Here is a 57,671-nt window from a genome sequence, read left to right on the forward strand (position 1 = left end):
TCGCCGATAGGCGATATGATATGTTTGTTTTGTACTCAAAACTTTTTTTCCGTAAAATTATTTCTTGTTCATTCTATATTCAATACTTTGAAAACACTTAAAATCGCTATCCAGAAGTCGGGTAGGTTAAACGAAAAATCTGTAGAAATATTAAAAAATTGTGGTCTTTCTTTCGAAAACTATAAAAGTTCTTTAATATCAACCGTTCAAAATTTTCCATTAGAAATCCTCTTTCTTCGCGATGACGACATCCCCGAATACGTTCAGGATGGCATCGCCGATTTGGGCATTGTTGGGGAAAATGTAATCACCGAAACTAAAGCTGGAGTAGAGTACCTGCAACGTTTGGGATTTGGAAAATGCACACTAAAAATCGCTGTTCAAACGGGTAGCGAAATCCAGAAATTAGAAGACTTAAATGGCAAAGCAATTGCGACTTCCTACCCTGTGATTCTTGAAAAATTCTTATCAGAAAAAGGAATAAAATCGGACATCAGAACCATCTCCGGTTCGGTAGAAATTGGTCCGGGTTTAGGTCTGAGCGATGCGATTTTTGATATCGTTTCTACAGGCGGAACGTTAAAGAGTAATGGACTAAAACCATTCGCAGATGTGATGCAATCGGAAGCTGTTTTAATCGGAAATAAATCGATATTGGACAACCCTGAAGTTGCAGAATTGTTGCAGAGAATCCGTTCGGTTTTGAGCGCAAAATCTAACAAATATGTGGTACTAAATGTATCAAAAGACAACCTGCAAAAAGTAGTCGATTTATTACCAGGTGTCAAAAGTCCGACGGTAGTTCCATTGTTTGAACCGGATTGGGTTGCTGTTCATTCTGTAATTGCCGAAGAAGATTTCTGGGATAAAATCAACAGTCTTAAGGCCGCTGGTGCTGAAGGTATTTTAGTGATGCCAATTGAGAAGATTATCACATAAAACAGGTCGAAACACCTTAAAAAAGCATTAACTATTAGTTAATTTAAAATTATAACACATTGAAAGTCTATAAGTATAAGGATTTATCTAAATCAAAAATTGAAGATTTGTGTTCTCGACAAATTGAAGATGATAAATTGGTTGAAGAACGTGTTGCGGATATCATTGAAACTGTAAAAAATGATGGTGATAAATCGCTGATTAATTTCGCTAAAGCCTTTGATAAAGTTGAATTAAAAAAACTTTATTTAGATGCTGAAGAATTGAAAAGCATTGCAGCGACCATTCCGACTGATGCCAAAAAAGCCATTGAAACTGCTTATCAAAACATTAAAGCTTTTCACGAATCGCAGTTAAAAACTGAGGATAAGATCGAAACCACGCCTGGTGTGAGTTGCTGGAGGGAATCAAGGGCGATTGAAAAGGTTGGCCTTTACATTCCCGGCGGAACGGCCGTTTTACCAAGCACATTTTTGATGTTAGCCACGCCAGCAATTATAGCAGGATGTAAGGAAATTGTGGTCTGTTCCCCTCCACAAAGTGATGGTAAAACCAATTGCTATCTGGCTTATTGCGCTGTGCTTTTAGGTATCAAGAGAATATACCTGATTGGAGGTGCACAAGCGGTTGCTGCTATGGCCTTTGGAACCGAAACTGTACCACGGGTTTACAAGATTTTCGGACCAGGTAATCGTTATGTTACGACGGCAAAAACCATGGTTCAAAATAGGGTGGCAATTGACATGCCTGCAGGTCCATCAGAGGTTTTAGTGGTTGCAGATGAAACTGCCAATCCGTCATTTATAGCTGCAGACTTACTTGCGCAAGCTGAACATGGAACTGATAGTCAAGCAATTTTGGTTGCTACCTCAGATGAAATAATTGAAAAAACAATTTTAGAGCTTAAAAATCAGCTGTCTATCCTTCCAAGAAAAGAAATAGCAGCGAAAGCGATTGAAAATTCTTACGCTGTTTTGGTAGAAGATTTAGCTACTGCAATGGATTTTTCGAACGAATATGCACCTGAACATCTGATTTTAGCAACTGAAAATTTTGAATTACTTATTCCCTTGATAATCAATGCTGGTTCTGTATTCTTAGGAAACCTTACTCCTGAGAGCGCAGGCGATTATGCCTCTGGAACAAATCATACCTTACCCACAAGTGGCTTTGCGAAAGCTTATTCCGGAGTATCAACTGATGCTTTTATTAAAAAAATAACCTTTCAACACTTAACGACCAAGGGGTTAAAAAATATTGGTCCCACAGTTGAAACCCTTGCTGCTGCAGAGGGCTTACAGGCTCATAAGAATGCAATTACAATTAGATTAAAATAGTTTGTTTGTTTTTTGGTTGATTGGTTGTTTCGATAGAAACAAATAGGACAATCCAAACAACTAAAAAACTAAAACCTAAATAACCAGTAAAAATGGACATCAACGATTTAGTCAGAGAAAATATAAAGAACCTTAAACCCTACTCTACTGCCAGAGATGAATTTAAAGGACAAGCATCTGTATTTTTAGATGCAAATGAAAACAGCTACGGCTCTCCCCTACCCGCGAATTACAACCGTTATCCGGATCCATTACAATTGGATTTAAAGGATGCCATCAGCAAGATTAAAGGTGTGCCAATTGAAAATACCTTCTTAGGTAACGGCAGCGATGAGGCAATTGATTTGTTATTTCGTGCCTTTTGCAACCCAGGAAAAGACAACGTAATTGTCCTGCCACCAACCTATGGCATGTATGAAGTTTCGGCGAACATAAACGATGTAGAAATCCGCAAGGTTAGCTTGCTTCCTAACTTCCAGTTAGACATGGAAAAAATTGCAGAAACGATTGATAATAATACAAAATTGATCTTCATTTGTTCACCCAATAATCCGACAGGAAATTCGATAAACCGCGAAGATATTGAAACCATTTTAGCCAACTTTAAAGGCATCGTTGTGGTAGACGAAGCGTACATAAATTATGCCCGGCAGAAGACCTTTATTCAGGAGTTAACCGAGTATGCAAACCTGGTTGTTTTGCAAACTTTTTCGAAGGCATGGGGGCTTGCTGCACTTCGCTTGGGAATGGCATTTTCTTCAAGAAAAGTGATTGATGTTTTGAACAAAATTAAGCCGCCTTACAACATCAATCAGGCCACTCAGGATTTAGCTTTCGAAGCACTAAAAAATATCGAACAGGTTAACGACTGGATTAAAGAATCTGTTGCCGAAAGAGAACGCCTTTCTTTCGATTTAAATGCACTGGATATCGTTATAAAAGTATATCCATCCGATGCCAATTTTATATTGTCGGAAGTAACTGATGCGACTAAAATTTACGACACTTTAGTTGAGGAAGGAGTCATCGTTAGGGACCGTTCGAAAGTTACTTTGTGCGAGGGTTGTTTACGAATTACAGTCGGCACCAAAGAGGAAAATGATAAACTCTTAAACATTCTGAAAAAATTTTAAAAGATGAAGAAAGTATTATTTATAGACCGCGATGGAACTTTAAATATTGAACCGGATGATGAGCAGGTGGATAGTTTCGCAAAGCTGAAATTTTATCCACGTTCCATTTATTATCTGTCGAAAATTGCATCCGAAATGGATTACGAATTGGTGATGGTGACCAATCAGGATGGATTGGGAACGCCATCAAATCCAGAAGAAAATTTCTGGCCCATTCATAATTTCATGCTGGATACTTTCGCTGGCGAAGGCGTGAATTTCAGCGAAATCATAATCGACAAAACTTTTGCAAAAGATAATGCGCCTACCCGAAAACCAGGCACAGCGTTGCTGACAAAATATTTGAGTGGCGATTACGATTTGAAAAATTCTTATGTAATCGGCGACAGGTTAAATGATGTGGTTTTAGCAAAAAATTTAGGCGCAAAAGCGATTTTTCTTCGTCAGAATGATGCACTTGGTTCTACCGAGGCTTTAGACAAACATGAAACTTTGTTGGACATCATTATTTTGGAAACACAGAAATGGGAAGACATTTACAACTTGCTTAAAGCCGGAAGTAGAAAAATTAACCATGTACGCAAAACCAACGAAACCGATATTACCATCAATTTAGACTTGGATGGTACTGGAAAAGCAAAAATTGAAACAGGTTTAAACTTTTTCGACCACATGCTCGATCAGATTGCCAGGCATGGAAGCGTAAATTTGGAAGTAATTGCCAAAGGCGATTTACACATCGACGAGCACCATACCATTGAAGACACTGGAATTGCACTTGGCGAGGCTTTTGCTAAAGGCTTAGGCAACAAACTAGGCATCGAGCGTTATGGCTTCTGTTTACCAATGGACGATTGTTTGGCGCAGGTTGCCATTGATTTCGGCGGCCGTAACTGGATTGTCTGGGATGCTGAATTTAAACGGGAGAAAGTTGGCGATATGCCCACTGAAATGTTTTATCACTTCTTTAAATCGTTCAGTGATGCATCAAAATGTAACTTAAATATTAAAGCCGAGGGTGATAACGAACATCATAAAATTGAAGCTATATTTAAAGCTTTCGCAAAAGCGATAAAAATGGCGATTAAACGTGATGCAGAGAAAATGGTGTTGCCGAGTACAAAGGGACTTTTGTAAATGAACAATGATAAATGAGCAAGGAACAACGACTGATTGTCTTTATTCTTTGTTCTTTACTCTTTAATCCTAATGATATGATTGGAATAGTGAATTATGGAGCGGGAAATATTTTTTCTTTAACCGCAGCTTTAGATCGTTTAAAAGTGCAATACGGCATGGTAAACATAGAATCTGACCTGGAAAAATATAGCCATATTATTATCCCTGGCGTTGGCCATGCGGGTGCGGCAATGGAAAAATTAAAGCATACCGGATTAATCAAAGCCATCAAAGCCTTAGAAAAACCTGTTTTAGGAATCTGTGTAGGCATGCAACTTATTACCGAACATTCAGAAGAAGGAGATGCAGAATTATTGGATATCGTACCAGTTAAAACCAAAAAATTTGATAAGTCTCTGAGCATCAAAATACCACACATGGGTTGGAATGCGGTTCAGCACAAAAACAATTCGATATTCGAAGGTGTTGAGGATAATGCACAATTTTACTTCGTTCATTCGTACTTTATTGAATATAACCCTACTTTTGATATTGCCTCTGCCAATTATGGACTAAAATTTTCAGCAGCGGTGCAAAAAAACAATTTTTATGGCGTACAGTTTCATCCGGAGAAATCTGGAAAAGCTGGCGAACAGATATTAAAAAATTTTTCAAACCTCAAATGAGATTTAAAAATTAACAGTAACTTTTAACTTTCACCCTTAACTTATAATTCGAGAAATGTATATAATTCCTGCTATTGATATTTTGGACGGAAAGGTTGTTCGCCTGCGAGAGGGTGATTACAATCAAAAAACTGAATACGATGTATCCATCGCCGAGATGATAGAAAAATACCGTTCAAATGGAACAGATTTCATTCATATCATTGATTTGAATGGTGCTAAAGGTGATTTCAGCAACCAAAAATCACTTTTCGAAATCATTAAAAAAACCGAAATGAAAGTGCAGTACGGTGGCGGGATACGTACCATTGAGCAGGTAACAAATTTACTTGATGCAGGCATTCACCGGGTGATTGTAGGTACACAAGCAATTACCAACCCTGATTTCTTACAGCAGCTAAGTGAGGCTTTTGCTAAAAAAGACAATTATGCTAACCGCATTGTTGTTGCCATCGATGTTTTAGATGAAGTAATTAAATATTCAGGATGGATGGAAAGCTCACCAATTAAGTTAATGGACTATGTTGATAAATGTCTGGCGCTAGGTTTCTTTCGCTTTTTGTGTACAGACATCAGCAAAGACGGAAAACTGGGTGGCGCAGCAATAGATCTTTATAAAAAACTGCTTGAGCATTCTCCAATGATTAAACTAATCGCTTCTGGTGGGGTAAGTTCAATGGAAGATATCTATGAATTAGCTAAATATCCGATTAGAAGTGTTGTTGTGGGAAAAGCGATTTATGAGGATAGAATTACTGTTGAAGAGATTAAAGAGTGGAATTTGAAAGCGCTGACTTCGATATAACCCCCCGGCCCCCTAAAGGGGAAGCTAATAGCAAAGTGGAAATAGCGCAGTTAAAATAAGATGGTGCAGGTAACATTGTTCAAAATGACTTATAATCTTGATGATGATTTTGATTTTTTGCAGGTTAACGAGCCAAAGATGTTTTATGGCGCATCAAATATTATTTTTGAAAATGCGAAGCAATTAAGAAACCGGTTAACGGAATCTGAAAGAATATTGTGGGAATATATTAAGAAAAGAAACTTGGAGTAAAATTTAGAAGACAACATCCTATCTCTTGTTTTATTGCTGATTTTTATTGCCATGAGAAGAAAATAATCATCGAACTAGATGGCAGCATCCACAATGTAAAAGATATTTTTTAGATAACGATTTACAAAGGCAGGCTGCAAAAGCTTTTGGAATAAAAGTTTTAAGGTTTAAAAACGAAGAAATTTATAAAAACATAAACATTGTTTTGGACAAAATAAATGAAGCCATGCAGGCTGAGCAATTCGCAGTTCCCCCTTTAGGGGGCGGAGGGGGTTTAAGTAAAAGAATTATCCCCTGCCTCGACGTTAAAGACGGTCGCACAGTAAAAGGCGTAAACTTTGTTGATCTGCGTGATGCTGGCGACCCGGTAGAACTTGCGGCTCAATATGCACAGCAAGGTGCTGATGAACTTGTTTTTCTCGACATTACGGCTACGCACGAACGTCGTAAAACGATGATAGAAATGGTTAAATCTGTTGCCCGTCAATTGAATATTCCATTTACAATTGGCGGTGGAATTACAGAAATCGCTGATGCGGAGGCATTACTAAATGCTGGCGCAGATAAAATTAGCATCAATTCCGCAGCAGTTAGAAATCCAATGCTAATTGAAGAACTGGCAAAAGCATTTGGCGTTCAATTTGTGGTTTTAGCAGTTGATACCAAATTTGTTGATGGAAAAAACAGGGTTCACTTAAGCGGGGGAAGATTAATTACTGAACTTGAGACTGAAAACTGGATAAAACAAGCTGAAGATTTAGGCGCAGGTGAAATCCTCTTAACTTCAATGGACCATGACGGTACAAAAGCCGGTTTTGATTGCGGTTTACTCAGCAAAGTAAATCAGATGATAAACATCCCGATTATTGCTTCCGGTGGTGCAGGCAATATGGAACATTTCACCGAGGTTTTTCAAAAAGCGAATGTTGATGCTGCATTGGCCGCATCGGTGTTCCATTATGGCGAAATCCTGATTCCTGATTTAAAACAAGAATTAAAAAGGAATAACATTCCGGTAAGAATATAATAGTTAACTCGTCATTGCGAGGCACGAAGCAATCCTAATGCTATGGGTTCGAAACCTGCAAAAATTTAAGATGCTTCGTGCCTGGCAATGATGGAAACATCATAAAAATGACAATTGATAGTAATTCCCTTGATTGGGAGAAAACAGCTGGCTTACTCCCTGTAATCATTCAGGATTTCAAAACTTTAGAGGTTTTAATGCTCGGCTATATGAATGAAGAAGCTTTATCTAAAACACAAACTGAAGGCAAAGTAACTTTCTTTTCGCGCTCTAAAAACCGCCTTTGGACAAAAGGTGAAACCAGCAATAACTTTCTTTATGTTAAAGAACTTTTTGTTGATTGCGATAATGATACCATCCTGATTAAAGCCGACGCCGTTGGACCAACTTGCCACACTGGTAGTCGCAGCTGTTTTAAAACGGAATTTAACCAGAATTTCATTTTTGAATTGGAAAACATCATTACCGATAGGTATGAAAATCCTGTTGAGGGTTCGTACATAAATAAAATGCGTGGTAAGGGCTTAAACAAAATTGCCCAAAAAGTTGGCGAAGAAGGTGTAGAAACCGTGATTGCTGCACTTGCCGAAACCGACGAGGAATTGATCGGCGAAGCATCTGACCTGGTTTTTCACTTACTATTTTTATTGAAAGAGAAAGGTTTGTCTATTCAGGATATTGCGAAGAATTTAGAAAGTAGACACAAATAGTTACGTGATTAATTTCTACAATCCTGCCCGGTAACATATAACAGTCAACCCACAACACAAAATGCTGAAACACCTGAGAACCCTTTCTGGTCATCAAAATCCGGTATATGCTTTAGCCAATTCCGATAAAGCTGAAACTTTTTTCAGCGCAGGAAATGATAAAGGGGTTGTAGAATGGTCGCTGGAAACGATGGCTTTTGTAAAGGTTAAAATGCCGGTGCAAAGCTCTGTTTATTACCTGCATTATTACAACCATCAACTTTTTGTTGGGGAGCGTAGCGGTGCTTTTAGTGTTTACAATTTTAATGAAGAAAAAGTAATTTCAAGAATTAGCGCTCACACCAAGCCCATTTTCAATATTCAAACGGTTAAAAGTAAAAATGAACTTATAACCACTGGCGAAGATGGAACGGTTGCGGTTTGGTCGCTAACTGATTTTACTGAAATTTATCGCTTTCAAGCGGCTTACGATACCGTTCGGGCCATTGCAATTTCTAATGATGAAACTGAGATTGCTTTCGGCTGTAAAGACCATTTAATTAAAATTTACAACCTTGCTGACTATAGCATTAAACAAAATTTAGACAGCCACTCTTTGCCCGTAACTTCATTGGCGTATCATCCGGCGGGAAAATATTTAATCTCCGGAAGCAGAGATGCGCAATTAAAAATCTGGAATTTGCCGGCTTATGAGCTTCTGCAGACCATTCCGGCGCATATGTTTACAGTTTACGATATCGCTTTTCATCCTAAACTTCCCTACTTTGCAACAAGCAGTCAGGATAAAAGCATCAAATTATGGGATGCAGACAATTTTAAATTGTACAAAATATTAAGTTTAGAAAAAACAGGTATTGGCCATAGCCATTCGATCAATAAACTTTTATGGAGTAACGATGGGAAATATTTAATTTCTACGGGTGATGACAGGCAGATAATGGTTTGGGAGATGGAAAGCTAATTTTTATTTTTAAGCTTTTCAATTAACTTTAAAAGTGCTTCCCTATTTTTTGCTAAATGATAAAATTTCGGAAGTTTTTCTAAGAGCGTATAATGTGATCGGTCTTTATGCTCGCGAAGATTGGCAGAAATATAACTTTCCAAATAGAGTAAATGTTCAAAATTGAAGGCCCAAAACATTTCATCTTTAAATGGCGCCTGTAACCATAGTTCTGCCCCAAAATAACCATCAGCAGCCATATGCAAATCACCTGTAGATGTTTCTTTATTATAGCCACAATGCAAACACGTTAACTTTGCATGCTTTCCTTCATAATCTACTTTAGTTGTCGCTTTTTTCAGGCAACAAGGGCAAATAATCCAAACATCTGTTTGAAAATGACTTAATCTAAAATTTTGATCCAGAAAACGTTCTTTCATTGTTTAGATTGTCAATGCAAAAACCGTTTTATAATTCTCAACTTATGGCTGTAAACACCTAATTCTCTATTAAAAATTCCCTGGTCATCAATTGGATCTATTTTTACTTTTGCCGAGGAGTGAATAATTTCATTTGGGCTCAGCATGATCCCAACGTGCGTAATTTTACCTTCAGCATTATCAAAAAACGCAACATCGCCCGGTTTAACTTCTGCCAAAAAGCCAACCAATTCGCCTTGTTCCGCTTGCTGTGACGCATCCCGGTTTAACTTAATGTTTAGCATTTTGAAAACCGTTTGCACAAAACCCGAACAATCTAAACCAAATAAATTCCGCCCTCCCCATAAATAAGGAACATTCTGAAAAAATTTAGCGGTTGATTCAATTTCTGTTTTGAAATCAGTTTTCGAGTTATCATGAGGCTCGAAATTGAGTTTGAATTTTTCTTCTCCAGCATAGCAATACCCATCAGCCAAAAACGGTAAATTACTACCCGGACTTAAATGATATTGACTTCCATCAACAGCTATTAGAACATTATCAAAATTTAATGGGGCCAAGAAATTATAATTAGCCATTTCTATAAACTGCTCGCGGGAGAGAGATGCCAATTGTCGAAAATCCATCCAACCCTGATAACCATCATAACCATTTTGAATGAGCCACCAACGTTCATCTTTTTGAAGAATCTCTACATGCTCACCATATAATAGTTGCGAAACAATTTCCGATTTATCTGAAGGTTCGGCCCTTAAAGGCGCAACTGCAATTCTGCAAATACCATATTGATTTCCCATTTGAATATGCTCTTAAAAGATTTGGTAAAACTAAGAAAATCCATCGGGCCACTAACATTTTGTATGCAAATTTGTTAATTTTATGATGATAACGTTTAAACCTTCTCAACATGAACTTTAAGAAAATATTAATTGCCGTTGATAATAGTACCTGCTCGGAAAAGGCAGCAAAAGCCGGCTATGAAATTGCTGAAAAATTTGGTTCAGAAGTAGCATTGGTCAATATAGTTGAGCCTGTCCCTGCGAATGTAAATCCAGACTTAACCCTTGCACCCGTCTTTCTGGAAACTTATGATAACAGCGAAGAAAATAGTCATATTCTATTAAAAGAAATGGAAACAAAGTTTTCAAACGGAATAAAGACCACTTATTTAAGCGTCGTGGATACAGCAGCACATGGGATTATTCAACAGTCAGACGAATGGGGTTCCGATTTGATTGTTATAGGTACCTATGGAAGAACCGGTTTATACCACTTTTTAATGGGTAGCGTGGCGGAACACGTAGCGAGGAAATCTGCCTGCCCTGTTTTAATCATTCCCAATAAAAGCGAGATTGACTAGCATCATGTAAAATGAATAAAATCTTCTGCTCTAATTTCTTGTTCATCACATTAATCTGGAGCTCCAGCCTTGTTTTCGGTCAGGAAGATACAAAAACGGTAGTCTTTTCCGATAGTGAAAAAGCTAAAATTGATAACCTGTTTAAAGACTACATTGCTAAAGGCTGGATAAAAAGCATAACGGCAAATATTGCGGTAGATGGTAAAACAGTTTATAACAAAGCGTTCGGTAACAATCTAAATCGACCGGCTAAAACTGATGATATTTTACGAATCGCTTCACAAACTAAAGCCGTAACATGTACGGCAGTGATGATTTTATTTGACGAGGGAAAATTTGCTCTTGAAGACCCGATTTCAAAATACATACCCGCATTTAAAAACCCTAAGGTATTAGATAAATTTAACCCAGCCGATTCCAGCTACACCACTAAACCTGCTAATCACGAAATTACCATTCGCGAGTTAATGACGCATACGTCAGGATTGGGTTATGCTCAAATCGGCTCGCCTGAAATGAATGCGATTTATGCTAAAGCCGGAATTGAAGCTGGTTTTGTTATTAACAAAAAGCTTCTGGAGACTGAAATAAACAAACTAGCCAGATTACCATTAGCTAGCCAGCCAGGAGAAAGGTGGCAATACAGCTTAGGCATTGATGTGCTGGGTAGGTTGGTTGAGGTTGCTTCTGGCTTTAATCTAGACGTTTTTTTCAAAGAACGAATCTTCCAGCCTCTTGGCATGAGCGATACTTATTTTGCACTTCCAAGAGCGAAAGTGAACAGACTGGCTACAGTTTATACTGAAGATCCAAAATCACATACCGTTAAACCCTGGAAAGACGGTGCTTTTCCCGGCGCGACCATTAACTACCCTTTAAATGGAAACGGCTACTTTGCTGGTGGAGCAGGACTAGTTTCAACTTCACAAGATTATGGCATTTTTTTACAGATGTTGCTCAACCGAGGTACATTTAATGGTAAAAGAATACTTTCGGAAAATAGTGTGAGGTTGATGATCCGCAACCAGATAGGAAGTATTCCTTTTACTGACAATACTTTTGGATTGGGCTTCGAAGTAGTTACGGAGAAAAGCAGCAAAAAAACTGGTCAGAGTGCTGGTTCCTTTGGATGGGGAGGTTTTTTCGGTTCCACTTATTGGGTAGATCCCAAAAAGAAAATTGTTGCACAAATCTACGTTCAGCAATGGCCTTTTTCACATGGCGAAATCGCTGAAAAATTCAAATCCATTATTTATAACGGCGTTAAATAAAAAAGTTCCATATTTCTATGGAACTTTTATTTTATAGATCTAAAATCGTAATTCTAAAAACTAGTGCTCCTGATGTAACCAGGCTTTCTTAGCTAATAATTCTTCTTCGGTTTCCCGGATGTCTTCATCATCTACGCAACAATCAACCGGACAAACTGCGGCGCACTGAGGCTCATCATGAAATCCTTTGCATTCTGTACATTTATCCGATACAATGTAATAAACCTCATCTGAAACCGCCTCTTGCGATGCATCAGCTTCAATTTGTTGATTACCAAAATCAATAACGCCTTCTAAATTTGTCCCATCAGAAAAACGCCATGCAGTACCGGCATCATAAATTGCATTATTAGGGCATTCCGGTTCACATGCCCCACAATTTATACACTCATCTGTTATTTTAATTGCCATGTCTTCGTCTAATTCTTTTGCTTAGTTTACCTTTGCAGCTGCAAATATAAGATATAATCAATTAATAATGTTTCTAAATATGTCAGTTTTAACTCAGGAAAAAGTAATTATCGCCTTTAAAAATTTAGGTAAGTTTCTTGCAGGCTCAACTGATGATTTAGAAAGTGCTAAGTATTCGGCACAAAATACCAACGCCTGGTTTACGCCAGAAAACATCAAAAAATCAACTGATTCTTTTTCGGCAATGCTCAATGAAGCGGATATCGATAACTGGTTTCAGACCATTGATTTTAGTTCTTCACCAAAGAAAATTGGATTAATCCTCGCTGGTAACATTCCTATGGTCGGTCTGCACGACGTTTTAAGCGTACTTGCTACTGGAAATACAGCGTTGATAAAATTATCCTCCTCTGATGATAAGCTGATAAAAGCCATCCTTGAACAACTGATTATTATAGAACCATCCTTTCAAGACAGAATTGAATATGTAGAGCGTTTAAAAGATTTTGATGCTGTAATTGCAACCGGGAGTAATAATTCTTCAAGGTATTTCGACTACTATTTTGGCAAAGTTCCAAACATCATCAGAAAAAACAGGAATAGTGTGGCCGTTCTTGATGGATCAGAAACTTTTGAAGACATACAGAATTTAGGTGCAGATGTATTTGATTATTTCGGTTTGGGTTGTAGAAATGTTTCAAAGATCTATCTACCAAAGGGCTATGACATTGCCAAATTTTACGAGGGTATTGAAAGTTACCAATATATAATCAACCATTTCAAGTATAACAATAATTACGATTACAATAAATCTATTTACCTGGTAAATGCGGCCAAGCATTTTGATAATGGCTTTTTACTGCTGAAAGAAGATGAAAGTTTGACCTCGCCCCTTGCGGTTCTTTTTTATGAAGAATACGAAAATACGGGTGACTTGGAAGAAAAGTTGAAAGCAAAAGCAGGAGAAATTCAGTGTGTGGTAACTAAAATGCAATTAGATATTAAAACCTTTAAATTTGGCGAAAGTCAGCACCCTAAACTTTGGGATTATGCCGACAATGTGAACACTGTAGAGTTTTTAAAGCGTTTGTAACTTAAATCCGGCGCATTATGCCAATTCAGTTTTTTATTAAGATATTGCGTTAAATTGTTTCATTCAGATGCGCTATCAGATTCGGATTTTTCTGTTTTTATTCTTAATTTTTATACTCAATAATCTGTCAGCACAACAAGTGTGCACTGGCGCACTGGGCGACCCGGTAATCAATATAAATTTCGGATCCGGAAATACTACTTTTAGTAATCCATTAAGCGGTAACGCCACAAATTACAGGTTTATAGCTGGCACACCCGAAGATGGTGATTATACCATTACAAAAAATACGAATGGCATGAGGTCTGGCTGGCACCAGATTAACAATCATACACCTAATGACCCCAATGGTTATATGATGGTTGTAAACGCTTCAAATACGCCGGGTATTTTTTATCAAACATCAATTCCTGATTTGTGCCCCGGGACAACATACGAGTTTGCAGCATGGATTACTAATATCCTGAATTACTCTGGAATTAAGCCAAATATTACTTTTTCAATCGAAACTAGCGCTGGTGCTGTACTACAAAGTTATAATACCGGAGATATCCAAGACGGTCCAACACCCGTTTGGAACCAATATGCCACCACTTTTAAGACTGGCAGTCAAACAGATTTGATATTAAAAATTACAAATAATGGACCGGGTGGCAATGGAAATGATATTGCTTTAGATGACATCACTTTCAGAGCTTGCGGCCCAACCATTATTCCTAGTATTGGTGGTCTCGCAGATAAAAATCTATCGATTTGTAAGGGTACAACAGGAAATTATCAACTAAGTGCTGAAGTTTCATCTGTTTATGTAGAGCCAGCTTATCAATGGCAAGCTAATAGTGGGAATGGATGGACCGATATTAATAGTGCCACTTCAACTGAAACAACAATTTCTTTAAATAATTTAATTCCCGGAGTTTACCAATACCGACTTGTCGCTGCCGAGAAACAAAATATTGGATCGGCAAATTGCAGAGTCGCTTCTGCCCCATTAACAATCACTGTAAATTCAAAACCAAACACATCAGCAAGCAACAACGGCCCTGTTTGTGTCGGCGCAAACATTCAACTTTCGGCTACGGAAGGTGCAACCTTTACCTGGACAGGTCCGAATGGTTTTACCTCTAGTGATAAATCGCCATTGATTAATAATGCGCAGTTAAACATGTCTGGTGTATATACTGTGACAGCGACGTTAAATGGTTGCACCAGCACATCATTTACAAATGTATTGGTACTTGATCCGGTTGATGCCTCAACAAGTTTTAATAGTGTTCCAATTTGCGAAGGTACATCTACGCGATTGTTTGCCAGCGGCGGCACAGCTTATAAATGGTTTCCAACAGAAGGTTTGTCTAATCCAGATATAGCCGACCCTATTGCAACACCTAAAGAAACGACAATATATACAGTTACCGTATCCAATGGGGCATGTAGTGCTACTGCAACTTCTGAAGTCATCGTTATTAAAAATGCGGTAGCGAACGCAGGGGCGGATATTAAAATTTTAAGTGGCCAATCCACTATTTTGAATGGACAAATTTCAGGAGATAATGTTAGTTATTTCTGGACACCTGCCGATTATCTAGACGATGCAACCAAGTTAAATCCTGTCGCTACGCCACCTTCAGATATAACCTACACCTTGCATGCCATTTCAAATCAAGGTTGTTTAAGCAGTACTGACGAAGTTTTTATAAAAGTATACCCAAAAATCGTTATACCAAATTCTTTTTCACCTAATGGAGATGGGGTTAACGATACCTGGATTATTCCTGTAGCAGATGGCTTTCCTAATGCGAAAGTTAGCATCGTAAACAGAACGGGAAGCTTACTTTATCAAAGTAATGGCGTTTACAAGCCCTGGGATGGAAAGTTCGAAGGAAAAGACTTACCAGTCGGAACCTATTATTATACAATTTATTTCAACGAAGATTTCCAAATGTTTTCAGGCTGGATTTTCCTTAGCCGATAATCTTTTGCCTTTCAGCTTTCAGCTTAAATAGCTATTTTTGGACTCAATGTACATCATTAAAGTAAAAGGCATCGCCAAAATTCCAGATTATGTTCAGCTTAGGGATGATAAGTTTACACTGCTTGCCTATTTTAGGGTTGACAGGCCAGATAAATCTCTTGATAAATTAGGTTTGGGCGATAAGCTGGATGACATAATGAAAATGGTAAAAGATTTGCCTTTCGGGCAGATTGCTAAATTAGAGATATAAAATGGCAGAAAGCGCAGTAATTCATTTAAGCAATGTTGATGTTTTTCAACAAAAACACTTAGTACTCTCAAGCGTAAATTTACACATAGAAAAAGGTGAGTTTGTTTTTCTAATTGGTCAGACCGGTTCGGGAAAGAGTAGTTTGCTTAAAATTTTATATGGCGATTTACATATTGGAAGTGGTAACGGAGATATAGCAGGGTTCGACCTAAAAGATTTAAAGGAAGCGCAGGTTCCTTTCCTACGTCGTAAACTGGGTGTTGTTTTCCAGGATTTCCAATTACTAACCGACCGTACGATCGAAAAAAATTTAGAATTTGTTTTAAAAGCTACTGGCTGGAAGGACGAAAACCTGATCAAAGAGCGCATTAAAGATGTGCTGGACAAAGTTGGATTGCGTTCAAAAATAAAAAAAATGCCCCATGAAATATCAGGCGGAGAGCAACAACGTATCGTCATAGCCAGGGCTTTACTGAACGACCCTGAAATTATTCTGGCCGATGAACCTACAGGAAATTTAGACCCGGAAACATCAGAGGAAATTGTTATGCTCCTTAAACAGATAAGTCAGAATGGTACTGCTGTTTTAATGGCTACACACGATTATCACATCATCAGGACATTCCCATCGCGTATCATTAAATGTGAAAGTGGTGTTGTTCATGAAGATGCACAAATCTCATAGTAGCTGCACCTTGAAATCAAACCAAAACAGACCTGACCCGGATCATAAATCAATTGAATTGATTTATATGCCAAAATTGTAAGCAATAAGCTAAAACCTTGCATCTACTGTCAAACTGTTCAGTTCACAGCAGATAAATCTGCCAGCTTGGCTGATTTAAGTGTATGGCAAAATAGTTGATATTAAGACCGAAAATCAGCATAATATTATGTTTAATAAGAAGAAAAATAAAGATACAGAAGAAAATATAATGAATACTGAAAATACATCAGAAAATGCTGTACCAGAAAATATAGAAAACACCGAGAATCAGGAGCATACTGACCAGTCGGAAACGCAAACCATCGAAGAAAAACTACAAGCTGAGGTTCAACAGCTTAATGATAAGTATCTGCGTTTATATGCAGAGTTCGACAATTATAAACGCCGCACTCAAAAGGAGCGCGTTGAGTTGTTGCAAACCGCAGGTAAAGATGTGATTGTATCATTATTACCTGTATTAGACGATTTCGACAGAGCCCTAAAAGCAATGGAAACAGCTACTGATGTAGCACCTGTTAAAGAAGGCATTTTATTGGTGAGTACAAAATTAAAAAATACCCTGGCTCAGAAAGGGCTTAAAGATGTTGAAAGTATCAATAAAGATTTCGATACAGATTTCCATGAAGCCATTACTAATATTCCTGCCCCGAGCGATGATCTTAAAGGTAAAGTTATCGACGAGGTAGAAAAAGGTTATACTTTAAACGATAACATCATTCGTTTCGCTAAAGTTGTAGTTGGAGCATAAAAAATTAGTGAATGATGAAATGAGTGGGTGATTGAATGTTTTTACATTCACTAATTCAATCATTCAAATTCAATCATTTTAAAAAGAAGATGAGTAAAAGAGACTATTATGATGTTTTAGGCGTTACCAAAAGCGCCCCTGCCGACGAGATAAAAAAAGCTTATCGTAAAATGGCAATTAAATATCACCCGGATAAAAATCCAGGGGATAAGGCTGCCGAAGACAATTTCAAGGAAGCTGCCGAAGCTTATGAAGTATTAAGCAATCCCGAAAAAAAGCAACGCTACGATCAGTTTGGTCATGCAGGTGTAGGCAGCAGTGCTTCAGGAGGTTATGGCGGCAACATGAACATGGATGATATCTTTAGTAATTTTGGAGATATTTTCGGTGGACATAATCCTTTCGAAAGCTTTTTTGGTGGTGGAGGTGGTGGACAGCAACGTGGCGGCCGACGTGTAGCAAAAGGCTCTAATCTTCGTATAAAAGTTAAGCTTACGCTTGAGGAAATTGCGCATGGCGCAGAGAAAAAGATTAAAGTTAATAAACTTGTTTCCTGTAAAACATGTGATGGAACTGGCGCCAAAGACAAATCATCAGTAAGTACATGTGGTACCTGTGGTGGTAGCGGGCAGGTTCGCAGAGTTACAAATACCATTCTCGGTCAGATGCAAACGGCATCTACCTGCCCTACCTGTAATGGTAGCGGACAGCAGATTACAGCAAAATGTACGATTTGCCATGGCGATGGCGTTGTGCGTGGCGAAGAAACAATAACCATTAATATTCCTGCAGGTGTAAGTGAAGGTATGCAGTTAAGTATGAGCGGCAAGGGAAATGCAGCCCCAAATGGTGGCGTTCCGGGAGATTTAATTATTCTTATAGAAGAAATGCCTCACGAAACCTTAAAACGCGAAGGCAATAATATTGTTTACGATTTACACTTGAGTTTCGTTGACGCTGCTTTAGGTATGAGCATTGAAGTACCTACCATCGATGGAAAAGCAAAAATCAAAATTGATCCAGGTACACAAAGTGGAAAACTGTTACGTCTGAAAGGAAAAGGACTACCTGAAGTAAATTCTTATCACCGTGGTGATGAAATTATTCACCTCAATGTTTGGACACCTAAGGCACTTAGCAGCGAAGAACGCACCGTTTTAGAAAAACTGCGGGATTCAGCTAATTTCAAACCGCAACCAGGAAAAAATGAAAAAAGTTTTTTTGACCGAATGAAAGAGTATTTCGAATAATTAAGAAATATTTAACTTACAAACCGATGCAATCACATCGGTTTTTTTTATTTCTAAATTGAGCAATAAACTAGATAGAAATCAATCTTTTATTCATTTGATTTTTTCTGTAACCTTTAAATATTTTTTTCGACTAATAGATATAAAACGCAAACTATGCTAAGTGTAAGAAATATTGTGAAGCAATATGCAAGTCACCGTGCACTCGATGATGTTAGTCTCGAAGTGGAACGAGGTAAAATTTTTGGCCTCCTCGGGCCTAACGGCGCAGGCAAAACTTCGCTTATCCGAATCATCACCCAAATTACAGCACCAGATAGCGGTGAAGTTATTTTTAACGGTCAGCAACTCAATGCCAACCACATCAATCGAATAGGTTATTTACCAGAAGAACGTGGTCTATATAAAAAAATGCAAATTGGTGAACAGATTTTGTATTTATCGAAGCTAAAGGGATTAAGTACTGCTGAAGCAACAAAAAGAATAAAATATTGGTTCGATAAGCTGGATATGGGAAGCTGGTGGAATAAGAAGGTAGAAGATTTGAGTAAGGGCATGCAGCAAAAAGTCCAGTTCGTGGCAACTATACTTCACAATCCTGAATTGATTATTCTGGATGAACCTTTTTCAGGATTTGACCCGGTAAACGCCGATTTAATTAAAAATGAAATCCTGGAATTAAATGCACAAGGAACAACTTTCATTTTTTCTACCCACAGAATGGAAAGTGTAGAAGAACTCTGTGATAACATTGCACTGATAGATAAATCAAAAAAGATTTTAGATGGTGCTGTTACCGATATTAAATCATCGTATCGAAATAATACTTACTGCATTGAGTTTACCGGCAAAGTCGACTTTAGCAACATCGATCTATTTGAGGTGTTGGAGAAAAAAGACGTCAAAAGCGGCACAAACTTGAAATTCAAGCTGATACGTGACTATACCGCCAATGATGTACTGGCGTACATGATTCCTAAGGTGAGCATCAATCATTTTACCGAAGTAATTCCAAGCATGAATGACATTTTTATTGAGCATGTTAAAAAATAAGTCATGAATAAAATTTTACTAATAATACAAAGAGAATATTTATCCAGGGTTAAGAAAAAATCATTCATAGTTATGACTTTTTTAACTCCTATTATCATAGCAGGTTTTTATGGTTTAATAATTTATTTTTCGATTAAAGGCATTAACGATAAAATTGATAAAGTAGCCGTAATCAACGAAAATAAAACTTTAACGGAAGAACTTACATCAAACAAAAATGTAACCTATGAGTATGTAGATGAATCTGTTCAAAACCTGAAGAAAAATTTGGGTAAAAGCGATTTTGATTACATATTATACCTGCCTGATTTCGACATTGAATCACCTAAAGGCATCGAATTGATTGGCAAGAAACAAGCGGGATTAACTTTAGACGGTCGGGTGTCTGATTCTATTGAAGATTTAATCCGCGACTATAAGCTAAAGAAATCAGGCATCTCGCAGGCAGATTTAGATCACCTTAAAAGTAAGGTAAATATTATAACGAAGAAAATTGGTGACACAGGCAGAGAAGAAAACAGCAGTGCTGGTGCAAGTACAGTTATTGCATTTGTAGCGGGCGTACTCATGTTTATGTTCATCATGCTTTACGGTGTACAGGTTATGCGTGGTGTAATAGAAGAAAAAACCAGTAGGATTATAGAGATTATGATTTCATCAGTAAAGCCATTTCAGCTGATGATGGGTAAAATTATAGGTATCGCCTTGGTTGGCTTAACACAGTTTTTACTATGGATTATATTGACATTTTCTATATCTGCTTCAGCAGTAAGCGTCTTTGTAAGTAAAGATGATGCAAAGAAAATAGCAACATCGGGTTCACAAATTACGCCTGTTAATCCAGGTGCTCAACAAATTCAGGCAGCTGCATTGAGCGATGGCCCCCTAGGCAAGGTACAACAGAGTATTAAGAACCTAGATTTGGGAAAAATTATCACGATTTTTATCGTTTACTTTTTAGGTGGCGACCTCTTCTATAGTGCACTTTATGCCGCAATTGGTTCGGCAGTCGACAGCGAAACAGAAACCCAACAATTTATGATGCCCGTAATGATGCCATTGCTACTAAGTTATGCGCTATCCCTTAGTGTTGTCACTAACGATCCTTATGGAAATGTCGCTTTCTGGCTATCGATGATTCCCTTCACGTCGCCTATTGCTATGGTTGTAAGATTACCTTATGGTGTGCCAGGTTGGGAATTGGCGTTATCGATAGTAATTTTAATTGCAGGTTTCATCGGAACGGTTTGGTTTGCAGCCAGAATTTATCGTGTGGGAATTTTAATGTATGGTAAAAAGGCTAGTTTCAAAGAGATGGTGAAATGGTTTTGGTATAAAAATTAATTCCACTAAACAGAAGCACCATACAAATCTGAATTTGATTTGTAACTTCAGATAGAATCTTTCATATATAATTTATTTGTAACCAGTTTAAACACTTCAATCTATTTCTTTGAAAAAAGTAATCATTATTGGCGCTACTTCGGGCATTGGAAAATCACTTGCGCTCCAAATGGCTGATGCCGGATATATTGTAGGCATTACAGGGAAACGCCAGATTTTAATAAATGAAATTGAAGGTTTAAACGCGGGAAAAATATTGGGTTCATGTTTTGATGTAAATGATGAAACCAATTTAATCGAAAACTTGATATCATTAATTGAAAGACTTGGAGGCTACGATATATTAATTTATAGTGCAGGGTATGGCGAGATAAATGAAAGCCTGAATACCCAGATTGAGCAGGATACGATCAATACGAATGTCCGCTCTTTTACCAACGTAGTTACCTGGAGTTTCGATTACTTTAAAAGGCAAGGCCGTGGGCAAATAGCAGCTGTAACATCGGTAGCTGGTTTGCGTGGGAACGATAAATCGCCCGCATACAGCGCTTCCAAAGCTTTTCAGATCAATTACCTGGAAGGTTTAGCAAGAAAATCCTCCAAATTAAAACTAGGCATCGACATTTTGGATATCAGGCCGGGTTATGTCGATACAGCAATGGCGAAAGGCGATAATTTATTTTGGGTTACGCCAGTAGAAAAAGCCGCAAAGCAAATCATTAGGGGGATTGAGCGCAAAGCTGATGTAATTTATATTAGTAAAAGATGGCGATTATTTGCGTGGACTTCCAAAATTTTACCTCGATCTTTAGTGAAAAAAATTTAATATGCGTTTAGCGGTTATCGACCTGGGAACAAACACCTTTCATTTGCTTATTGTAGAATCAAAGGATAAAGAATTCGAGATTTTATATAAGACAACTATTCCGGTTAGGCTAGGTGAAGGTCGAATAAATGACAATGTAATTATTCCTGCCGCTTTTGAAAGAGGTATATCTACATTAAGGGACTTCAGAAAAAAATTAGAAGAATACAAGGTTGATAAAGTAAAAGCAACTGCTACCTCTGCGATTAGAAGTGCCGAAAACGGAAAAGACTTTGTGCGCTCGGTAAAAGAACAGGTAAACATAGACATCGAAATTATAACGGGTGACGAAGAGGCAGCTTCAATTTACAAGGGTGTTAAGCTAAGTGGTGCAATTGAGGATCTAACGCTAATAATGGACATCGGAGGCGGAAGCATTGAATTTATACTTTGTGATACTGAAAAATTCATCTGGAAGAAAAGCTACAACATCGGTGCAGCACGTTTGATGCAAAAATTTTTCAAGTCAGATCCAATTTCTGATGATGATAAAAGTGCCATTACCAACCACATTCAAAATCAGTTAAACGATCTATTTCAGGTTTGTGGAGCGTATCAACCTCAAACTTTAATAGGTTCTGCAGGTGCCTTTGAAACTTTTGCCGAATTAATCATCAGAAAAAATAATGAAACCGTAAATGTTGCAGAAATAAAAGTGTACGAATTCAACTATAATGACTATATCGCTACCGCACAAGCACTGATAAATGCGACCCATCATGAAAGGGCAATGATGCCCGGCATGATCCAGCTCCGGATTGATATGATCGTAATGGCCGTCCTTATTACAAATTATGTAATGGAGAGATTAAAAATTACAACACTAAAATTATCTACCTACGATCTAAAAATGGGCGTTCTGGCGGACCTGCTATAATTTTCCTTTGACCCCCGGCTATATATATTCCAGCAGTGCTTTGTAAAGACGCTCTGTAGGTAAACCCATAACATTGGTGTAAGAGCCATTTATTTTTTCTACAACTACAATCCCCCACCAATCCTGTATACCGTAACTGCCAGCTTTATCGTAAGGCTTATAATTATCTATGTAAAAGTCGATCTCCTTACTCGTAACCGCCTTGCAGGTTACCTCTGTCACATCATAAAATGAGAGGATTTTATCTCCCTTTACGATGGTCACCCCGGTGTATACTTTGTGTTTAGCACCTGATAATTTGTGTAGCATTTCCTGAGCATGGATTCTGTTTTCAGGTTTTCCTAAGATTTCATTATCTAAAGCGACAATTGTATCTGCAGTTATTATAATCGCATCTTTGGAATTAAACGCTTTAGCTTTTTTTTCAGAAATGTAAACGGCAATTTCCGCAGGACTTAAGCCTTTAGGATAGCTTTCATCAACATCTTTTAATTCGACTTTGAAATTTAAGCCCATCAACTGTAAAAGTTCCAGGCGACGGGGTGATTTGGAGGCAAGTATAATTGGAGTATCCTGAAGCATTTGATTATATTTTCCGCTAAAATAACAAAAGCGACATAAAGCCGCTTTTGTTATTTTACTTATTTGAAAAATGCTTTATTGACCACCACCATTCTGACGGGCTTCCATTGCTTTTTTACGTTCTTCAAGTAATGCTTTAAAAGCTGGTTTTTGCTCTTCTGTTAAAACAGCTTCAATTTTGGTATTCGTTTCCCCCATCATCTTCATCATTTTCTCTCTCATGCCAGAATTATCTCCTCCAGACGCTTCCCTCGCTTTTGCCATTTCTGCATTCTGTGCAGTGTAAACAGCTAAAACTTTAGTCTTCTGATCTTCAGTTAACTTTAACTTCTCAGCAAGTTGATCTGTATTCCTTTTTGCTCTTTCTTCTGGTGTACCACCCATACGGCCACCGCCTTGCTGCGCACTTGCATATGTTATTACAGAGAATAACAACGCACAAATCATCATTAATTTTTTCATGTTTTTGTTTTTTTGTATCGAACAACTAACTGCTCAATTTGGTTAAATTTTAGACTGGTTGGAATACAAAAAAAGTTAAAAGTTTAATTGTGCCACGTAACTTAGCTGTTGCAATTACCGAATACAGAGAATTGCTCAAGAATGAAAAATCTTTAGCTGTTTTATTTGCCTGAATCAGCAGCGATTGGGTTTTCGTCAAACCACCTGCCCTGTATTTTTAACACTTTTTCGATGATGTCACGAACTGCCGTTTTGCCGCCATTATATGGAGATATAAATCTGGAGATAGCTTTAATTTCTTCAACAGCATCTGCCGGGCAGCTTGGCAATCCAACAAGTTTCATCACCTTTAAATCAGGTATATCATCTCCCATGTAAAGTACCTCTGCTGCTGTGATTTTTTTAGCTTTAAGATAATTATTGAATATATCTACTTTATCGCCAGCGGCTAAGAAGACATCCACAATTCCTAAATTTGAAAAGCGTTTGCCCATTCCGATCCCATCTCCACCAGAGATGATGCAAACATTATAGCCTCTTTTAACAGCTAATTGCATTGCGTAGCCATCTTTAATATGAAAAGTACGAAGCGACTGTCCGTTATCTGTAACCTGAACAGTGCCGTCAGTTAGAACACCATCAACATCAAAAACGAAGGTTGTAATTTCTTTTATCTTTTGGAGAAACATAATTGATTACAGGATAAAGTTATGTTTGCCTCTTTATACGCTTTGACCTGTAAAAGGCAACATTTAACAGGTAACTTAATCTTGATTGTCTCTCCACTCGTAAACCCATGCAGACTGAATCTGTTCTAAATGACCCTCGCTACTTTCCTCGCGGGTTCCTTTAAAATTTGGTAGAGTCAATACCCATTCCAATAAATCGGTAAAACGGATGCGGTATATTTTAGTTTCGCCAAACTCATCACCAAATTTTTCATATAAAGACATGGCAATGTCTTCATAGTCATTCCAATAAAAAGGTAAGGCAAATTTATCGTTGTTCATGTTGTGTTATTGGTTAATTGGTTGAATCGATTTAATCAGTTTAAATGTTAATTTTCAATCGTAAATCTAAAATCGTAAATCCCTAGTGTCCCATAAAGCCGGACTGGTCAGGAATTGTAACTTCGATATCGCCATTAATTACCACACACTGGCAACCTAGTCGGGAAGTAATTCTCGGGCGTACAGCTCTATCGATAAAATCTTCTTCTTTGTCAGAAATTTCTTCGATATTATCCATGCCTTTTGTTACATATACATGGCAGGTACTGCAACCACAAACACCGCCGCAATTGTGCTGCAATTCAATTCCATTATCCAGACAAACATCCAACACAGATTCTCCGGCAGCAATAGGCAGTTCTACCGATTCGTGATCCGCTTCTTCGAAATTTATTTTAAGTTTAAAAATGCTCATAATTATTTTGCAAAAGTAACAAGCAAAAGCGGCAATTGTACTATTTATGTACTAATTTAATGCTATTGCTTAATGTTTGATAAATCTCCTGCAGTTCAGGCAGGTCTGAAAGCATAGCCAAATGCTTGTTTATGGTACTTTCATCACGTCTTATTGCAGGTCCGGTCTGTACATTCTCCGGATAATCGAACAACACTTTATCAGCAGTTTCGGTGATTAATGGTTTGATAAGATCAAAATTCAAATCATTTTTTGTTAAAATCTGATGTGATAACGCATATAGGTGATTGGCGAAATTACAGGCAAAAACAGCAGCAAGATGTAATACTTTCCTCTTGTCTCCATTTACCACATATACTTTGTCGCTAAGTTTTTCAGCAACACGTGTTAAAATATCAAGTTGATGATGATCAGAAGCTTCTAAGCAAAGTGGAATCGTCTTAAAATCAACTATCCTACTTTTCGAGAAAGTTTGCAAGGGGTAAAAAACGCCTGCATGCTTCACTTCCGAGGATAAGATGTTGATATCTGTAGTGCCCGAAGTATGAACGATCAGGCCGTCAACACCCTTCAAATTTTTGGCTACACCGGCAATTGCATCGTCTTTAACAGATACGATGTACAAATCTGCCGTTCGGTCAATCTCAGAAAAACTATTTATTGATTTAGAACCAACGTTTTTGGCAATTGCTTTTGCATTTTCCAGATTCGGACTAAAAACCTGCACAATATTTTCACCGGCAGCTTTTAAAGCCAGCGCTAAATTGGTAGCAACATTTCCTGAACCTAATAAAACAATATTCATTTCTTTTACGCAGTTTTAGCCTCTTTTCGTCTTCTAAAAATCGACAATAAGAAACCAACAACCATTATTATGGTACCAGACCAATACAGGTTGATGTATGGGAATTCAATAGCCTTGAAGACTACCCAGTCTTTAGCTTGTTGCGGTTTTTCGAAAATCTGCAACTCTACTTTCTTTTCATCAGGCAATACCTTTGAGAAACGGAATTTTAAATCCAGTTCATCCACTTTACGTGCAAAATCAAAAGTATTATTGCCTTTAATTAAAAAGATAGGCTCAGTATTGTAAATTTTACCGCTCGCATTAATTTCCATCGGTAAACCGACTGCGAAATCACCTTTTGCCAACGCTAAATCTTTGGCTTTAGGCTTATTGTTCAATGCCTTGACAGTAATAATTCCGCTTGAGGTATGAATGGTATCTCCTGCAGCTACCTTTAAGATACGTGGCGCTTTATAATTTTCATCGTCTGAATGACCCTCATGATCATCATGAGCAGTTTGCTTAATAGCAGCGCTTGTAATGTGCGTGTACACATCATAAGTCAAATAATGTTTTGTATCGGGTGACGCAATCAAACCCATTTTTTCATTGTCCTGAACATGTGGATGCAAATTGAAATCTTCTTTCAATTTGCCTTCATCATCATAAACCTTAAAGTTAAGTTCGTAAATTGTGTTAGGTGCTTCTGTTGTATCGCTAACATAGGTTACGGTGTACTTACCCATTTTTTTAGGTTCGTTTTTATATAACATGATGTTTTCACCAGGTTTTTCTGTTTTCTCAAAATCTTTAACCGGGATGAAATTATTTGCATTAATAGACAGTGGTTTATTAGTAGCTGCAGAAATCAATGCACCTAAAATTAATAATGCAAAGCCAATGTGGGCTATAGCAGAGCCGGCCAGCTTTGCCTTACCGCCAAATGCCTGATATAAAATAGTTGCGTTAGATAGAACAGCAAATGAACAGCTAAAAGTGATGAGAATATACATCGTATTAGTGTAAATGCCTGTTACGTACACTAAAGCAGCTGTTAAAACAATAGCAAACAAAATAGCCGACACCAGACTGCTGTAAAATTTGCGGGGATCTGTCCTCTTATACTTCAGATATTGTGAAAAACCTGATATTAATGTAATTAAAACCACAAATGGCGCCTGCCATTGATTGTAATATTTAACGGCATCAATTGGAGGAGAAAATTTTGTTCCAAAAGCTTTGTTGAACACAGGAACGGAAGTTGAAAATATGACCTGAATGCAGGCAACCGTAACAACCAATGCGCCAATAAACATCCAGAACTCACGAGAGTACGTCTCTTCGTCTTTGGTTGTAATTGGTAATTCTTTCCATCTTAAAACAATGAGTACAACGGCCAAAACGGCAAATACGACATTGTATAAAATCAGGTGACCGAACATGCCCATATCAGTAAATGAGTGGACAGAAGTATCGCCTAAAATTCCGCTTCGGGTTAAGAAAGAAGCATATAGTACCAATAGGAAACTCAAAAACACCAATGCAATTGCGGTAAAATAAGCATGTCCTGTATTTTTATAAGCAATCATTACATGCACTGCACCAATTAAGGTTAACCATGGAATTAATGATGCATTTTCAACCGGGTCCCAGGCCCAGAAACCACCAAAATTTAGCGCCTCATAAGCCCAGAACGAACCCATGATAATACCTGTTCCCAACACCATCACCGCAAAAAGCGTCCAGGGCATAGCGGGTTTAATCCATTCTTTATACCGTTTTTGCCATAGTGCAGCGATGCCATAAGCAAAAGGAACTACCATACTTGCGAAACCTAAAAACAGAGTCGGCGGGTGAATTACCATCCAATAGTTCTGTAAAAGTGGATTTAAACCTCTGCCATCGGTAATAAATTTTAAATAGTTGGCAAAGTTCTCTGGGTTGGCAAATACAACCGGAGCCATTGACTTTAAATCAAGTGAATCCCTTAATAAAATGAACGGGGAGCTTCCGATTCGCTCACCGAAAATCTCCACCCCTAACATCATTGATGTTAAAAACACCTGAGAAAATGCTACAACCGCCATTACCGGGCGTTCCCAGGTTTTAGCCTTCCAGATTAACAGCGCGCCTAAAAAAGATTGCCAGAAAGCCCAAAGCCAAAAACTTCCTTCTTGCCCTTCCCAGAAAGCGGAAACAATATAATATATAGGAAGTTGTTTTGAGGAGTGCCAGTAAACGTAACTATATTCGTTATAGTGACCTAGGATTAGGTAAAAAAGCGTAACGCCAATACCTATAATACTAATCCAATTAACTAAAAATCCAATTCTACCAAGGTTTCTCCATGATTTATCATCTAAATTTTTATCACGACTGGCATAAAAATATGCAATGGTTGAAAGTAACGATGCACTAAAAGCCAATACAATAAAAAACTGTCCGATTTTACCCGGCAACAGGTTTTCGCCTATAAATTGAATATCCATTAAATTAATTATATTTTTTCTCGCCGTATTTACCTACTTCATCCACCTTGCCGTCTTTATTAATCTCTACGAGATTATCATTATACTTTGAAGGGCATTTCATTAAAATTTTCGAGGCATAGAATTTGTCCTTATCCATTTTACCGATAAGAACCAGCTTTTCAGATTTTTCAAAATCCTGCGGTTTTGTACCGTTATAAACGACCTCACGAATTTCCCCTTTTTCATCCTTCATATGGAAAGAGAAATGATTGGCATCCTTAACTGCGTCATAATAGGTACCTTGAGATTTATCCCAATAACCCATAACATGCTCCTCTTTATTAGAGGCAGCAGCTTCGCTAAAATTAGAATAAGTATCCGTATTTGCATTCAGGCTGAATAAGATCCCAACAGAAATCGCAATGGTAATTAATCCGATTATTGCACTTTTTTTCATTTTATATGTAATTGTAAAAGCCGGCAACAAAGATAGAAAAATAGGCTTAGCCAACGTTCTTTAACATTTTTCTTGTCTTTATATTGACAATTAGCTGATGGAAATGAAGATTCTGTTAAAAGTCTAAAAATATTTTTTCTGGCGTTTCAACATGCCTGTCTGGCAGGCAGGCACGCTGTCCGCTATATCGTTTTAGCAGAAAGACCAAAATAGGATGCCGCTCCTATCTTAGCGCATCTACAGCATAAACCAAGCTGCATAATAAATAACTATAAAATTCATCCTTTATCATTAAGTTTGAACCATTCAGATAATTGATCATTCCTAATAGCTTCCGTAAACCAAAATTAAAACTATATATGAATCTTAAGCAGGTCTACAAACTCGTTCTGTTTGCCTTTCTGATACCGATTTTGAGCTCGTGTTTTGAAGTTGTTGAGGAAATTTCGATGCGCAATGATGGAACCGGAGATGTGGTACTCACTATAAATTTAAGTCAGAGTAAAACAAAGGTTGCATCGGTTATGCTCTTAGACAGTGTCCAGGGTTATAAAGTTCCTAGTAAACAAAAAATTCAGCAAGAGTTAAATGAGGCTGTAACCTATCTTAAAAAATCGAAAGGGATTTCAAATGTAAAAAGTACAAGCGATTTCAATAACTACATTGCTACGGTAAGTTTTTCTTTCAAAGATGTCTCGGACATTAATAACATTACCAGAAATATATTAACACAACAAAAAATCAAAGCTACAAATACTTCATCCTACACTTTTAACAAGGCTACAAAAACTTTTTTGAGAAAATACCAACCACTAAATACAGCCAAAACAGAATTCAATAAATTAAAAAGTAAGGATAAAGCCGTTTTTAACGGTGCTACTTACACCAGCATTTATCGTTTCGAATCGCTTGTAACGAGCACCAGTAACCCGGCATCAAATGTATCAAAATCAAAAAAAGCCGTGATGCTTAAAAGTAACATTATGGATTTAATTAACGGAAAAACTAACGTTTCCAATCAAATTTTACTATCTAAATAAAATGAAACCATCATGAATTTCAAAATCATACCACTAAAACAACAATTCATGATGGCTTCATCACCTTTAAAAACAACTTCACACTAATGAAAAAAATCTTCATTGCAATCTCTTTTCTGCTTCTTGTAAAGCTAAATTACGCTCAGGATTTAGTTAAAAAAATTCCGGCCAACGCATTCACGGTTGCCACAATAAAAGGCGATAACGTTTTTAAGCTAATGTTTGTAAAAGATTTTAACGAATCTTTTGTGGGCAAAAAACTGCTGGCAGAAACGTCTAAATCGCTCGATAAAAACTTCAGTAGTATTGAAGATTTTGGAATTAACTTAGAGAAAAACATTTACTATTTCAATCAGTTAAGCGATAGTATTACGTATAACTGTTTTCTTATTCCACTTAAGGATGCTGCAAAATTTGAAAACCTGATTAGCGATAAAGACAAAAAAATCAGAACGAATGGCGATATAAGAACGATGGTTTTGCCGGACAGCACAAGTATTATCAAATGGAATAACAATATGATGTATTTTGTTACCGGGAGCATTAAAAGCACTTTTTTTGCTGATTCGGCGAAATCTGTCAAATACGGAATAAAGGATATTCGCTACCAGAATAGCTATGATGTTTTAACGGATAGTGCCGTGGTTGCCGTTGATTCCGCCTACACAACTACTGATGCACCGATAGAGATAACTGAAATGGCTTCAATTCCACCACCTTATGTTTCACCTCAAAATACCAAAACGCATAAAAAAACAACTAAAACCAAAGGTGTAGTAAAAAAATCATCAAAGAAGAAAGCCGTTGTTAAACCTAAAAAGAAAATCAAAATTATTGAAGAGACAATGGCTGAAGAGGTTTATGCCGTTGATAGTGTTGCTGATGGAAACGATAAATACGACGAATACCAAAAAGAGCGGGCAGAGCAAGATTTGAAGAAGAAGCAACTCGCTTTCGTTTGGATGACCGCCCAGGCTGATAAAATTTTCAATTCCAGTTACGAATCCATTGAAAGCAATAAATCATATTCAGCAAGTTTAGATAACAAGGCGATAGCAGAAATATGGGTTGCCAGCTTACAAGATGTTTACAATTCCATTTCACCAGAATTGGGAACTTACGGAAAATCAGGCTTAATGAAAGGTTACGGCAGTTTAAGCGCGAAGCTTTTTATGGATGATAAAAGTTTCCGAATTTCTACAGGCCTGGAATTGGCCAAAGACCAAGCCGATGCTTACAAAAAAATAATGAACAGGAAATTGAATAAAAAATTCCTGAATTATGTAAACAGTGATAAAGCAATCGGCTTTATGGGTTATTCTATTGATACTAAAGCGTATTTGGAAGAATTCCCTAAACTAATGAAACAAACGTATGGTGCTTTTCTTGGCCGGAACATGGAAGAGGAAATAGAATTAGGAACGGATCTATTTTCGATTTTATTGGATGAAGAAGCTGTAAGTAAAGTGATTAAGGGAGACGCATTATTTGTAATTAACGGTTTAAATACTAAAGATGTTACCTACACGTCTTACGAATATGATGATGATTACAATCAAAAAGAAGTAACCAAAACAAAAAAGGAGACTTTACCCGACTTTCTTTTTATGTTTTCATCGGAAGATAACCGATTGATGAACAAGCTGATTAAATACGGTATAAATAAAAACTATGTTACGGCTAACAACAATATTTATAAAATCGAAGCGAAGAAAAGTCCAATTGATATTTACTTCATGATTAAAGATGGTATTGTTTTCTTAGGCAACTCACTTACAGAAATGAAAAGCATCAATGATAAAACATTTAAATCTGGGATAACTAAAACGCATAAAACACTTCTAGCGAAGAACAATTTCAGTTTCTTATTTAACGCAAAAAACCTGGTTGGTAAAGTGCCTACTGAAGAAATCGGTGGTGAAGAAACCGCAAAAAAGTTCAATGAGACTTTGGGCAAAATGGGCAATGTCTATATGAAATCAAATCCAATTAAAGGAAATTTAGTTTCAGCAGACATTAGTGCTGAAATTCCAAACGGACATGAAAATGCTTTAAAGTATCTGTTCACTTTAATTGAGAATGCAGCTAAATAACAGTTGCCAAGGAAATATAGAGATCACAGATTAAAAGAAAAATTTTTCCGTGGTAATCCGTGTTTCGTTGGCAAAATAATAATGGGTATTCAATTATTAACCACCCCTGCCCCTTCTAAATTAGGAAGGGAATACGATAATTAGAAAAAACCTAAGTTACTGCCTACTCCCCTCCTTATTTTCAAGGAGGGGTCGGGGGTGGTACGAATAAAAATTGGGAATTGATGAAGAAATTTTTAAAAATAGCAGCAGTGATAATTATATCCCTGCTTATTTTTTTTGTAGGCGCTTTTAAATATAGGCAATACCGCGCAAACCAGGTTTTAATTCCGAGTAATGCCGGTTCTCTAGTAAAGATTAGTGTTGATGAGCTATACAAAAGTCTTGCAGTGAACATGATTACGCATCCAGGTTATTATTTTAAATCGGATACAAAAACAAAAAAAAAAACATGGTTTGATGGCCTTGACCACGGCTTGCAAATCCCCGCGAACCTTTATTTATTTACGATCAAAAATCAACCAAAAACAGCCTTGTTTTCGAGGTTGGAAATTAAGAACCTTAATGCATTTGAGGTTTTCTTGGAAAACATCCTTCATTTTAATGTTGAGAAGAAGCCAGGAGGTTTGAGCTACGCAAAATCAAAGTTTGGTAACATTGCAATTTCTTACAATAGCAGAAATGCTGCAATTGTTTTTACCAATGAACATGCGGATTTTGATCTACTATTGGCTGGCATTTTGAGTCAAAAGAATTTTATCGAGTTAAGAAAAAGCGCCTTCAATTTAGTCAGAAAAGCAACAAACCACATCGTATTTTCTGATGGCGGTCACTTTGCCACCTTAAATTTCGACAATGGTTCAATCAATACTAACGACGAGTTAATTTCCGAGACCATTGTTCCTGCCCCAAAACCATTTCACAGGATATTTAAAAGAGAAAGTGCAATTAGTTTTTGGCTTAATGCAGATTTTAAAACGACACCCGGGCAAACGTTAAAACTTAAAAACACAAGTTTGGAACAGGATAGTTTAACTAAATATTACAAAGGCTATGTTGACTTTGAATGGATAAACACCATTCAGCAAATGGATTCGATAATTACTTATGATTACAATGATGATTTTGAGAAGATAGAAAAAGTAGTTATGCAAAAAAGGGATATTCCGAACTTTATAGTCAATATTATCGCTGATGGCAAAGGTTTGAAGAATTATCTGCACCAAAAAAATGTAATTAGATTGGATAGCGGGGTGATTAATAAAACTGTTTTTCCTTTATATAAAGTTCATGTAGCTGAAACTGACACACAATTGAAATTAAGCACAAACGAAAACCCAATAACAATACCCACTAATATTCAAAGTGATGAATTTTTAGGTTTAAACGTCTATTTCAATAAATTGAGCAAACAGTCAAATTTTCCTTCGATTACAAAATACATCAGAAATTTGCAAAAATTAGAAATTAAAGGGAAACTAATTGAAGGTAAAAAAGTTCGTATTACAGGAAACTTAACCTTTAGAAATAAAGAAGTCAACTCATTATACCAACTTCTAAAAATGCGATAAAATATATACAGGTTATTTATCGTCAAAATTGTTTCCTATTTTTAATCCAAATTTCTTCCATCTTACATATTGAATCTTCTCTTAAAATGCTGCATGATAATTTAATTTTAATTCTCATATTACTGCTCGGCGTAACTTTATTGGTTATGGTTGGTCAAAAATTAAAAATCTCCTATCCTATTTTTCTTGTTTTAGCTGGTCTAATTATTGGTTTCATTCCTGGCATTCCACATGTAAAAATTGATCCAAATATCGTATTTCTACTTTTTTTACCTCCATTATTGTACGAAGCTGCCTGGTTTACTTCATGGAAAGATTTTTGGGAATATAAAGGTGCAATTTTTTTAATGGCTGTTGGTTTAGTCATCATCACTTCGGTTGCGGTTGCATATGCCTCAGTGGCATTTATTCCTGGTTTTACTTTAGCACTTGGCTTCTTATTGGGCGGAATTGTTTCACCGCCAGATGCGGTTGCAGCAGCAGCTGTACTTAAAGGATTAAAAATTCCAAAAATGGTAAGCTCCCTTTTAGAAGGTGAAAGTTTAGTAAATGATGCATCCAGTTTAATCGTTTTTAAATTTGCTTTAGCCACCGTTGCCACCGGAACTTTTGTTTTACATGATGCAGCAATTGATTTTGTTTCAGTTGCGGGTGGCGGTATTCTGGTTGGTCTGGCCATTGGCGGAATATTCTACGCCATACACAGGTGGTTGCCTACAACTGAAAATATAGATACGGTACTTACGCTGATAACGCCATACTTTATGTATATCGTTGCCGAACATTTTGAGGGATCGGGTGTAATGGCCGTTGTATCCGGCGGATTATTGCTATCCAGCCAATCACATATTATTCTTACCTCAAGCTCAAGGATAAAAACTGTTTCTGTATGGTCGGCATTAATATTTTTACTAAACGGTGTGGTTTTTATTTTAATTGGTTTAGCCCTACCCGATATTGTTGCTGGCCTAGGACCCGATTACCCGATTGCCAATGCTATCGGTTACGGTGTCGGAATTAGTATTTTAGCTTTATTGGTTCGTTTTATCTGGCTGTTTTCTACGGCAAGGATTACCAGCCTGTTCAATAAAAAAACAAGGGTTCGTTATCAGGACATGACCTGGCATTCTTCTTTGGTAATTGTTTACGCAGGAATGCGAGGTGTTGTATCTCTAGCAGCAGCATTATCAATCCCAGTAATGATATCCGAGCAAATCCCTTTCCCATTAAGGAATGTAATCCTATTCATTACGTTTGTAGTAATATTTGTAACCCTGGTGGTTCAAGGGTTAACTTTACCCCTTTTTATTAAATGGTTAAAAATACCCGAGCCAAAACATAAACTTTCTGAACAAGAACAAACAAACCAAATCAAGCTTAAATTAATTGATCTCTCTTTAGAGAAACTCCAGGCCGATTATCAGTATCAATGCACACATAACGAGCTTATGGTGAACTTGAAAGCCGAACTCCAACATTCATTAATTGAGAAAAAAGATACCTTGAAAGCTTTCAAAAACGGGGAGATTGACCAGGTTGATTTGAAAGCATATCGTGAAATCATGCTGGCTCTAATCCAGGTTCAACGTGATGAATTACATCATTTAAAAAGCAATAGAAATTACGATGATGATATTATAAGGAAAGAAGAATGGCGTTTGGATTTGGAAGAACTCAGCATTACCTCTTCCGCCTCGTAGTGATTTTTGAGGCTTAATTTTAATTAACGTGTTACTTTGGTCTGGAACCGTATTTACGCAATAGCGTAGGATAACACGCAGAAAAAGACTGAAACGGTAGCAGGGCAAACCCTTACCCAAAATTTATCAAACTATACATTTCTAAAATAAAAAATCCTTGCAAAATTATACATCTGCAAGGATTTTCGCTTTAAGCTTTAGTCATTTGCCTTTCAGCCATTATGGCCAAACACCTAAATTCATATAAGAAACCGCGATTTTATCAATTGAATTAACAAAAGCAGCAGTTCTTAATGTCTGTGTACCTGGCTTATTTTTTAATGTTTCACGGATTTCGTGGTAAGAATGAATCATGGTATCTTCTAATCCGGAGTTTACCAATTCCATTTCAGATGCACCTTTAACTATCATTAAACGATGTTCAGGAAGAATGGTTTTACCGGTTAAGTTTTCCAGTGTAGCTATTAAATTAGCATTAGAATTAGCCGCATAACGGTTTTCCATACGACCAAATGCTACGTGAGAAAGGTTTTTCAACCACTCGAAATAGGAAACTGTAACACCACCAGCATTGCAATACATATCGGGGATAATGATACCACCCATTTCTGTAAAGATCGCTTCGGCTTCTGGCGTAGTTGGTCCATTCGCGCCCTCAGCAATAATTTTTGCTTTTATGTTACGGATATTTAGTTCAGTAAACTGGTTTTCTAAAGCTGCCGGAACGATAATATCGCAATCTTGCTCTAATCCTTCCATTGAGTTTTTAAAGTCAGTTGCACCTGGGAAACCTAAAATTGAACCGGTGTTTTTGCGATGTGCAAAAACCTCGTCAACGTTTAAGCCATTAGGGTTGTAAATTGCACCCTCGTATTCACACAAACCAACAATCGTCGCGCCGAATTCGGCAAGGAATTTAGCAGAGTGATAGCCTACGTTACCTAAACCTTGCACAATCACTCTTTTATCACCTAAACCTGCTTTTAAACCTATTTTAGCCATATCTTCAGCAACATCTACACATTCGCGTACCGCATAAGCAACACCACGACCGGTTGCTTCTTTTCGTCCGCGGATACCATGTAATGCAATTGGTTTCCCTGTTACGCAACCCAAAGCATCGAGTTGACCAGGGTTCATCGTCATATAAGTATCTGCAATCCAGCTCATTTCGCGTTCGCCCGACCCATAATCAGGTGCGGGGACGTCGATACCAGGACCAATAAAGTTTTTCTTAATTAATTCTGTCGTATAGCGGCGGGTGATGGTTTCTAACTCGGCAACGCTGTATTGTTTGGTATTGATTTTAATACCGCCTTTTGCACCACCAAAAGGAACGTTTACAATGGCACATTTATATGTCATTAAGGCGGCAAGCGCCATAACCTCATCTTCGTTAACCATTTCGCTATAACGAATACCACCTTTAGTTGGGCTCATATGATGCGAGTGTTCTACACGCCAGGCATCGATTACTTCGAAACCATTTCCGCGACGAATTGGGAATTGGAAACGATAAACACTATTACACGCTTTAATCTGGTTCAATAACCCCTCAGGATGATTGGTGAATTGAGCCGCACTGTCAAAGTTTTTGCATACATCAGCAAAAAACTTGTTCTCGTCTGCTAGATTAGCCATTTTTTATTTTTTATGAATTTAGTATGCCGCAAAATTGCCTAAAAAAACCGCATAGTTCCAAATGAAAAAATACTTAGTGTATAGCCAACACCAATTAAAATTGAAGAGAAAAATAGGTTTAAACTGTTTAAACTTAGATTTTATGTGAGTTTTCTTTTTCGATTTTTTTTAATCTTTTATCGATTGAGAAAAGGTAAGCCAATAAACCCACAAGAATAATGACAATACAGGCAACAACAACGTAAATTTTACCGTCGCTGCGCAGCTTATCGGCCATTTCGACACCATTATCCTGAGCAAATAACTGAGCAGTAAAAAGCATTAATATTAGGGAGAACACTATCTTTTTCATTTTGTATTTTAGTTTTTCTGGTATTGAGTTTTGGACGACTGGTGTTTAATCTTTTACCCTTGCTCCTTGATCAGTTCGTTTGTTGTTTGTTTTCTAGTAAGCGTAATCTGAAACGGATGGTATAAACCCAGTAGCCGATTAATATCCAGCCCAAGCATGCCGGGTAAAATACCATACGCATGCGACTATCCAAATCATAACTGTTAAAACCCGGGTTACCGCCATTACCAGGATGTAATGAATCTTTTAAACGCGGTAAAACGAAAAGTAAAACCACCATCATCGGGAAAGCGAAAATGTTATAAATAGCTGAAATTTTAGCTCTTTTTTGCTCCTCATCTATCGCATTGCGAAGGATTAGATAGGCAAAATAAAGCAAAACTGAAATGGCTGCGAAGTTCTGTTTTGGATCGAAACTCCAGAATTGGCCCCAGGTGTATTTTGCCCAGATGGCTCCGGTGACTAAACCCAAAAGGCCGAAAATGATACCCGCATTTACACTTTCTACGGCTTTCATATCATCAATTTCACTTTTAGAACTTAGAGATTTGATACTATAGAAAACAGAAATTGAGAACAACACAATCATAGCGAACCACATCGGTACGTGGAAATATAAATTCCGGATTGATTCATTCAAAATCGGCAAACGGGGCACCCCCAGCAATAAACCTGCAATTGCCGTATAAATGACCAGTACTGAACCTAAAATTTTCCACCAAGTTTTATTCATTATTTTTTGTTTTTTCGTTGTTGGTTATTTAGTTTTTTTGTTTGCTATAGCAGAATAACTAGTTAACAATCATTCTCTGCACTTTATCTTTATTCCTTACTCTTTAGTCCTTGCTCTTTTAATCCCTCCAAAGGTAAGGAAATAACAACAAAGAGGTCGCCACGGTAAGTACATTGACCAATAGCAGCATTCCAATTTCATCGTAACTATTCTCCCAAGGCAGGCCATCTACAGCATTTTTAGCCAATTTTATTAAAAGTATCAGAACAGGAATTATGATTGGAAAACTTAAAATCGCCATTAACATTCCGCCATTTCCCGCCTTACTCGCAATGGCCGAAACCATCGTAAAAACGGTTGAGAAACTAATACTTCCCATGATAACCGCTACATAATATAATAGCAAGTCAGGTGGTGTGTAGTCATTAAAAACCATTGTATAAAAACCGAGTGCGACGGTGGTGAGTACCAACATCAGTAAGGTATTATAAACTGTTTTCGAAATAAGCACTGCAGCCGGACTTGCTAACATATAGCTGTATAGCTGCTGGCCTTTAGTTTCTTGAAGAAAGCTTTTAGAAACGCCATTGATGGATGCAAAAAGCATAATAATCCAAAAAAGCGCATTCCAAGTCAATCTTTCTTCCTCATTCAGACTTACAAAGGAAAGATAGCAGGTAAAAATAGTTGAAACCACATATAATAAGATACCATTGATGGTATATTTGGAACGCCACTCTAACAGTACTTCCTTGTGGATTAAATATTTAACCTCTTTGGCCAGTTGCATAACCGCAAAGATACTTTTATTGATAAATATTGCGAGGGGAATTTGTTGGATTGTTGTAATATTGTTTAAAGTTTAGACCATGAATATTAGCCACGGGAATATTAAATACAAATTGCCAATTAGCTTTAGAAAAAATTAATTCATATTATTCCGTGAGCTCCGTGTTTCAGTGGCAAAAAATAAATTTATGAATTACGCATCAGTTATAGAATCGCCGATTGGCAAAATAACCATCTTAGCCGATGATGATTTTGTCTACACTGTAACTTTTGCTGAAAAAGATACACATGGATTTTATGAAAACGACTTGACCAGAAATGCAGCCAACCAGCTAGAAGATTATTTTAAAGGCGATTTAAGGGAATTCAGTTTTCCTGTGAAGCAAAAGGGAACTGAATTTCAACAAGAGGTTTGGCAGAATTTATTAAACATTTCTTACGGCGAAATAACCTCCTATGCAAAATTTTCGGCGCATATCCCTTAGCCATCCGGGCAATCGCTTCTGCAAATGGCAAAAACAACATCGCAATAGTTGTTCCATGTCATAGAGTAATCGGCAGTAATGGAAAACTAGTTGGCTACGCCGGTGGTTTGTGGCGGAAGCACTGGTTATTGCAACATGAAAGAGAAATTTCCCAAAGGGGACAGACAGAATTAAAATTTTAGCATGAATACAATATCAGATAAAGCCGATACGCCAAATTACTTAAAAGCCATTCGCTTAATTAATGTCGGCGATGGCAAATGTGACTTCGAAACCGGAAGCATACCCATCAGACAGCATATCAATACCAATCATTTTTTCGCACAAACAGATACTTCTCTGCAAAACAGCCCGCATCCTGCACCCAGACGACAGTTTGTTATCACGCTTAAAGGAAAATTAAAATTCACCGTGACGAGCGGTAATACCTTTATCCTTGAACCAGGAGTTGTTTTAATCGCTGATGATACTCAGGGCGACGGCCATACCTGGGAGATTTTAGACGGTAATGAGTGGGAAAGAATTTATCTCCCATTGGAAAAAGATGCTGATGACCATTTTATAGCTGACTAATCGCAACTAAAAGCAATATCGTTTTCCATTCGGATTACTTCGAAGGGGCCGGGCTAACTAATTTTTCCATTTTTCTTGTACTAAAAAGCATAAAAATTACGCCAATTAAAAAAACAATCCAACCCCACTGAAAATGAACAACTTTACCGATTAGCTTATTGGCGAAACCGTATTTTGTGTAATTATTTGCTGTAAAGTAAACTGCGCCTACGGCCAAAACATACCAGATAGCCATCACCAAACTCATAAATCGGAATGCGCCAGCCTTTCTGATGAAAAGTATCAGCACGGAAAGTCCAATAATGGCATAAGTGATTAAAAACAAACGCGCATCAGATTGATACAAGTTCCAATTGCCTTTAATCGGCACCTTCAACATCGGGCAGAAACTCGCCACCACGCATAATAAAATGCCTAACCAGGCTCTGAATTTATTTAGAATCAACATAATTGAAATGATTTTTAGATTTCCTTCGGTTAATAACTAACTTGTTTGCCAATTTCAAACTAACCAACTAACCAACTAACCAACTAACCAACTAACCAACTAACCAACTAACCAACTAACCAACTAACCAACTAACCAACTAACCAACCAATTTACTTACCTTCAACAATACCCATCTTCTCAGCGAAGTGCGCACAATAATCACGCAAATCTTCTACAATTAAAGTTTCGTTTGTAGCCTTTAAAAAGCTATCGCCCATGGTTTGCAAAGTTTCGTAGAAGAAACGTTTCATTTCATCAACAGGCATATCTTTTGTCCAAAGGTCTATTTTTAATGTATTTTTATAGTTATGATCCCAAACCGATAAAAACATGGCCTTAGCCGGCACTTTATCAGCGCTTCCCGAATCTGTACTTTCCCAAAGGATGTTATCCGGATTATTGGCCTCGTCTAATTCAACTGTTAATTTTATTTCTGCTGTCTTCATACTATGATTTCACTGATTGTATAGATACCACTGATTAATTTTGCGCAAAGATGCTTATTTTTTGATTTGATTATACTGATGAACGGATTACACGAATTTTTTTACGCTTTTATTACGCGGTCTTTCGAATGATGACGGTCAGAATTATTGTTATCACGATGAAAATCGATTCAACAATCCAGATTCTTTTCAAATCCTTCAGGGTAAAGCGGAAAATTAAATCGGTTATGAAAGTAACCAGGATCAGACAGCCCAGAATAAGAAGATAAAACCCGCTCATATCAATATGTCGTGGGGCATTATCCTTCGGACTTAAAATATTAAAAGCCGCTAAACCCAGGCCAACGGCTCCAATGATATTTAAAGGCGTAATCCTAAGTTTCATCTGTGTTTATTTATTTGTTTTCAATTGTCAGATGGAGCCTTTGACAATTAAAATAATTATTTAGAAAATTAATAATTATTTTAATTGTGCCGGGTTCATTACTTTTTCTTATCGAATTTTTTACCTTTTTTGAAACTTTTTATCACCTTGCCTGCTTTGGCTTTTGCTTTTTCCCTAACCTTTTTCTCAATTGCAGCAGCGTGTTTTTTCTCGTGGAAAGCGCCTTGAAAATCAGGGTCTTCCTTACGTTTCTGCATGTCAATCTCTTTCGCTATGTGCTGACGTTCTTCATAAGGTGTCTCATCAATGTAAACACCCTCAGGAATTTCAGCAACAGGAATGTACTGGCGAATTAATTTTTCGATTTTACGAATGTAATATTTCTCTGCATCGGTAGCGAAAGTAATTGCATCACCCTTAGCAAAAGCCCTACCCGTACGACCAATTCTATGCACATAATCCTCTATGATAATGGGTACGTCGAAGTTTATTACATGGCTCACATCACTCACATCAATTCCCCTGCTCGCTACATCAGTAGCCACAAGCACACGTATATTTCCTTCTTTAAAGCTGTTAATAGAATTGATTCTCGTATTCTGACCTTTGTTTGCATGGATTACACGAACATTTTCAGCACCATACCTTCGCTCAATAAAACTGAAAATGTTATCGGCAACCGCTTTGGTTTTACAAAAAATAATCAGGCGGTTAAAAGCTTCATCATTTTTCAGCAAATGGTGCAATAAGTTAATTTTCGTTTTGAAATTCGGAACGTAATATAAAGTCTGCGTTACGTTTGCAGCTGGTGTAGCTTGCGCCGAGGCCTCAATTACAAGTGGATTATTCAAGAAATCGCCGGCAATTTTCTGCACCAAATCGCTCATTGTTGCTGAAAACAATAAATTCTGGCGTTTACGCGGAACGATTTCTAAAATCCTGTGGATTGAGCCAATAAAACCCATATCCATCATTTTATCAGCCTCGTCCAGCACTAAAAATTTCAAACTTTGTGTGTTAATATCGCCGGTTAAATATAAATCGAGGAATCTTCCAGGCGTTGCAATCAAAATATCAACGCCTTTTAAAAGCTGTTCTTTCTGCATTTTTGGGCCGATTCCTCCAAAAATTACCAGTGAACGTAAATCAGTATAAACCGAAAATAATTTCACTTGCTCGGCAATTTGCATCGCGAGTTCGCGGGTTGGTGATAAAATCAAAGCCCTGGGATTTTCGCCCTGGGCATATTTCAATTGCATTAAAATGGGCAAAACAAAAGCTGCAGTTTTACCTGTTCCTGTTTCAGCAATACCGAAAATATCCTGTCCGGATAGTACTGGCGCAATTGCTTTTTCCTGTATTGGCGTGGCAACGGTGTAACCTGCATCGGCAACTGCATTTAAAATTTGCCTGTTTAACTTAAATTCTTCGAACGATTTTGCCATAGCGTACAAAGATAGTGATTAAGGTTGAGGGTTTGAAGGCGTAAGGCAGAAGGGTTTACATCTGGCCGAATTTATTCTAAGCGTTGACAACTCAGTTCCGCTCTTTATCCGCCCAAAACTTGATACTTGATACTCACTACTTGATACTCGATACTCGATACTTTCTACTTAATACTAAATTACTACCTTTGAAACCATGAATTCTTACCTGATAAAAGCCGCTACAATTGTAAATGAAGGACAAAAAATTGTTGCCGATGTATTAATTAAAGATGGATTTATTTCCAAAATCGGTCAAAATCTTTCTGCACCCCATGCGCAGGAAATTAATGCCGAGGGCCAATACCTTTTACCAGGAATGATTGATGACCAGGTTCATTTTCGCGAGCCCGGTTTAACACATAAGGCTGATATTTTTACGGAAAGTATGGCCGCCGTTGCCGGTGGAATTACCTCTTTCATGGAAATGCCGAATACCGTTCCAAATACGTTAACGCAAGACTTACTTGCCGATAAATATGCGATTGCTGCAGAAACTTCGTTAGCCAACTATTCCTTTTATATGGGAGCCAGCAACGATAATATTGAAGAAATTTTAAAAACTAATCCAAAAAATGTCTGCGGCATTAAGGTTTTCATGGGCTCATCAACTGGAAATATGTTGGTTGACAATGAGAAAACTTTAGAAAATATTTTTAGTAAGGCCCCAATCTTAGTGGCAACGCATTGCGAAGATGAGGCGACCATCCGCAATAACCTTGCAGAGTTTAAAGCAAAATATGGCGACGATTTAACCATCGAAATGCATCCATTAATTCGTAGCGCTGAAGCTTGTTACAAGTCGTCGTCCCTGGCAGTTGAACTGGCAAAAGCATACCAAACACGTTTGCATATTTTACATATTTCAACAGCAAAAGAAATTGAACTATTCGATAACACAATTCCGTTAAAGGATAAAAAAATTACCGCTGAGGCCTGTGTTCACCACCTTTGGTTTAATGATAAGGATTACGCAACGAAAGGCAATTTTATCAAATGGAACCCGGCTGTTAAAAGTAAAGAAGACCAAAATGGGATTCTTAAGGGCGTTTTAAACGATAATATTGATGTTATTGCAACCGACCATGCGCCACATACTTTAGAAGAAAAAAATCAACCTTATGCACTGGCACCATCCGGCGGACCATTGGTTCAACACGCGTTGCCTGCTTTGTTGGAAATGCATTTGCAAGGTAAAATTTCACTAGAGAAAATCGTGGAAAAAACAGCACATAACCTGGCCATTTGTTTTGATATTGAAAAACGTGGATTCATCCGTGAGGGTTACTGGGCCGATTTAGTGCTGGTCGATTTAAAAGATTCATGGAAAGCAACCAAGCTAAATAACTTTTACAAATGTGGCTGGAGTCCTTTCGATGGGGATACTTTCCAGGCCAGCGTAACACACACCTTTGTATCGGGAAACCTGGCTTATCAAAAAGGGCGGTTCACTACCGATCAAATTGGCAAGCGGCTAACTTTTGCAAGATAAAAAACAATTGGTTTCCCAAAGTTCGCTTTAATTAAACTGTATCCTGCCTGTATTTCTCGACAAACTCCGTCGGCGTTAATTCGAACTGTGCGAAAAAACATTTACTGAAGTATGAATGCGAATTAAAACCCACCATATAGCCGATTTCGGCAATGGTGTATTCTTGCTGCATTAATAGTTTAGCGGCGGTTTTCAGCCTGATTAACCTCACGTACTCGTTAGGAACGTGACCCGTTTTTGCCTTGATTTTTTTGTATAAACTCGAGCGACTCAGTCCAACTTCCCTACCTAGATCCTCCACAGAAAATTGCGTATCCGAAATTCTTTCTTCAATTATCTTGGTAATTTTTTCCAGAAACTCTTTGTCACGCTTTCCACTGACAAATATCTCCGGTCCTTCCATCGGACTTTGTGCGAAGCGCTGCTTCAAATTTGACTGTAGTTCGAGCAGATTTTTAACAATTAAAGAAAGCTGCTTCCATTTAAACGGCTTAGAAATATATGCATCTGCCCCACTTTCCAAGCCTTCTATTTCAGCATCGCTGTTGGTTTTCGCGGTAAGTAAAACGACCGGCAAATGGCTGTAATCAATGTCATTTTTAATGATTTTGCAAAGCTCCATACCATCCATAACGGGCATCATCACATCAGAAATCACTAAGTCAACGTGATGGTTATCCAGTTGTTTCAATGCTTCTTTACCATTTTTTGATTTTAGCGTACGGTAACCTTCTGCCGTAAAACTTTTTGAAAGAAAATCCAGTAACGATTGGTCATCCTCAACTACTAAAACGGTTTGTTTTTTATCGTCTTCATCATTAACCGCTTCGACAGGTGGATTATCGACTAGTTCTTTTTGCTCAAACGGAATCAAAACAGTAAAAGATGTTTTGATTCCTTCTTCACTCGAGACCTCCAGTTTCCCACCATGTTTTTCAGTAAGTGATTTGGCAAGCGCTAAGCCAATACCCGTGCCGCCAAGATTAGTATAATGATGACCTTCTGTGGAAACTTTGAAAAATTTCGTAAAAATAGAGTCTATTTGTGCCTTGGGAATACCAATACCATCATCTTCTACGCTAATCGAAATCATTTTCTCGCCGCCTATAGTAGTGTGCAGCTCGTTAATTTTGATTTCGAGCCGGTACCGTGCAAACTTAAATGCATTTATAAGCAAGTTGCTCAAAATTTTCATCAATGCTTCAGGGTCAGCGTATACATTAAGCTGTTTAAAATGGCTGGCAACAATAAATTCCATTCCTTGCTTTGTGGCAATCGGCGAGAAGCGGTCGCGAATGGTGTTTATCAGGTAAATTAGCTCAATAGGTTCAGGGTGTATTTCGAAAATATCACTTTCAATTCGTCTGAAATCAAGCAGCTGATTAACCAGTGTAAGCAGCCGATCGGAATTTTCCTCCATCACCTGAAGCTGTTCTGAGGTTTCAGGGTCTTTTTTCTTGTTTAATAGAAGTCGTTCCAAAGGCGCAATAATCAGCGAAAGTGGTGTTCTGATTTCGTGTGCCATCGCCGTAAAGAAATCTATTTTCTGTTTATAAAAATCCTGCTCATTTTTATTTTTTAACCGCTCCAATTTGATTTCGTTTCGCTTGCGCTCTTTTTCATACACATATTTGCGCAACCAAAATGCACCCAGGAGTAAAATAATAGCATAGCAAATGTAGGCTGTAATGGTTTCGTAAAAAGGCGGCAGAATTTTAATCTTTATACTCGAAACATGGCCCACATCTGCGCCCAAATCATCTATAACTTTAACCTGAAAATTATATTCGCCAGCCGGAAGATTGGTGTAAGTAGCTTTTCGCTGGCTGCCTACGTTATTCCAGTTTTTATCAAAACCTTCCATTTTAAAGGCATACTGCAATTTATTTGGCGCAATAAAACTTAAAGATGCATATTCGATACTCAACACAGACTGATTGTGGTTGAGTAAAATTTCACTAGTATAGTTTATCGATTTTTTCAATGGACTATTTTCCGCAGCAATAGCTAAATCCTTATTAAACAGCTGAAAATTTGTGAACGAAATTTTTGCAGGTATAGCCCTCCCCTGAACTTCGCTAGGATAAAAAGCATTAAAACCGTTTATACCGCCGAAATAAAGCTTGCCAGCAGCATCTTTGTAATAAGCCTTGTAATTATATTGCTGGCTCTGCAGATTATCCCACTTCCCAAAACTCCTCTTTATTTTAGATTTCGGGTTGAATTCGAAAAGGCCGCTGTTGGTAGAAAACCACATTTTGCCTGCATTGTCTTTTATTATACCATAAATAACCGCACTTTTTATCCAATTATCTCCCTCATAAATGCTAAATTTCTCTGTTTTCTTATCGAAAACATTCAGACCACCTCCGTCCGTGCCTAGTAGCAGTTTGCCTTCGCCATCGTCGAGCATGCAAATTACCTTATTCGAACTAATGGCACCCGCACTTTTGGTAGAAGCGTATTGTTTCAAAACACCGTTTTTATCCATCCTTATCAGCCCATTATCATATGTGGCTATCCAAATGATGCTGTCTTTATCCTGACAAACCTGATATATACAACTTTTATCTAAATTTTTGCCCTTTATTCTGATGAAACGATCGTGTTGCCAATCGTACAAATTGAGTCCGGAAATGGTAGACACCCAAACCCTTCCCTGCCTATCCTCATCAATAGAATAAACACTGTTATCGCTGAGCGACGTTTCGTCGGCAGGATTACTCTTATATCGTTTTATTTTCCCGGTTGCTGGGTTAAGTATATTTACACCGCCTGTGTACATTCCAACCCAGATGTTGCCATTTTTATCTTTATAAAGCGCGTGTATGTTGTGGTAAGAAAGACTATCCTGCCCCCTGGCAAAAGGAAATCTTTTGAACGTTTTATCTTTCGAATTGAAAAAGTTTAAGCCGCCATCTTCTGTCCCAATCCAGAGCTGGCCAGGCTTGGCTTCTAAAAATGCACTTACAGCATTACCAGAAAGCGCATTATTAACACCTAGTGGGTAATAAAATTCGAAGCCAGAACTTCCCTGATGGTAGTAATTTAATCCACCGAAATAAGTACCAACCCAAATACCACCTTCTTTATCTTTAAAAACCTTGTAAACAGCATCATCGTTAATGCTGAAAGGGTCGTTATTCTTATTTTGATAGATGGAGAAGTGATTGTTCTTACGATCGAAAATGTTCAGGCCTTTTTCTGTTCCCAGATAAATGTAACCTGGCTTCGGCTCGTAAATTGTTCTTACAATATTGTCGCTAATGGTATTTCCGCCCGATTTTTGATAAATTGTAAATTGATCAGTCTTTTTATTCCAAAGGTTTAATCCGCCAGCCATCGTACCGATCCAGATATCGCCACCGGCATCTTTATACATATCTAAAATAACATTACTGGAAAGTTTTGTCCGTAAAGATGCTGTATTGTACGTCCTGAAAGTATTGGTTTTGGGGTTGAACACATCGATCCCTTTACCATAAGTCCCTATCCAGATATCACCTGCGTCGTCTTGCAAAATCTTAGTTACTTCGTTCGACGATATACCTGGATTTGAAAATGTTGAGAACTGCTTCAAAACCTTCTTAGCCGGCGAATACAAAAAAACACCTCTTTCTTTTGTCGCTATCCAAACTTCTCCGTTTTTAGATCTGCTGATGTCATTTATAAAGAAATCCTGAAGTGGTTTAAAGCGCGTGAAGTGCTCTGTTTCAAGATTAAAGATGTAAATGCCTTCATCTGTACCAATCCAGAATGTTTTAGCATCGTATTTAAAAATTCTTCTTATAAAGTTATTGCCAATGCTACCGGTAGTCCCTTTCTGATGCTGGAAAGATTTAAAAGTATAGCCGTCAAATCTGCTGAGGCCATACTTTGTTCCAAACCACATGTAGCCCTGCTCATCCTGCTGAATGTCCCAGATGGTATTTGCGCACAAACCATCAGTAACTGTATAATGCCTGAAAAGTATCTTTTGCGCATAAACAGTTACCGGTTTTAAAAAACTAAAAAAAAGTAACAGGGCAATAGCCCCATTTAGTTTTTTGATTTTCATAATGGCAAATTGGGTACCCAATATAGCGAACTTTATTATTTACAGTTGCTATTTAATGCCATTTAGTTTCTTAATTAGTTCCACTTCTTCTTTTTTATAAGGCGTGCCATCTTTTCTGAAAACCTCATGAAACCACTCTTTTGGCTCCGGTCCATTCGGAAGCGGTGTATCCCAGGCATATTTAGTATTCGATTTTCCATCTACCAAACCCCAATTAATCGCACCTATGTTTTCCTTTTTGAGCATAGGCATCACATTCTCAAAACGACTTCCCCGTGTTCGGGCCATATATTCGGTGCATATCATTGGACGCCCATGCGATCTCAACATATCTAAAACCCGTTGGTGCCATTTCGGTTCCTCATAATCATGGTAAGTGATAACATCAGAGTTAAGTGCCTGAAATGCATTGAGTTCTTTATAATCCCAGGCCCACAAGCCTGCGCTGATTGGTTGAGACGGGTTAACCGCCCTCGCCCAGGTAAATATGCTTTTCAGTAAAGGATAAGATGTGGTCAGTTTTCCGGAGTTTCCAGGCTCATTATATAAATCCCATAACAGAATGCGTTTATCGTTCTTGAAGTGTGTCATCACACCCTTTACGTATTTTTCTAAAGCCGGAAAGTTCGCTTCCTGTCTTGAGTCCGGATCTCCCGGATCCTGTACCCATCCCGAATTGTGAATTCCAGGTTTTGGTTCGGGTTGTTTGCCGATTTTGGCCTGCTTATTCCAGCAATCATCAAAGAATACAAAAATGGTTTTGATTTTATGTTTATTGGCAATAGTCAAGTATTCATCCATTCGCTTTTTAAAACCATCCCTGTCTTGTTTCCAGGCAAGACTATGCAGATAAACCCGCATGGTATTAAAACCAATATTTTCAGCCCAGCCCAATTCCTTGTCGATTGTTGCAGCATCGAAAGTTTCTGCCTGCCACATCTCCAATTGGTTAATGGCGGTACTAGGCAAAAAATCGGCGCCGTTTATCCATTTATATTGTTTGTACCACTCGTTAGCCTTTTCAATCGACCAGACCTTACCAACTATTGGTGTGCTTTCCTGCGCATAGGCCAATGTGGAAATACTCAGTAAAAGAAGTAATAGAAATTTGAAATATTTTTTCATCTGTATGTAATTTGTTTTTAATGGTGATGAAGCTATCAGATTTTTCACACGTAGTTTATTTTCTTTAGTGTTCAAGAACTCGCAAGCTCGGTTTATTCATCCCACTATGTGGTTTGAAAAATCATGATGGCTTTAGTATGATCTTATTTGTGTTATTGTACCGTTTTATTTTAGCGCAGATGGGATATTTAGTTCCTGGCCTGCTTTAACCGGGATACCGAAATTAGGCGAACCATCTGCATTCCATGTAAATTTTTGTGCCCTTGGCGAACGTTGTCCGCCGCAACCCTGCCCGGGTGCCGAATTGGCATGGTATAAAATCCAGTCTTCTTTGCCATCAGGCGATTTAAAAAATGAATTGTGCCCCGGTGCATATACCCCATTCTCCGGCGATTGCTTGAAAACCGGCTGCTTGCTTTTTTCCCAAGATGCCGCGTTTAACAAATCTTTTCCTTTTAATGTCAACATACCTAATGCATAAAAATCAGTCCAGCAACCACTTGCAGAATAAATTAAAAATACTTTACCCTTATGAATTAAAATTTGGGGCCCTTCATTTACATCCACATGCGGAGGATTGTTCGGATCGTTGAGATCGCCATGCTTCTCCCAATCAAACTGAGGTGTCGATATTTTATAACGCCTGCCATCTATTGTCCATGGATTTTTCATTTTGGCAATGTAAATTTCTTGCTTCTGATTGACATCACCTTCCCAGCCCGCCCAAATCATATATAGCTGTTTTTTATGAATAAAAACAGAACCGTCAATCGCCCATTTGTTGGTCGCATCACCTACTTTACCTTTAAAAATCCATTGTCCCTTCATTGGATCAACTGACGAATTTTCCATAACATACATCCTGTGGTTATTATTATTGCCATCATCTGCTGCGAAATAAACATACCATTTACCGCCAATGAAATGAATTTCAGGTGCCCAGAGTTCTTTTGAATAGCTCGTATTTTTTGGTGGAACAAAAATAGTTTTACTATCGGCCGTACCCAGGTTCGCCAGATTTTTTGTCTTCCAGATAACCAGTTTGTTTTGCATGGATTGAGTGTAGTAATAATAACCATCTTTATAAATACTCCATGGATCGGCACCCGATGGCAATAACGGGTTTTTGAAAGTTTGGGCCCAACCGATTTGAGCAATAAACATTGCAAAAATCAGGAAAAACGCCTTAAGTTGATTGGAAGTTTTGTCCATAATTATTTTTCTCCAGATGGTTTATTAATTTGTAATCCGGTGGCTACCGGCATTCCAAAATCAGGACTGCCATCTGCCTTAAAAGTAAACTTTTGCATCCTAACATTTCTTTTGTCGGCACAGCCTTGATTAGTAGCAGAATTTGCATGGTAAATAATCCAGTTTTCTTTTCCGTCAGGCGATTTAAAAAATGAGTTATGGCCAGGACCGAAAGCACTGTTCTGAGGTTGTTTAACAAAAATGGGTTGGTCTGATTTTGTCCAGTCAGCTTTAACCAACGGATTTCCGCCTGCCTTCAGACCAAGCATTCCCAAAGCGTAATCGTCGGTTCCACAATAGCTTGCCGAATAAATTAAGAAAACTTTGCTGTCAGGCGAAATTAACGCTTCAGGACCTTCATTAACGCCAAAGCCGTTTTTTTCCCAGTTAAATTCAGGTTCAGTTAATTTGGTTGCTGGTCCTTCTAAAGTGTAAGGGTTACTCATTTTTGCAATGTAAATACTTTGCGTAAGGTTTACATTAGTTACATCAGCCCTGCCGCACCACATAAAATACCGGTTTCCATTAAGTTCAAGCACAGAGCCGTCGATGGCCCAAAAATCTGCGTTCGTTGCATATATACGGCCTTTATCAACCCACGTTCCTGTTGTGGGGTCGGCACTGCTGTTTTCCAATACCCAGGTGCGCTGACTAATATCGCTTCCGTCTCCGGCAGTATAATAGATGTACCATTTACCATCAAAAAAGAAAATTTCTGGTGCCCATACATTTCTGGAATTCGCAGCGCCATTTCCAGGCGTATAAACGGTTTTAGGCACTGTAGAACCCAGTTTCGACATTGCGGTTGTACTCCATAGGTTTATCGAAGTTCCGTTGGTTTGAAGATAGTAATATATGCCATCCTTTTGATAAACCGCGGGATCGGCACCGCTCATTACGGGATTGGAAAATGTGCTTGCCGCTGTTGGCGGATCGGGCGTAATTGGTGCCGGGCCATTGGATTTTCCGCAGGATAAACCAACGGAAATCAATAATGCCAGCATCAAAGAGCGAAATTTTAAATCACTTAGCTTTTTGTTTTTCATAATAGGAAACAGGTTAAAAGCTCAGCGACTGCTGCCGCTAAACTTTTATTAGTATTTAGGATTCTGCGTTAAATTAGCATTCAAATCAATATCACTTTGTGGGATTGGGTAAAGTTCATGTTTACCAACAATAAAGCCATTAAAATCCGCATCTCTATTTGCCAAAGCCGGGCTTAAATCTCCCCAACGTGCTAAATCGGCCCAACGCCAACCTTCACCGGCAAGTTCTGTTAAACGCTCATGTTTCAGTTGCGTTAAAAACTGGGCCTGGTTTAAACCTGGTTTTGCCGCTGTTAATGTTGATAGGCCAGCCCTTTGGCGAACCCGGTCCACGTACTGGTAAGCGTCGGTGGTCCTCCCCAAACCATTTAAACATTCGGCATACATCAGTAAAACATCAGCATAGCGTATTAAACGGTAGTTATTTGGTGAGCGGAAACCCTCCTGGTTTTTCCAGTTATCATTTAACAATTTGCGGAACCAAACACCATTTGCATCCGGTCCATTGCCATAACGGCTCTGGAAAGTTTGTCCATAAACCATTGTAGCAGTTGGACCCGCCGGATTGGCATTATTAAAAATAAATGAAGCAGCTAAGCGTGGATCTTGTGCACCGGAAACGGTTTTCTCCTGTAGAAACTCATCAACTACCCACCTGCGGGCGCCACCATCGGAATAACCAATCCCGGGAGGGGCAAAAAATTGAGCTATTGATGAACCCGTATTGTTTATCCGCGATTCGTCCACATCATCATCGGTATTTTCTGATTGATTTTCGCTAAATTGAATTTCGAAAACCGACTCGCTGTTATTTTCCTTAGCCAGAATAAAATTATCCCGGTAATCGGCTGTTAAGCTGTAGGTAGAATTACCTGCACCTGTAACCAGGTAAGAAAACGCGTTCAATGCCTGTTGATATAATTTTTGTTGGAGATAGGTTTTACCGAGCAAGGCGTAAGCTGCGCCTCTTGTGGCCCTGCCTAAATCAGTAGCCGGATAATTGACCGGTAAATCGGCTACGGCCTCGGTCAAATCTTTTGCAACCTGCGCATAAGCCTGCGCAGTTGTGGCATTTGCAGGCATATCTTTTGGCTGCGACGGTGTAAGCATTAGCGGCGGGCGCCCATAATAAAGCGTCAGGTTGAAGTAAAATAAGGCCCTCAAAAACTTGGCCTCGGCAATAATTTGTTTCTTTAGGGTTTCATCCATACTAATGTTTGGCACATTAGCAATCACTTGGTTTGCCCGGAATATGCCTACATAAAAGGTTGACCAGGTTAGCGCTGTCAAACCATCGTTATAATTGGTTTGGTTAAAGCGCATCAGGTTATTGAGGCCGCCATCGCCGCCCGAACCAAAACCTTCATCAGATTTTAAAATGCCATGGTAAAACATCCAACGGGAATACAAACCCGGCGTACGATAAAACGTACTGTAAACTGCATTAATTCCCTTTGTCGCATCATTGCCCGTTTTCCAGAAACTGGCAATCGTTGGTGCATTTGGATTAACTGCATCGAAATCTCTTTTACAACCGGAAAAGGCTATAAATGATGCTGCTAAAATGATTATATATTTTTTCATAATTGTTTTAATAAGTTAGAATCCCACACTTAAACCGAATGAAATAATTCTGGATGATGGATAATTGCCATTATCTACTCCTGGCTCGAGGTTAGGATTTGCACCTACCACGTCAGGGTCTAAGCCCGAATATTTTGTAATCGTGAACAGATTTTGAGCACTGGCATAAATTCTTGCATTGCTAATTTTTGCTTTGGAAATAACCTTTGCAGGTAAATTATAACCCAGTTCTATGTTGCGGAGGCGTAGATAAGAACCATCCTCAATCCAACGGTTGCTATTGCCCCTGGCATTTTCATTTATTCCCCTATCATTGGGTGCAAACTGGTTTCCCAAACGCGGGAAAGTGGTATCTGTGTTGGTCGGCGTCCATGGGTTGAGGGCTTTTCTGTAATTTGAGTAACCGTAGCTGTCTAAACTTCTCAAAACATCATTATATAATTCCTGACCGAAAGCGCCATACAACTGAAGCGAAAATGTAAAATCCTTATACCTCGAATTAAATTGCAAACCTGATGTAAATTTTGGGAAAGCGGAACCTGCAAATACACGGTCCTTGTCATTGATATCATCGTTAGTACCGCCATTTACTGCGTTAACATAGCGGATATCGCCAGGTTTTGCATAAGCACTTTGTGCTTTATGGGCATCAATTTCTGCCTGATTTTGAAAAATACCGTCTGTTTGCAAAACAAAATATTCACCGATTGAACGGCCTACCTGTGTTCTGGTATTACCCGATTGAATATAGTCTTTAGGCTGACCAGTTTCCGGATCGATACCAAGGTTACCAAGCGATAACACCTTGTTTCTTACAACACTCACATTTCCGGCAATATCCCATTTAAACTCACCTTCCAATTTGGGGCGATAAGCAAGGTTTAACTCAATACCTTTGTTTTGGATAGAGCCGATGTTTACTATCGGATCACCTTGTAAGTTACCGAGGTATCCCGGCAAAGGCTGGCCTAGCAAAACATCTTCAGAAACGGATTTAAAAACGTCAAAATTAACGGATAACTGATCGCCGAATAGCGATGCATCGAAACCAAGGTTGGTTGTTTTTTTCTTCTCCCACCTTAAATCACCCGAAGCCAGCTTTGCCTGTATTGCTCCAGGATTTGATAACTGTCCGGCACCAAATATGGCATCAGGAGCCTGGTTTAAGAAACCAATGTATTGATACGGGCTTAAGGTATTTACACCGAGTACCCCGTAAGAACCACGAAGTTTTAAATCAGATATCCAGCTAACCTTAAAAAATTCTTCTTTAGAAATCCGCCAGCCCAAGGCACCCGAAGGAAAATAACCCGTTCTGAATTGAGGCGAGAACCGGGAGTCTTTATCGGCTCTGAAAGTGAAAGTTGCTAAATATTTATCGTCGTAAGTATAGTTCAAACGACCCAAATACGAATTTAAAAGGCTCTTGTATAGTTCGCCTGATGAATTACGGCCATCACCAGCTGTAGATGTTAGAGTTGTAAAATAATTACCATCTGATTGAGCCAGTTTAATACCACTGCCCAGCGTATTATCGGTTTGGGTGGTTTGCTCTGTATAGCCTACTACCCCATTAATGCGGTGCTTACCAATGTCGTAATTATAATTTAAGGTATGTTCTAAAAGATAACTTAAAAACTGAGAACGGTTATCCGTTAGCTGACTGAAATCGGGCGATTGGTTTTGGTACCAGGAACCATCTTTTCTCAGCGATTTACTTTTATCGAAACTCGTTTCGACACCCGCGTTGAATTTATAATTTAATCCCTCGATAATTTTGAAATCTACATAGGCATTGCCAAGGATTTTGGTGAAATTAGATTTTACCGACGTAATATTCGCAATCGCTATCTGGTTGCGGGCAAAAGTATTGATGCTTCCGTTGGATCCGTAACCCCAGCCGCCAGGATTGTTGGCACTAACTAATGCATTGTCCTGTACCGGAATCAGCGGCACACTCTCGAACATATCGTACCATGGATTCCCGGCAAAGGCACCGCCTTGAAATGGCGATTTCGCTGTTGATGAAGTAATAGCGAGGTTTTCGCCAAATTTAAACCTTCCCTTTGTGGTTTCAGTATTAACCCTGAACGATGCACGCTCAAATTCACGGGCAATTAAAACACCCTTATCTTTAAAGTAACCGCCTGAAATTAAATATTTTGAGCCATTACCTCCTCCAGAAACACTGGCATTATAATCCTGAACAGACCCGGTTCTAAGCGTTTCATCGATCCAATCTGTATTAGTTACACCATTCCAGTTTGCTACACCGGGCTGTACGGCCATGCCCGAATTTTGATATGCCCTGGTATTGGTAGCTACATATTCGGCTGCATCCATCATATCGTATGTTTTCGGAACATCAGAGATACTGTATCTCGCGCTGACCGAAATTTTTGCCGGACCTTCTTTACCTTTTTTAGTCGTAATTAAAATTACACCATTCCCCGCCCTTGATCCGTAAATCGCAGCAGCTGATGCGTCTTTCAAAATCTGGATATCCTCCACATCGTTCGGACTTACAGTCGTATTGGGATCGGCGATCATACCGTCGATGACATATAATGGATTTGCATTGCCAAATGTTGCTAATCCACGAATGTTTACTACAGCTTCCTGTCCGGGCGCGCCACCGTTTCTAACTGAGACACCAGGCGTTTGGCCTTGCAATGCCTCAGGCAATGAGCGTGAGACTAATTTCTCGGTGTTTCCGGTGTTTACTGAACCCGTAGCGCCCGTTAAATCCCTTCTCCTCACCGCCTGATAACCAATGACCACAACATCGTCGAGCGCAGTATTTGATGAGACCAGGGTTACATTAACGACAGCATTGCCACCGACTTGAATTTCTTTAGTGGCATAACCGACTGAATTGAATACCAAAACAGCATTTTCAGGAACGGATATGCTATAGCGACCATTTGCATCCGTCGAAACAGCCCTTCCGCCCCCTTTTAGACTTACAGAAACACCAGGTAAGGTTTCGCCGGATGCGTCGCTGACTGTTCCGGTAACCTGTATATCTACCTTTAGTGCATGAATTTCTGGTATTACCTTCCGTGTTTCAAGGGCGTAACCAGGCGTTACTAAGCCTACGATTACGATTGGTATGGAAAGCAATTTTTTTAGGTTACCAACCCCATGAACATGAATTAAATGGAGTAAATTTCTTTTTTTCATAATGTTTACATTTGGTTTTTAAGTAGTTGTTTTTTGGCGTTGCTTGCTTTGGCAGCAAACACGGGTAACTGGCGTTTTCTCATAAAAAATTAGAAAGTTTATAATGGTTAGTTTGTTAAATCGTTTAACGATACAACGAAACAATTTTAATGCTTTAAGCAGAAAACCGATATAAAAATTGTTTCTAAACCTGTAACAATTGTAGCCGACAGCAAAAAAATATTGCTTTTAACAACTTAAATGACACTTTCGATAGAAAAAATTCAATCAATGAACATTTCCCGATGTTTTCTCTTTAGAACAACATGAAATAAATTTCTCAATATTTTTTATCGAAATCGGATTGTAATTATCCGTAAAATAGGAAGACAGCCAGACCCAATTTTTGGAGCAAATTTGTTATATTTGTTTATTAGCAACATCAATATGGAAACTTTAATTGCACATCCTAAAAATGAAGAACAAGCAACAGCTTTGAAAGCGGTGATGAAAGCTTTAAAAATCGATTTTGAAACCGAAGATGGGCCTTATAACCCGGAGTTTGTAAAAGACATTTTGCAAGCACGAGAAGACGTCAAAAATGGCAAGGGTGTAAAAATCGCGGTTGAAGATTTATGGAAGTAATATTTGCTCCAAAAGCTATTGAGCATTTAAAGTACTGGAAAAAATCTGGCAACAAAGCCATTCAGAAAAAAATTGAGCAATTAATTATTGCCATACGGGAGAATCCTTTTGAGGGCATTGGAAAGCCTGAGCCGTTAAAATATGAATTATCTGGTTCCTGGTCTCGCAGACTAAACGAAGAACATCGAATAGTTTATGAAATTCATGACGATGGCATTATCGTTATTTTGGAAGTACAATCTTTAAAAGGGCATTATTAATCGTGTTAAAGCATTCGGTTCATAAAATACTTTTGGTTTCGACCAGTCTGGCCTTGCTTATTTTCCTTTTCGGTCTGTTCCCTTCCCTCGTTCAAAAATATTACTCAACAGGCATTTATCCCTATATTTCTTCTTCTTTAAGGTTTATCTCCTCTATCGTTCCTTTTGCTATCGGCGATATTATTTACGCGCTGTTAATCGCTTTCGCGCTTTATAAAATTTTTAATTTTTTCCAAAACCGAAAATCATTAACGAAAAAAGACAGAATTATAGTTCCAATACAGGCTTTAAACTTCTTCCTGGCGCTGTATATCGTTTTCAAAATTGTATGGGGATTAAATTACAGCAGACCTAGCATTAGCGAATCATTAGGAATTGGGAACGAGAAGTACAGCGTAAAAGAATTGGTTTTGCTAGGCGATTACTTCGTAAATAAGACTAATAATTTAAAAATTAAGCAAACTAAGATAC

The 57,671-nt window shown here is 38.1% G+C and carries 59 protein-coding genes (1 of these 59 running past the window's edge); 34 read left to right on the top strand and 25 right to left on the bottom strand.

The annotated features are described in order from the left end of the window. Window positions 1-87: 87 nt before the first annotated feature. The 11 genes from hisG (at window position 88) to ASF92_RS11010 (ending at window position 8,969) form a co-directional block, all read left to right on the top strand. Window positions 88-939 carry an ATP phosphoribosyltransferase gene (hisG, locus tag ASF92_RS10970; RefSeq protein WP_056092346.1) on the top strand — a complete coding sequence of 284 codons (852 nt, stop codon included), beginning with the start codon at window positions 88-90 and terminating at the stop codon, window positions 937-939. A 59-nt stretch (window positions 940-998) separates the two neighbouring features. Further along, window positions 999-2,276: a histidinol dehydrogenase gene (hisD, locus tag ASF92_RS10975; protein WP_056092349.1), complete on the top strand. Its 1,278-nt coding sequence runs from the start codon at window positions 999-1,001 to the stop codon at window positions 2,274-2,276. Window positions 2,277-2,368: 92 nt separating this feature from the next. Further along, entirely contained in the window at window positions 2,369-3,409 is a 1,041-nt protein-coding gene (gene hisC / locus ASF92_RS10980; protein ID WP_056092352.1) for a histidinol-phosphate transaminase, read from the top strand. Window positions 3,410-3,412: 3 nt separating this feature from the next. Beyond that, window positions 3,413-4,546: a bifunctional histidinol-phosphatase/imidazoleglycerol-phosphate dehydratase HisB gene (hisB, locus tag ASF92_RS10985; RefSeq protein ID WP_056092355.1), complete on the top strand. Its 1,134-nt coding sequence runs from the start codon at window positions 3,413-3,415 to the stop codon at window positions 4,544-4,546. Window positions 4,547-4,623: 77 nt separating this feature from the next. Next, window positions 4,624-5,214 (top strand): imidazole glycerol phosphate synthase subunit HisH, encoded by a 591-nt coding sequence (hisH, locus tag ASF92_RS10990; protein WP_056092358.1) that lies wholly within the window; start codon window positions 4,624-4,626, stop codon window positions 5,212-5,214. Between the two features lie 55 nt (window positions 5,215-5,269). Beyond that, complete coding sequence (gene hisA, locus ASF92_RS10995) at window positions 5,270-6,019, top strand: 1-(5-phosphoribosyl)-5-[(5-phosphoribosylamino)methylideneamino]imidazole-4-carboxamide isomerase (protein WP_056092361.1); 750 nt, start codon at window positions 5,270-5,272, stop codon at window positions 6,017-6,019. An 84-nt stretch (window positions 6,020-6,103) separates the two neighbouring features. Beyond that, window positions 6,104-6,271 (top strand): hypothetical protein, encoded by a 168-nt coding sequence (locus ASF92_RS21395; protein WP_231729797.1) that lies wholly within the window; start codon window positions 6,104-6,106, stop codon window positions 6,269-6,271. A 32-nt stretch (window positions 6,272-6,303) separates the two neighbouring features. Beyond that, complete coding sequence (locus tag ASF92_RS21505) at window positions 6,304-6,384, top strand: DUF559 domain-containing protein (RefSeq protein WP_255353116.1); 81 nt, start codon at window positions 6,304-6,306, stop codon at window positions 6,382-6,384. Between the two features lie 113 nt (window positions 6,385-6,497). Beyond that, the gene (gene hisF / locus ASF92_RS11000; protein ID WP_056092363.1) at window positions 6,498-7,298 is read left to right on the top strand and encodes an imidazole glycerol phosphate synthase subunit HisF; all 801 of its coding nucleotides are present in this window, start codon (window positions 6,498-6,500) and stop codon (window positions 7,296-7,298) included. Between the two features lie 107 nt (window positions 7,299-7,405). After that, a complete protein-coding gene (hisIE, locus tag ASF92_RS11005; protein ID WP_056093274.1) occupies window positions 7,406-8,008 on the top strand; it encodes a bifunctional phosphoribosyl-AMP cyclohydrolase/phosphoribosyl-ATP diphosphatase HisIE in 603 nt (200 codons plus the stop codon). A 61-nt stretch (window positions 8,009-8,069) separates the two neighbouring features. Continuing rightward, a complete protein-coding gene (locus tag ASF92_RS11010) occupies window positions 8,070-8,969 on the top strand; it encodes a WD40 repeat domain-containing protein (protein ID WP_056092367.1) in 900 nt (299 codons plus the stop codon). Here ASF92_RS11010 and ASF92_RS11015 read toward each other — a convergent pair. Further along, complete coding sequence (locus ASF92_RS11015) at window positions 8,966-9,388, bottom strand: hypothetical protein (RefSeq protein WP_056092369.1); 423 nt, start codon at window positions 9,386-9,388, stop codon at window positions 8,966-8,968. The genes ASF92_RS11010 and ASF92_RS11015 overlap by 4 nt on opposite strands. An 11-nt stretch (window positions 9,389-9,399) precedes the next feature. Continuing rightward, window positions 9,400-10,185: a C40 family peptidase gene (locus tag ASF92_RS11020; protein ID WP_056092372.1), complete on the bottom strand. Its 786-nt coding sequence runs from the start codon at window positions 10,183-10,185 to the stop codon at window positions 9,400-9,402. A gap of 110 nt (window positions 10,186-10,295) precedes the next feature. On the opposite strand from ASF92_RS11020, the gene ASF92_RS11025 reads away from it, so the two are divergent. Both ASF92_RS11025 and ASF92_RS11030 read left to right on the top strand, forming a co-directional pair. Beyond that, a complete protein-coding gene (locus ASF92_RS11025; protein ID WP_056092375.1) occupies window positions 10,296-10,748 on the top strand; it encodes a universal stress protein in 453 nt (150 codons plus the stop codon). Between the two features lie 11 nt (window positions 10,749-10,759). Then, window positions 10,760-12,019 carry a serine hydrolase gene (locus ASF92_RS11030; RefSeq protein WP_056092377.1) on the top strand — a complete coding sequence of 420 codons (1,260 nt, stop codon included), beginning with the start codon at window positions 10,760-10,762 and terminating at the stop codon, window positions 12,017-12,019. 60 nt (window positions 12,020-12,079) lie between these two features. On the opposite strand, the gene ASF92_RS11035 is transcribed toward ASF92_RS11030, so the two are convergent. Then, window positions 12,080-12,430 (bottom strand): 4Fe-4S dicluster domain-containing protein, encoded by a 351-nt coding sequence (locus ASF92_RS11035; RefSeq protein ID WP_056092380.1) that lies wholly within the window; start codon window positions 12,428-12,430, stop codon window positions 12,080-12,082. Window positions 12,431-12,509: 79 nt separating this feature from the next. On the opposite strand from ASF92_RS11035, the gene ASF92_RS11040 reads away from it, so the two are divergent. The 10 genes from ASF92_RS11040 (at window position 12,510) to ASF92_RS11085 (ending at window position 22,612) form a co-directional block, all read left to right on the top strand. Next, a complete protein-coding gene (locus tag ASF92_RS11040) occupies window positions 12,510-13,523 on the top strand; it encodes an acyl-CoA reductase (RefSeq protein ID WP_056093276.1) in 1,014 nt (337 codons plus the stop codon). 67 nt (window positions 13,524-13,590) lie between these two features. After that, complete coding sequence (locus ASF92_RS11045; protein ID WP_056092384.1) at window positions 13,591-15,498, top strand: gliding motility-associated C-terminal domain-containing protein; 1,908 nt, start codon at window positions 13,591-13,593, stop codon at window positions 15,496-15,498. Between the two features lie 46 nt (window positions 15,499-15,544). After that, window positions 15,545-15,748 carry a hypothetical protein gene (locus ASF92_RS11050; protein ID WP_056092385.1) on the top strand — a complete coding sequence of 68 codons (204 nt, stop codon included), beginning with the start codon at window positions 15,545-15,547 and terminating at the stop codon, window positions 15,746-15,748. A 1-nt stretch (window position 15,749) separates the two neighbouring features. Then, window positions 15,750-16,433, top strand: a complete 684-nt coding sequence (locus tag ASF92_RS11055; RefSeq protein WP_056092388.1) for a cell division ATP-binding protein FtsE — start codon at window positions 15,750-15,752, stop codon at window positions 16,431-16,433. A gap of 208 nt (window positions 16,434-16,641) precedes the next feature. Further along, window positions 16,642-17,223, top strand: coding sequence for a nucleotide exchange factor GrpE (locus ASF92_RS11060; RefSeq protein ID WP_056093279.1), 582 nt, complete (start codon window positions 16,642-16,644; stop codon window positions 17,221-17,223). 89 nt (window positions 17,224-17,312) lie between these two features. Continuing rightward, window positions 17,313-18,473, top strand: coding sequence for a molecular chaperone DnaJ (gene dnaJ / locus ASF92_RS11065; protein WP_056092391.1), 1,161 nt, complete (start codon window positions 17,313-17,315; stop codon window positions 18,471-18,473). A 156-nt stretch (window positions 18,474-18,629) separates the two neighbouring features. Further along, window positions 18,630-19,526, top strand: coding sequence for an ABC transporter ATP-binding protein (locus ASF92_RS11070; protein ID WP_056092395.1), 897 nt, complete (start codon window positions 18,630-18,632; stop codon window positions 19,524-19,526). Between the two features lie 3 nt (window positions 19,527-19,529). Beyond that, window positions 19,530-20,870, top strand: a complete 1,341-nt coding sequence (locus ASF92_RS11075; protein WP_056092400.1) for an ABC transporter permease — start codon at window positions 19,530-19,532, stop codon at window positions 20,868-20,870. A gap of 109 nt (window positions 20,871-20,979) precedes the next feature. Further along, the gene (locus ASF92_RS11080; RefSeq protein ID WP_056092403.1) at window positions 20,980-21,696 is read left to right on the top strand and encodes an SDR family NAD(P)-dependent oxidoreductase; all 717 of its coding nucleotides are present in this window, start codon (window positions 20,980-20,982) and stop codon (window positions 21,694-21,696) included. Between the two features lies 1 nt (window position 21,697). Next, the gene (locus tag ASF92_RS11085; protein WP_056092406.1) at window positions 21,698-22,612 is read left to right on the top strand and encodes an exopolyphosphatase; all 915 of its coding nucleotides are present in this window, start codon (window positions 21,698-21,700) and stop codon (window positions 22,610-22,612) included. Between the two features lie 18 nt (window positions 22,613-22,630). On the opposite strand, the gene ASF92_RS11090 is transcribed toward ASF92_RS11085, so the two are convergent. From ASF92_RS11090 to ASF92_RS11125, 8 genes are all read right to left on the bottom strand, one after another. Next, window positions 22,631-23,194, bottom strand: coding sequence for a nucleoside triphosphate pyrophosphatase (locus tag ASF92_RS11090; protein ID WP_056092409.1), 564 nt, complete (start codon window positions 23,192-23,194; stop codon window positions 22,631-22,633). Between the two features lie 75 nt (window positions 23,195-23,269). Then, window positions 23,270-23,656, bottom strand: a complete 387-nt coding sequence (locus tag ASF92_RS11095) for a hypothetical protein (RefSeq protein ID WP_056092412.1) — start codon at window positions 23,654-23,656, stop codon at window positions 23,270-23,272. A 161-nt stretch (window positions 23,657-23,817) separates the two neighbouring features. Beyond that, the gene (locus tag ASF92_RS11100) at window positions 23,818-24,345 is read right to left on the bottom strand and encodes an HAD family hydrolase (protein ID WP_056092416.1); all 528 of its coding nucleotides are present in this window, start codon (window positions 24,343-24,345) and stop codon (window positions 23,818-23,820) included. 75 nt (window positions 24,346-24,420) lie between these two features. Continuing rightward, the gene (iscX, locus tag ASF92_RS11105; protein WP_056092419.1) at window positions 24,421-24,666 is read right to left on the bottom strand and encodes a Fe-S cluster assembly protein IscX; all 246 of its coding nucleotides are present in this window, start codon (window positions 24,664-24,666) and stop codon (window positions 24,421-24,423) included. Between the two features lie 82 nt (window positions 24,667-24,748). Continuing rightward, window positions 24,749-25,081 (bottom strand): 2Fe-2S iron-sulfur cluster-binding protein, encoded by a 333-nt coding sequence (locus ASF92_RS11110; RefSeq protein WP_056092423.1) that lies wholly within the window; start codon window positions 25,079-25,081, stop codon window positions 24,749-24,751. Between the two features lie 40 nt (window positions 25,082-25,121). Then, window positions 25,122-25,886 (bottom strand): Rossmann-like and DUF2520 domain-containing protein, encoded by a 765-nt coding sequence (locus ASF92_RS11115; RefSeq protein ID WP_056092426.1) that lies wholly within the window; start codon window positions 25,884-25,886, stop codon window positions 25,122-25,124. A 5-nt stretch (window positions 25,887-25,891) separates the two neighbouring features. Then, window positions 25,892-28,357, bottom strand: a complete 2,466-nt coding sequence (locus ASF92_RS11120; RefSeq protein ID WP_056092429.1) for a heme lyase CcmF/NrfE family subunit — start codon at window positions 28,355-28,357, stop codon at window positions 25,892-25,894. A 4-nt stretch (window positions 28,358-28,361) separates the two neighbouring features. Next, a complete protein-coding gene (locus ASF92_RS11125; protein WP_056092432.1) occupies window positions 28,362-28,796 on the bottom strand; it encodes a cytochrome c maturation protein CcmE in 435 nt (144 codons plus the stop codon). Between the two features lie 359 nt (window positions 28,797-29,155). Between ASF92_RS11125 and ASF92_RS11130 the strand changes: the two genes are divergently transcribed. The 4 genes from ASF92_RS11130 to ASF92_RS11145 all read left to right on the top strand — a co-directional run bounded on the left by ASF92_RS11130 (window position 29,156) and on the right by ASF92_RS11145 (window position 35,200). After that, window positions 29,156-29,836 (top strand): hypothetical protein, encoded by a 681-nt coding sequence (locus ASF92_RS11130; protein WP_056093282.1) that lies wholly within the window; start codon window positions 29,156-29,158, stop codon window positions 29,834-29,836. Window positions 29,837-29,922: 86 nt separating this feature from the next. Further along, window positions 29,923-31,929, top strand: coding sequence for a hypothetical protein (locus ASF92_RS11135; protein WP_056092435.1), 2,007 nt, complete (start codon window positions 29,923-29,925; stop codon window positions 31,927-31,929). A 224-nt stretch (window positions 31,930-32,153) separates the two neighbouring features. Continuing rightward, the gene (locus ASF92_RS11140; RefSeq protein WP_056092438.1) at window positions 32,154-33,500 is read left to right on the top strand and encodes a hypothetical protein; all 1,347 of its coding nucleotides are present in this window, start codon (window positions 32,154-32,156) and stop codon (window positions 33,498-33,500) included. Between the two features lie 86 nt (window positions 33,501-33,586). After that, entirely contained in the window at window positions 33,587-35,200 is a 1,614-nt protein-coding gene (locus tag ASF92_RS11145) for a Na+/H+ antiporter (protein ID WP_056092443.1), read from the top strand. A 219-nt stretch (window positions 35,201-35,419) separates the two neighbouring features. On the opposite strand, the gene ASF92_RS11150 is transcribed toward ASF92_RS11145, so the two are convergent. The 4 genes from ASF92_RS11150 to ASF92_RS11165 all read right to left on the bottom strand — a co-directional run bounded on the left by ASF92_RS11150 (window position 35,420) and on the right by ASF92_RS11165 (window position 38,716). Continuing rightward, window positions 35,420-36,841, bottom strand: a complete 1,422-nt coding sequence (locus ASF92_RS11150; protein ID WP_056092446.1) for a Glu/Leu/Phe/Val dehydrogenase — start codon at window positions 36,839-36,841, stop codon at window positions 35,420-35,422. A 133-nt stretch (window positions 36,842-36,974) separates the two neighbouring features. Continuing rightward, window positions 36,975-37,193: a CcmD family protein gene (locus ASF92_RS11155; protein WP_056092449.1), complete on the bottom strand. Its 219-nt coding sequence runs from the start codon at window positions 37,191-37,193 to the stop codon at window positions 36,975-36,977. A 70-nt stretch (window positions 37,194-37,263) separates the two neighbouring features. After that, the gene (gene ccsA / locus ASF92_RS11160; protein ID WP_056092454.1) at window positions 37,264-37,926 is read right to left on the bottom strand and encodes a cytochrome c biogenesis protein CcsA; all 663 of its coding nucleotides are present in this window, start codon (window positions 37,924-37,926) and stop codon (window positions 37,264-37,266) included. 118 nt (window positions 37,927-38,044) lie between these two features. After that, window positions 38,045-38,716: a heme exporter protein CcmB gene (locus ASF92_RS11165; protein ID WP_056092457.1), complete on the bottom strand. Its 672-nt coding sequence runs from the start codon at window positions 38,714-38,716 to the stop codon at window positions 38,045-38,047. Window positions 38,717-38,903: 187 nt separating this feature from the next. Between ASF92_RS11165 and ASF92_RS21235 the strand changes: the two genes are divergently transcribed. Genes ASF92_RS21235 through ASF92_RS11175 form a run of 3 tightly spaced genes read left to right on the top strand, consistent with a single transcriptional unit; the run spans window position 38,904 to window position 39,773 of the window. Beyond that, complete coding sequence (locus ASF92_RS21235) at window positions 38,904-39,200, top strand: methylated-DNA--[protein]-cysteine S-methyltransferase (protein ID WP_197413280.1); 297 nt, start codon at window positions 38,904-38,906, stop codon at window positions 39,198-39,200. Then, window positions 39,128-39,382: an MGMT family protein gene (locus ASF92_RS21595; RefSeq protein ID WP_197413281.1), complete on the top strand. Its 255-nt coding sequence runs from the start codon at window positions 39,128-39,130 to the stop codon at window positions 39,380-39,382. The genes ASF92_RS21235 and ASF92_RS21595 overlap by 73 nt, the downstream gene beginning before the upstream one ends. Window position 39,383: 1 nt before the next feature. Continuing rightward, a complete protein-coding gene (locus tag ASF92_RS11175) occupies window positions 39,384-39,773 on the top strand; it encodes a hypothetical protein (protein WP_056092464.1) in 390 nt (129 codons plus the stop codon). Between the two features lie 34 nt (window positions 39,774-39,807). On the opposite strand, the gene ASF92_RS11180 is transcribed toward ASF92_RS11175, so the two are convergent. The 4 genes from ASF92_RS11180 to ASF92_RS11195 form a co-directional block, all read right to left on the bottom strand. Beyond that, complete coding sequence (locus ASF92_RS11180; protein ID WP_056092466.1) at window positions 39,808-40,221, bottom strand: hypothetical protein; 414 nt, start codon at window positions 40,219-40,221, stop codon at window positions 39,808-39,810. Window positions 40,222-40,373: 152 nt separating this feature from the next. Further along, window positions 40,374-40,709: a gliding motility protein GldC gene (gldC, locus tag ASF92_RS11185; protein WP_056092469.1), complete on the bottom strand. Its 336-nt coding sequence runs from the start codon at window positions 40,707-40,709 to the stop codon at window positions 40,374-40,376. Between the two features lie 112 nt (window positions 40,710-40,821). After that, window positions 40,822-41,094, bottom strand: coding sequence for a hypothetical protein (locus ASF92_RS11190; protein WP_056092473.1), 273 nt, complete (start codon window positions 41,092-41,094; stop codon window positions 40,822-40,824). A 98-nt stretch (window positions 41,095-41,192) separates the two neighbouring features. After that, window positions 41,193-42,539 carry a DEAD/DEAH box helicase gene (locus ASF92_RS11195; RefSeq protein ID WP_056092477.1) on the bottom strand — a complete coding sequence of 449 codons (1,347 nt, stop codon included), beginning with the start codon at window positions 42,537-42,539 and terminating at the stop codon, window positions 41,193-41,195. Window positions 42,540-42,735: 196 nt separating this feature from the next. On the opposite strand from ASF92_RS11195, the gene ASF92_RS11200 reads away from it, so the two are divergent. Then, entirely contained in the window at window positions 42,736-44,070 is a 1,335-nt protein-coding gene (locus ASF92_RS11200) for a dihydroorotase (protein ID WP_056092480.1), read from the top strand. 31 nt (window positions 44,071-44,101) lie between these two features. Here the strand turns inward: ASF92_RS11200 and ASF92_RS11205 are convergent, their stop codons facing one another. The 6 genes from ASF92_RS11205 to ASF92_RS11230 all read right to left on the bottom strand — a co-directional run bounded on the left by ASF92_RS11205 (window position 44,102) and on the right by ASF92_RS11230 (window position 56,316). Continuing rightward, window positions 44,102-48,127: a hybrid sensor histidine kinase/response regulator transcription factor gene (locus ASF92_RS11205; RefSeq protein WP_056092484.1), complete on the bottom strand. Its 4,026-nt coding sequence runs from the start codon at window positions 48,125-48,127 to the stop codon at window positions 44,102-44,104. A gap of 48 nt (window positions 48,128-48,175) precedes the next feature. Beyond that, window positions 48,176-49,252, bottom strand: a complete 1,077-nt coding sequence (locus tag ASF92_RS11210) for a cellulase family glycosylhydrolase (RefSeq protein ID WP_056093285.1) — start codon at window positions 49,250-49,252, stop codon at window positions 48,176-48,178. A 165-nt stretch (window positions 49,253-49,417) separates the two neighbouring features. Next, a complete protein-coding gene (locus ASF92_RS11215) occupies window positions 49,418-50,464 on the bottom strand; it encodes a family 43 glycosylhydrolase (protein WP_082489541.1) in 1,047 nt (348 codons plus the stop codon). A 2-nt stretch (window positions 50,465-50,466) separates the two neighbouring features. Beyond that, complete coding sequence (locus ASF92_RS11220; RefSeq protein ID WP_056092488.1) at window positions 50,467-51,549, bottom strand: family 43 glycosylhydrolase; 1,083 nt, start codon at window positions 51,547-51,549, stop codon at window positions 50,467-50,469. Between the two features lie 48 nt (window positions 51,550-51,597). After that, window positions 51,598-53,133, bottom strand: coding sequence for a RagB/SusD family nutrient uptake outer membrane protein (locus tag ASF92_RS11225; RefSeq protein WP_056092491.1), 1,536 nt, complete (start codon window positions 53,131-53,133; stop codon window positions 51,598-51,600). Window positions 53,134-53,148: 15 nt separating this feature from the next. Beyond that, window positions 53,149-56,316, bottom strand: a complete 3,168-nt coding sequence (locus ASF92_RS11230) for a TonB-dependent receptor (RefSeq protein ID WP_056092494.1) — start codon at window positions 56,314-56,316, stop codon at window positions 53,149-53,151. A gap of 426 nt (window positions 56,317-56,742) precedes the next feature. Between ASF92_RS11230 and ASF92_RS11235 the strand changes: the two genes are divergently transcribed. The 3 genes in view from ASF92_RS11235 to ASF92_RS11245 are tightly spaced (at most 2 nt apart) and all read left to right on the top strand, a layout consistent with a single transcriptional unit that may run on beyond the window. Beyond that, window positions 56,743-56,940, top strand: coding sequence for a DUF2683 family protein (locus tag ASF92_RS11235; protein WP_056092498.1), 198 nt, complete (start codon window positions 56,743-56,745; stop codon window positions 56,938-56,940). After that, window positions 56,931-57,200 carry a Txe/YoeB family addiction module toxin gene (locus ASF92_RS11240; RefSeq protein WP_056092501.1) on the top strand — a complete coding sequence of 90 codons (270 nt, stop codon included), beginning with the start codon at window positions 56,931-56,933 and terminating at the stop codon, window positions 57,198-57,200. Before ASF92_RS11235 ends, ASF92_RS11240 begins: the two co-directional genes overlap by 10 nt. A gap of 2 nt (window positions 57,201-57,202) precedes the next feature. Then, window positions 57,203-57,671: the 5' portion of a DUF3810 domain-containing protein gene (locus tag ASF92_RS11245; protein WP_231729798.1), read on the top strand. 599 nt of this gene lie beyond the right edge of the window; the window shows 469 of its 1,068 coding nt (coding positions 1-469); its start codon is at window positions 57,203-57,205; its stop codon lies off the right edge, out of view.

Origin of the sequence: Pedobacter sp. Leaf176 (assembly GCF_001424305.1) — a bacterium.
Taxonomy (GTDB): domain Bacteria; phylum Bacteroidota; class Bacteroidia; order Sphingobacteriales; family Sphingobacteriaceae; genus Pedobacter.

Coding starts and splice junctions, on each gene's coding strand:
- hisC (WP_056092352.1), top strand. CDS start 2,369: ATGGACATCAACGATTTAGTCAGAGAAAATATAAAGAACCTTAAACCC.
- hisB (WP_056092355.1), top strand. CDS start 3,413: ATGAAGAAAGTATTATTTATAGACCGCGATGGAACTTTAAATATTGAA.
- hisH (WP_056092358.1), top strand. CDS start 4,624: ATGATTGGAATAGTGAATTATGGAGCGGGAAATATTTTTTCTTTAACC.
- hisA (WP_056092361.1), top strand. CDS start 5,270: ATGTATATAATTCCTGCTATTGATATTTTGGACGGAAAGGTTGTTCGC.
- ASF92_RS21395 (WP_231729797.1), top strand. CDS start 6,104: ATGACTTATAATCTTGATGATGATTTTGATTTTTTGCAGGTTAACGAG.
- hisF (WP_056092363.1), top strand. CDS start 6,498: ATGCAGGCTGAGCAATTCGCAGTTCCCCCTTTAGGGGGCGGAGGGGGT.
- hisIE (WP_056093274.1), top strand. CDS start 7,406: ATGACAATTGATAGTAATTCCCTTGATTGGGAGAAAACAGCTGGCTTA.
- ASF92_RS11010 (WP_056092367.1), top strand. CDS start 8,070: ATGCTGAAACACCTGAGAACCCTTTCTGGTCATCAAAATCCGGTATAT.
- ASF92_RS11015 (WP_056092369.1), bottom strand. CDS start 9,388: ATGAAAGAACGTTTTCTGGATCAAAATTTTAGATTAAGTCATTTTCAA.
- ASF92_RS11020 (WP_056092372.1), bottom strand. CDS start 10,185: ATGGGAAATCAATATGGTATTTGCAGAATTGCAGTTGCGCCTTTAAGG.
- ASF92_RS11025 (WP_056092375.1), top strand. CDS start 10,296: ATGAACTTTAAGAAAATATTAATTGCCGTTGATAATAGTACCTGCTCG.
- ASF92_RS11030 (WP_056092377.1), top strand. CDS start 10,760: ATGAATAAAATCTTCTGCTCTAATTTCTTGTTCATCACATTAATCTGG.
- ASF92_RS11035 (WP_056092380.1), bottom strand. CDS start 12,430: ATGGCAATTAAAATAACAGATGAGTGTATAAATTGTGGGGCATGTGAA.
- ASF92_RS11040 (WP_056093276.1), top strand. CDS start 12,510: ATGTCAGTTTTAACTCAGGAAAAAGTAATTATCGCCTTTAAAAATTTA.
- ASF92_RS11045 (WP_056092384.1), top strand. CDS start 13,591: ATGCGCTATCAGATTCGGATTTTTCTGTTTTTATTCTTAATTTTTATA.
- ASF92_RS11050 (WP_056092385.1), top strand. CDS start 15,545: ATGTACATCATTAAAGTAAAAGGCATCGCCAAAATTCCAGATTATGTT.
- ASF92_RS11055 (WP_056092388.1), top strand. CDS start 15,750: ATGGCAGAAAGCGCAGTAATTCATTTAAGCAATGTTGATGTTTTTCAA.
- ASF92_RS11060 (WP_056093279.1), top strand. CDS start 16,642: ATGTTTAATAAGAAGAAAAATAAAGATACAGAAGAAAATATAATGAAT.
- dnaJ (WP_056092391.1), top strand. CDS start 17,313: ATGAGTAAAAGAGACTATTATGATGTTTTAGGCGTTACCAAAAGCGCC.
- ASF92_RS11070 (WP_056092395.1), top strand. CDS start 18,630: ATGCTAAGTGTAAGAAATATTGTGAAGCAATATGCAAGTCACCGTGCA.
- ASF92_RS11075 (WP_056092400.1), top strand. CDS start 19,530: ATGAATAAAATTTTACTAATAATACAAAGAGAATATTTATCCAGGGTT.
- ASF92_RS11085 (WP_056092406.1), top strand. CDS start 21,698: ATGCGTTTAGCGGTTATCGACCTGGGAACAAACACCTTTCATTTGCTT.
- ASF92_RS11090 (WP_056092409.1), bottom strand. CDS start 23,194: ATGCTTCAGGATACTCCAATTATACTTGCCTCCAAATCACCCCGTCGC.
- ASF92_RS11095 (WP_056092412.1), bottom strand. CDS start 23,656: ATGAAAAAATTAATGATGATTTGTGCGTTGTTATTCTCTGTAATAACA.
- ASF92_RS11100 (WP_056092416.1), bottom strand. CDS start 24,345: ATGTTTCTCCAAAAGATAAAAGAAATTACAACCTTCGTTTTTGATGTT.
- iscX (WP_056092419.1), bottom strand. CDS start 24,666: ATGAACAACGATAAATTTGCCTTACCTTTTTATTGGAATGACTATGAA.
- ASF92_RS11110 (WP_056092423.1), bottom strand. CDS start 25,081: ATGAGCATTTTTAAACTTAAAATAAATTTCGAAGAAGCGGATCACGAA.
- ASF92_RS11115 (WP_056092426.1), bottom strand. CDS start 25,886: ATGAATATTGTTTTATTAGGTTCAGGAAATGTTGCTACCAATTTAGCG.
- ASF92_RS11120 (WP_056092429.1), bottom strand. CDS start 28,357: ATGGATATTCAATTTATAGGCGAAAACCTGTTGCCGGGTAAAATCGGA.
- ASF92_RS11125 (WP_056092432.1), bottom strand. CDS start 28,796: ATGAAAAAAAGTGCAATAATCGGATTAATTACCATTGCGATTTCTGTT.
- ASF92_RS11130 (WP_056093282.1), top strand. CDS start 29,156: ATGAATCTTAAGCAGGTCTACAAACTCGTTCTGTTTGCCTTTCTGATA.
- ASF92_RS11135 (WP_056092435.1), top strand. CDS start 29,923: ATGAAAAAAATCTTCATTGCAATCTCTTTTCTGCTTCTTGTAAAGCTA.
- ASF92_RS11140 (WP_056092438.1), top strand. CDS start 32,154: ATGAAGAAATTTTTAAAAATAGCAGCAGTGATAATTATATCCCTGCTT.
- ASF92_RS11145 (WP_056092443.1), top strand. CDS start 33,587: ATGCTGCATGATAATTTAATTTTAATTCTCATATTACTGCTCGGCGTA.
- ASF92_RS11150 (WP_056092446.1), bottom strand. CDS start 36,841: ATGGCTAATCTAGCAGACGAGAACAAGTTTTTTGCTGATGTATGCAAA.
- ASF92_RS11155 (WP_056092449.1), bottom strand. CDS start 37,193: ATGAAAAAGATAGTGTTCTCCCTAATATTAATGCTTTTTACTGCTCAG.
- ccsA (WP_056092454.1), bottom strand. CDS start 37,926: ATGAATAAAACTTGGTGGAAAATTTTAGGTTCAGTACTGGTCATTTAT.
- ASF92_RS11165 (WP_056092457.1), bottom strand. CDS start 38,716: ATGCAACTGGCCAAAGAGGTTAAATATTTAATCCACAAGGAAGTACTG.
- ASF92_RS21235 (WP_197413280.1), top strand. CDS start 38,904: ATGAATTACGCATCAGTTATAGAATCGCCGATTGGCAAAATAACCATC.
- ASF92_RS11175 (WP_056092464.1), top strand. CDS start 39,384: ATGAATACAATATCAGATAAAGCCGATACGCCAAATTACTTAAAAGCC.
- ASF92_RS11180 (WP_056092466.1), bottom strand. CDS start 40,221: ATGTTGATTCTAAATAAATTCAGAGCCTGGTTAGGCATTTTATTATGC.
- gldC (WP_056092469.1), bottom strand. CDS start 40,709: ATGAAGACAGCAGAAATAAAATTAACAGTTGAATTAGACGAGGCCAAT.
- ASF92_RS11190 (WP_056092473.1), bottom strand. CDS start 41,094: ATGAAACTTAGGATTACGCCTTTAAATATCATTGGAGCCGTTGGCCTG.
- ASF92_RS11195 (WP_056092477.1), bottom strand. CDS start 42,539: ATGGCAAAATCGTTCGAAGAATTTAAGTTAAACAGGCAAATTTTAAAT.
- ASF92_RS11200 (WP_056092480.1), top strand. CDS start 42,736: ATGAATTCTTACCTGATAAAAGCCGCTACAATTGTAAATGAAGGACAA.
- ASF92_RS11205 (WP_056092484.1), bottom strand. CDS start 48,127: ATGAAAATCAAAAAACTAAATGGGGCTATTGCCCTGTTACTTTTTTTT.
- ASF92_RS11210 (WP_056093285.1), bottom strand. CDS start 49,252: ATGAAAAAATATTTCAAATTTCTATTACTTCTTTTACTGAGTATTTCC.
- ASF92_RS11215 (WP_082489541.1), bottom strand. CDS start 50,464: ATGGACAAAACTTCCAATCAACTTAAGGCGTTTTTCCTGATTTTTGCA.
- ASF92_RS11220 (WP_056092488.1), bottom strand. CDS start 51,549: ATGAAAAACAAAAAGCTAAGTGATTTAAAATTTCGCTCTTTGATGCTG.
- ASF92_RS11225 (WP_056092491.1), bottom strand. CDS start 53,133: ATGAAAAAATATATAATCATTTTAGCAGCATCATTTATAGCCTTTTCC.
- ASF92_RS11230 (WP_056092494.1), bottom strand. CDS start 56,316: ATGAAAAAAAGAAATTTACTCCATTTAATTCATGTTCATGGGGTTGGT.
- ASF92_RS11235 (WP_056092498.1), top strand. CDS start 56,743: ATGGAAACTTTAATTGCACATCCTAAAAATGAAGAACAAGCAACAGCT.
- ASF92_RS11240 (WP_056092501.1), top strand. CDS start 56,931: ATGGAAGTAATATTTGCTCCAAAAGCTATTGAGCATTTAAAGTACTGG.